General features: G+C 68.8%; 46 protein-coding genes and 1 pseudogene. 16 read left to right on the top strand and 31 right to left on the bottom strand.

What is annotated here, in order from left to right; translation table 11 throughout:
- Window positions 1-49: 49 nt before the first annotated feature.
- Genes ACMGEZ_RS17655 through ACMGEZ_RS17645 form a run of 3 tightly spaced genes read right to left on the bottom strand, consistent with a single transcriptional unit; the run spans window position 50 to window position 3,026 of the window.
- On the bottom strand, window positions 50-2,065 hold the full coding sequence (locus tag ACMGEZ_RS17655; protein ID WP_436823575.1) for a hypothetical protein: 2,016 nt from the start codon (window positions 2,063-2,065) through the stop codon (window positions 50-52).
- Window positions 2,066-2,098: 33 nt separating this feature from the next.
- Window positions 2,099-2,536, bottom strand: coding sequence for a hypothetical protein (locus ACMGEZ_RS17650; RefSeq protein WP_436823574.1), 438 nt, complete (start codon window positions 2,534-2,536; stop codon window positions 2,099-2,101).
- 46 nt (window positions 2,537-2,582) lie between these two features.
- The gene (locus ACMGEZ_RS17645) at window positions 2,583-3,026 is read right to left on the bottom strand and encodes a VOC family protein (RefSeq protein WP_436823573.1); all 444 of its coding nucleotides are present in this window, start codon (window positions 3,024-3,026) and stop codon (window positions 2,583-2,585) included.
- 99 nt (window positions 3,027-3,125) lie between these two features.
- Between ACMGEZ_RS17645 and ACMGEZ_RS17640 the strand changes: the two genes are divergently transcribed.
- Window positions 3,126-3,998 (top strand): LysR family transcriptional regulator, encoded by an 873-nt coding sequence (locus ACMGEZ_RS17640; RefSeq protein ID WP_436823572.1) that lies wholly within the window; start codon window positions 3,126-3,128, stop codon window positions 3,996-3,998.
- 10 nt (window positions 3,999-4,008) lie between these two features.
- Here ACMGEZ_RS17640 and ACMGEZ_RS17635 read toward each other — a convergent pair whose 3' ends face one another.
- From ACMGEZ_RS17635 to ACMGEZ_RS17590, 10 genes are all read right to left on the bottom strand, one after another.
- On the bottom strand, window positions 4,009-4,953 hold the full coding sequence (locus ACMGEZ_RS17635; protein ID WP_436823571.1) for an alpha/beta fold hydrolase: 945 nt from the start codon (window positions 4,951-4,953) through the stop codon (window positions 4,009-4,011).
- On the bottom strand, window positions 4,946-5,752 hold the full coding sequence (locus tag ACMGEZ_RS17630) for an alpha/beta fold hydrolase (RefSeq protein ID WP_436823570.1): 807 nt from the start codon (window positions 5,750-5,752) through the stop codon (window positions 4,946-4,948). Before ACMGEZ_RS17630 ends, ACMGEZ_RS17635 begins: the two co-directional genes overlap by 8 nt.
- Window positions 5,749-6,465, bottom strand: coding sequence for a 4'-phosphopantetheinyl transferase family protein (locus ACMGEZ_RS17625; RefSeq protein WP_436823569.1), 717 nt, complete (start codon window positions 6,463-6,465; stop codon window positions 5,749-5,751). The genes ACMGEZ_RS17630 and ACMGEZ_RS17625 overlap by 4 nt, the downstream gene beginning before the upstream one ends.
- An 11-nt stretch (window positions 6,466-6,476) precedes the next feature.
- Window positions 6,477-11,483: a non-ribosomal peptide synthetase gene (locus ACMGEZ_RS17620; protein ID WP_436823568.1), complete on the bottom strand. Its 5,007-nt coding sequence runs from the start codon at window positions 11,481-11,483 to the stop codon at window positions 6,477-6,479.
- Window positions 11,480-18,829 (bottom strand): amino acid adenylation domain-containing protein, encoded by a 7,350-nt coding sequence (locus tag ACMGEZ_RS17615; protein ID WP_436823567.1) that lies wholly within the window; start codon window positions 18,827-18,829, stop codon window positions 11,480-11,482. The genes ACMGEZ_RS17620 and ACMGEZ_RS17615 overlap by 4 nt, the downstream gene beginning before the upstream one ends.
- 379 nt (window positions 18,830-19,208) lie before the next feature.
- Window positions 19,209-19,850: a histidine phosphatase family protein gene (locus tag ACMGEZ_RS17610; protein WP_436823566.1), complete on the bottom strand. Its 642-nt coding sequence runs from the start codon at window positions 19,848-19,850 to the stop codon at window positions 19,209-19,211.
- 31 nt (window positions 19,851-19,881) lie between these two features.
- A complete protein-coding gene (locus tag ACMGEZ_RS17605; RefSeq protein ID WP_436823565.1) occupies window positions 19,882-20,505 on the bottom strand; it encodes a DUF4136 domain-containing protein in 624 nt (207 codons plus the stop codon).
- Window positions 20,506-20,542: 37 nt separating this feature from the next.
- A complete protein-coding gene (gene ttcA / locus ACMGEZ_RS17600) occupies window positions 20,543-21,457 on the bottom strand; it encodes a tRNA 2-thiocytidine(32) synthetase TtcA (protein ID WP_436823564.1) in 915 nt (304 codons plus the stop codon).
- Window positions 21,458-21,460: 3 nt separating this feature from the next.
- On the bottom strand, window positions 21,461-21,850 hold the full coding sequence (locus ACMGEZ_RS17595; protein WP_436823563.1) for a dihydroneopterin aldolase: 390 nt from the start codon (window positions 21,848-21,850) through the stop codon (window positions 21,461-21,463).
- A complete protein-coding gene (locus tag ACMGEZ_RS17590; RefSeq protein ID WP_436823562.1) occupies window positions 21,850-22,638 on the bottom strand; it encodes an SDR family oxidoreductase in 789 nt (262 codons plus the stop codon). The genes ACMGEZ_RS17595 and ACMGEZ_RS17590 overlap by 1 nt, the downstream gene beginning before the upstream one ends.
- Before the next feature lie 20 nt (window positions 22,639-22,658).
- On the opposite strand from ACMGEZ_RS17590, the gene ACMGEZ_RS17585 reads away from it, so the two are divergent.
- The 3 genes from ACMGEZ_RS17585 to ACMGEZ_RS17575 all read left to right on the top strand — a co-directional run bounded on the left by ACMGEZ_RS17585 (window position 22,659) and on the right by ACMGEZ_RS17575 (window position 26,295).
- Window positions 22,659-23,756 (top strand): class I SAM-dependent methyltransferase, encoded by a 1,098-nt coding sequence (locus tag ACMGEZ_RS17585; RefSeq protein WP_436823561.1) that lies wholly within the window; start codon window positions 22,659-22,661, stop codon window positions 23,754-23,756.
- A gap of 86 nt (window positions 23,757-23,842) precedes the next feature.
- The gene (locus ACMGEZ_RS17580; RefSeq protein ID WP_436823560.1) at window positions 23,843-24,727 is read left to right on the top strand and encodes a TauD/TfdA dioxygenase family protein; all 885 of its coding nucleotides are present in this window, start codon (window positions 23,843-23,845) and stop codon (window positions 24,725-24,727) included.
- A 263-nt stretch (window positions 24,728-24,990) separates the two neighbouring features.
- The gene (locus ACMGEZ_RS17575; protein ID WP_436823559.1) at window positions 24,991-26,295 is read left to right on the top strand and encodes a hypothetical protein; all 1,305 of its coding nucleotides are present in this window, start codon (window positions 24,991-24,993) and stop codon (window positions 26,293-26,295) included.
- A gap of 23 nt (window positions 26,296-26,318) precedes the next feature.
- On the opposite strand, the gene ACMGEZ_RS17570 is transcribed toward ACMGEZ_RS17575, so the two are convergent.
- Together ACMGEZ_RS17570 and ACMGEZ_RS17565 are read right to left on the bottom strand one after the other, a co-directional pair.
- The gene (locus ACMGEZ_RS17570) at window positions 26,319-27,434 is read right to left on the bottom strand and encodes an AI-2E family transporter (protein ID WP_436823558.1); all 1,116 of its coding nucleotides are present in this window, start codon (window positions 27,432-27,434) and stop codon (window positions 26,319-26,321) included.
- A gap of 4 nt (window positions 27,435-27,438) precedes the next feature.
- Window positions 27,439-27,822: a DUF5329 family protein gene (locus ACMGEZ_RS17565; protein ID WP_436823557.1), complete on the bottom strand. Its 384-nt coding sequence runs from the start codon at window positions 27,820-27,822 to the stop codon at window positions 27,439-27,441.
- 102 nt (window positions 27,823-27,924) lie between these two features.
- Here ACMGEZ_RS17565 and hisN point away from each other — a divergent pair, with 102 nt between their 5' ends.
- Window positions 27,925-28,713, top strand: coding sequence for a histidinol-phosphatase (gene hisN, locus ACMGEZ_RS17560; RefSeq protein ID WP_436823556.1), 789 nt, complete (start codon window positions 27,925-27,927; stop codon window positions 28,711-28,713).
- Between the two features lie 139 nt (window positions 28,714-28,852).
- Window positions 28,853-29,761, top strand: a complete 909-nt coding sequence (locus tag ACMGEZ_RS17555; protein ID WP_436823555.1) for a helix-turn-helix transcriptional regulator — start codon at window positions 28,853-28,855, stop codon at window positions 29,759-29,761.
- Here the strand turns inward: ACMGEZ_RS17555 and ACMGEZ_RS17550 are convergent.
- Window positions 29,712-29,915 (bottom strand): hypothetical protein, encoded by a 204-nt coding sequence (locus ACMGEZ_RS17550; RefSeq protein WP_436823554.1) that lies wholly within the window; start codon window positions 29,913-29,915, stop codon window positions 29,712-29,714. The genes ACMGEZ_RS17555 and ACMGEZ_RS17550 overlap by 50 nt on opposite strands.
- Before the next feature lie 104 nt (window positions 29,916-30,019).
- On the opposite strand from ACMGEZ_RS17550, the gene ACMGEZ_RS17545 reads away from it, so the two are divergent.
- Window positions 30,020-30,214, top strand: coding sequence for a DUF2905 domain-containing protein (locus ACMGEZ_RS17545; protein ID WP_086924150.1), 195 nt, complete (start codon window positions 30,020-30,022; stop codon window positions 30,212-30,214).
- A gap of 4 nt (window positions 30,215-30,218) precedes the next feature.
- Window positions 30,219-31,145 (top strand): ROK family protein, encoded by a 927-nt coding sequence (locus tag ACMGEZ_RS17540; protein ID WP_436823553.1) that lies wholly within the window; start codon window positions 30,219-30,221, stop codon window positions 31,143-31,145.
- On the opposite strand, the gene ACMGEZ_RS17535 is transcribed toward ACMGEZ_RS17540, so the two are convergent.
- Entirely contained in the window at window positions 31,142-31,921 is a 780-nt protein-coding gene (locus ACMGEZ_RS17535) for an SDR family NAD(P)-dependent oxidoreductase (protein WP_436823552.1), read from the bottom strand. The two genes, ACMGEZ_RS17540 and ACMGEZ_RS17535, sit on opposite strands and share 4 nt — an antisense overlap.
- Window positions 31,922-32,051: 130 nt before the next feature.
- Here ACMGEZ_RS17535 and ACMGEZ_RS17530 point away from each other — a divergent pair, with 130 nt between their 5' ends.
- Window positions 32,052-32,948: a LysR family transcriptional regulator gene (locus ACMGEZ_RS17530; protein ID WP_436823703.1), complete on the top strand. Its 897-nt coding sequence runs from the start codon at window positions 32,052-32,054 to the stop codon at window positions 32,946-32,948.
- Between the two features lie 4 nt (window positions 32,949-32,952).
- On the opposite strand, the pseudogene ACMGEZ_RS17525 reads toward ACMGEZ_RS17530, so the two are convergent.
- Window positions 32,953-34,383 (bottom strand): annotated as a pseudogene (locus ACMGEZ_RS17525) (aminotransferase-like domain-containing protein); the annotation flags it as partial.
- Window positions 34,384-34,558: 175 nt separating this feature from the next.
- Here ACMGEZ_RS17525 and ACMGEZ_RS17520 point away from each other — a divergent pair.
- Window positions 34,559-34,876 (top strand): hypothetical protein, encoded by a 318-nt coding sequence (locus ACMGEZ_RS17520; RefSeq protein ID WP_436823551.1) that lies wholly within the window; start codon window positions 34,559-34,561, stop codon window positions 34,874-34,876.
- Here the strand turns inward: ACMGEZ_RS17520 and otsA are convergent.
- The 7 genes from otsA to ACMGEZ_RS17485 all read right to left on the bottom strand — a co-directional run bounded on the left by otsA (window position 34,873) and on the right by ACMGEZ_RS17485 (window position 43,746).
- Entirely contained in the window at window positions 34,873-36,258 is a 1,386-nt protein-coding gene (otsA, locus tag ACMGEZ_RS17515; RefSeq protein WP_436823550.1) for an alpha,alpha-trehalose-phosphate synthase (UDP-forming), read from the bottom strand. The genes ACMGEZ_RS17520 and otsA overlap by 4 nt on opposite strands.
- 13 nt (window positions 36,259-36,271) lie before the next feature.
- Entirely contained in the window at window positions 36,272-38,215 is a 1,944-nt protein-coding gene (locus ACMGEZ_RS17510; protein ID WP_436823549.1) for a glycoside hydrolase family 15 protein, read from the bottom strand.
- Window positions 38,212-38,973, bottom strand: a complete 762-nt coding sequence (gene otsB / locus ACMGEZ_RS17505; protein WP_436823548.1) for a trehalose-phosphatase — start codon at window positions 38,971-38,973, stop codon at window positions 38,212-38,214. Before otsB ends, ACMGEZ_RS17510 begins: the two co-directional genes overlap by 4 nt.
- A gap of 120 nt (window positions 38,974-39,093) precedes the next feature.
- Window positions 39,094-40,350, bottom strand: a complete 1,257-nt coding sequence (locus ACMGEZ_RS17500) for a multifunctional CCA addition/repair protein (RefSeq protein ID WP_436823547.1) — start codon at window positions 40,348-40,350, stop codon at window positions 39,094-39,096.
- Between the two features lie 32 nt (window positions 40,351-40,382).
- Window positions 40,383-41,066: a glutathione S-transferase family protein gene (locus ACMGEZ_RS17495; protein WP_436823546.1), complete on the bottom strand. Its 684-nt coding sequence runs from the start codon at window positions 41,064-41,066 to the stop codon at window positions 40,383-40,385.
- Window positions 41,067-41,155: 89 nt separating this feature from the next.
- On the bottom strand, window positions 41,156-41,725 hold the full coding sequence (locus tag ACMGEZ_RS17490) for an MgtC/SapB family protein (RefSeq protein ID WP_436823545.1): 570 nt from the start codon (window positions 41,723-41,725) through the stop codon (window positions 41,156-41,158).
- Window positions 41,725-43,746, bottom strand: coding sequence for a lytic transglycosylase domain-containing protein (locus ACMGEZ_RS17485; RefSeq protein WP_436823544.1), 2,022 nt, complete (start codon window positions 43,744-43,746; stop codon window positions 41,725-41,727). The genes ACMGEZ_RS17490 and ACMGEZ_RS17485 overlap by 1 nt, the downstream gene beginning before the upstream one ends.
- A gap of 9 nt (window positions 43,747-43,755) precedes the next feature.
- Here ACMGEZ_RS17485 and ACMGEZ_RS17480 point away from each other — a divergent pair, with 9 nt between their 5' ends.
- Entirely contained in the window at window positions 43,756-44,373 is a 618-nt protein-coding gene (locus ACMGEZ_RS17480; protein ID WP_436823543.1) for a 5-formyltetrahydrofolate cyclo-ligase, read from the top strand.
- 22 nt (window positions 44,374-44,395) lie between these two features.
- Here ACMGEZ_RS17480 and ACMGEZ_RS17475 read toward each other — a convergent pair whose 3' ends face one another.
- A complete protein-coding gene (locus tag ACMGEZ_RS17475) occupies window positions 44,396-45,379 on the bottom strand; it encodes a LysR substrate-binding domain-containing protein (RefSeq protein WP_436823542.1) in 984 nt (327 codons plus the stop codon).
- Window positions 45,380-45,529: 150 nt separating this feature from the next.
- Between ACMGEZ_RS17475 and ACMGEZ_RS17470 the strand changes: the two genes are divergently transcribed.
- Entirely contained in the window at window positions 45,530-45,865 is a 336-nt protein-coding gene (locus ACMGEZ_RS17470) for a DUF2917 domain-containing protein (protein WP_436823541.1), read from the top strand.
- A gap of 14 nt (window positions 45,866-45,879) precedes the next feature.
- On the opposite strand, the gene ACMGEZ_RS17465 is transcribed toward ACMGEZ_RS17470, so the two are convergent.
- Entirely contained in the window at window positions 45,880-46,269 is a 390-nt protein-coding gene (locus tag ACMGEZ_RS17465) for a BLUF domain-containing protein (RefSeq protein WP_436823540.1), read from the bottom strand.
- A gap of 92 nt (window positions 46,270-46,361) precedes the next feature.
- On the opposite strand from ACMGEZ_RS17465, the gene ACMGEZ_RS17460 reads away from it, so the two are divergent.
- Together ACMGEZ_RS17460 and ACMGEZ_RS17455 are read left to right on the top strand one after the other, a co-directional pair.
- A complete protein-coding gene (locus tag ACMGEZ_RS17460; protein ID WP_436823539.1) occupies window positions 46,362-47,129 on the top strand; it encodes a Crp/Fnr family transcriptional regulator in 768 nt (255 codons plus the stop codon).
- Window positions 47,130-47,305: 176 nt separating this feature from the next.
- On the top strand, window positions 47,306-48,610 hold the full coding sequence (locus tag ACMGEZ_RS17455) for a polysaccharide biosynthesis protein (RefSeq protein WP_436823538.1): 1,305 nt from the start codon (window positions 47,306-47,308) through the stop codon (window positions 48,608-48,610).
- Here the strand turns inward: ACMGEZ_RS17455 and ACMGEZ_RS17450 are convergent.
- Window positions 48,595-49,527 carry a hypothetical protein gene (locus tag ACMGEZ_RS17450; protein WP_436823537.1) on the bottom strand — a complete coding sequence of 311 codons (933 nt, stop codon included), beginning with the start codon at window positions 49,525-49,527 and terminating at the stop codon, window positions 48,595-48,597. The genes ACMGEZ_RS17455 and ACMGEZ_RS17450 overlap by 16 nt on opposite strands.
- Before the next feature lie 66 nt (window positions 49,528-49,593).
- Entirely contained in the window at window positions 49,594-50,478 is an 885-nt protein-coding gene (locus ACMGEZ_RS17445) for a DUF6279 family lipoprotein (protein ID WP_436823536.1), read from the bottom strand.
- Here ACMGEZ_RS17445 and glmU point away from each other — a divergent pair.
- Window positions 50,477-51,910: a bifunctional UDP-N-acetylglucosamine diphosphorylase/glucosamine-1-phosphate N-acetyltransferase GlmU gene (gene glmU, locus ACMGEZ_RS17440; RefSeq protein ID WP_436823535.1), complete on the top strand. Its 1,434-nt coding sequence runs from the start codon at window positions 50,477-50,479 to the stop codon at window positions 51,908-51,910. The two genes, ACMGEZ_RS17445 and glmU, sit on opposite strands and share 2 nt — an antisense overlap.
- Here the strand turns inward: glmU and ACMGEZ_RS17435 are convergent.
- Window positions 51,864-52,376 carry an Lrp/AsnC family transcriptional regulator gene (locus ACMGEZ_RS17435; RefSeq protein WP_436823534.1) on the bottom strand — a complete coding sequence of 171 codons (513 nt, stop codon included), beginning with the start codon at window positions 52,374-52,376 and terminating at the stop codon, window positions 51,864-51,866. The two genes, glmU and ACMGEZ_RS17435, sit on opposite strands and share 47 nt — an antisense overlap.
- Window positions 52,377-52,510: 134 nt before the next feature.
- Between ACMGEZ_RS17435 and glmS the strand changes: the two genes are divergently transcribed.
- Complete coding sequence (gene glmS / locus ACMGEZ_RS17430) at window positions 52,511-54,391, top strand: glutamine--fructose-6-phosphate transaminase (isomerizing) (RefSeq protein ID WP_436823533.1); 1,881 nt, start codon at window positions 52,511-52,513, stop codon at window positions 54,389-54,391.
- Window positions 54,392-55,069: 678 nt separating this feature from the next.
- Here the strand turns inward: glmS and ACMGEZ_RS17425 are convergent.
- Window positions 55,070-55,687 carry a tyrosine-type recombinase/integrase gene (locus ACMGEZ_RS17425; RefSeq protein WP_436823532.1) on the bottom strand — a complete coding sequence of 206 codons (618 nt, stop codon included), beginning with the start codon at window positions 55,685-55,687 and terminating at the stop codon, window positions 55,070-55,072.
- Between the last annotated feature and the right edge of the window lie 245 nt (window positions 55,688-55,932).

Here is a 55,932-nt window from a genome sequence, read left to right as displayed (position 1 = left end):
ATCGACAAGGCCGAGCTCTCACGCGACGCATCAGGCACGAGAGTGGCAGTCAATTGATGTCGCGGATCAAACGTGTTACCTGGTCTTGAACGGGCGAGGAATGCAGCGCTGCGGAGCCGGCGATCCGCTGCTCCATGCGAATCTTTATAAAGTAGGTGCTGGACAAGGCGTTGTTTTGTCTGAGCTTGGCAATGAAATCGATGAGATCCGTCGCGATTGCCACTTCGCCCAAGTCCATTCTTCGCCTGGCCTGATACCAAAAATCGACGAGGCCTTCCGCAAACTCTGGGGTGTGAAGCGACTCAGGCCGGTATTTGTGCGCCGCGACTAGCAAGGCAAGAGCGCTATCCGGAGGCAGAATTGCCGCCACGGCGCCCATGAGCTGCATCGCAGCCGGAGCGATGATCGCCGCAAAATCCCCGGCAACCTTCTGCACGTCGAGTTCTCCGCTCTGCAGCTTGTCGGCAATCGACTTGGCGCATGAAAGCTTGTCATTCCAGCCGGAAATCGAGCCCAGATGCTCGATCGCGCTCCGCACCTCGACGGAAGCTGACTTGAGCGCATTCTCAAGGAGCTGCTGCTCCTTCTCCTCCTTCGCCCGCCGCTGTGCGGTGTGTGATGCCGTCGCAAGCTCGACAGACCGTGCGGTGTCTTTTTCCATTTGGTCCGACGTGTTGGAGATGACTGCGAGTCGGTTGATTGACTTGCGGGATTTGTCCTCGACAACTTGGAGCCGTTGTTGAAGTTGACCAAGCAACCCCGTGCCCTCCAGGTCCGCCTTGATTTTGGGCTTGATGTAGTTCGAGCTGCCGATGTCGTTGCCGACGATGTTTGCCCAGAGCCCGAGCGGGTGCCAGTGGGCGATCTCCATGCCCGTCAACTCGGCCCCGTACTCGATAGCTCTGACAAGCCTCTCTACGTCGCCAGCGGTTCGGCAGGTTCCCACTGCCGAGTTTGCGAGCCACTTCGCGCACCTTCCCGGCATACCCGAAAGCAGCGTGGCCGACAAGAAGCCTTGGAAGTCAAACAGCTCCCCGAGATCCTGCGCGCCTTGAGTCAGATGCCCCATCAATCCTGTGACGAACTTCGCCTGCGATGCTGTCGTGCGCTCGCCGGGGCATAGTGTCGCGATCAGCGTTCCAAGGTCGAACTGCTGTTCGCGCAGGCCCTTCTCCACTTTCGCGAACAGTGCAACTATCTTGGGGTCGTGCAAGAAATCGAACTCTTGCTTCCCGGGGCCCTCCGCTCCGGCCATCGCAAGGTTGATATCCAACACGAGCAAGGCAAGCGCGGTGTCCACTTGGCCCCGCTCGACCGGGCTCATTCCTTGGAGCTTCTCAACGTGCGCGGCGAGCTCGCGAGACTTTTTACACGCCGTGGACACCTTGTGGTTCGCGAGAAGCGTGAGGACCTTGTCGCGCGCGCTTGGGGGACAGCCCTGAATAAGCAGCACCAATTGCGTGCCGTAGGCCTTGGGATCACCATCGATCGTGCTTTTCACCCTGTCGATGTAGAGGGTCCTTTCGTGCTTTGCCTCAGTGCGATCGAAAGCCGGTTGGGCCGGAGGCAGCGTCTCGATGAGCCCGTATTCCTCCGTCCCGGCGAGCAGATCCTTGGCTGTCCGGTCGCAAAGAAGATGGAATTGCTGGGCTGCCTTGACGTCCAGCTTCACCAGGAGCTTGAAGACCGGGAGCAAAAAGGCTCCCTGACCGGACAGCTTTTCGCCAAAACGCATCGTCTTCGCTTTCAGCTCGATGACCATGTTCTCGATGACCTGCTGATCTCGAAGGACATTGCAAGCCACGTCGTCAAGGTTGAGCGCGTGGAGCAGGTTGATGGCGGTCTTGATCGGAGTCTTGAAGTCCCCTCCCGGGTACCGGTCAGAGAGTTCTTTGTGATGTTTCTCCAGGTGCGGCGGCCAGTTCGTCTTCAGCCTGGGAGGCTGGAGGTTCTTCACTTTCTTGCCGCCGCCCTTGGTAGCCTTTTCGTCGCCTGAGGAATCGTCGTCCTCCTTGCGGGCCCTGAAGATTGTTGACGATTTGAATCGACGCGTTAGGGCTTCCATAGGGCTCTCTTAAATTCGAGTTAGTGGAACTCCTTAAGTAACGGCCGGGTACAGATTGTTCCGACCTGCGAGAACGTCGTCCCACATCGCAAAGCGCCAGCGCAGGTTGTCGACGATCCTCGCGAACTCGACATGCCCCACTCGCCCGTGCTCGACGCTGATCCAGAGCGTGTAGCGCCCACTCGATCGGTTCGCGGTCAGAACCCATCTTCCATCCACGTCATCGCCGAGTTCCAGCTCTTCGGATGACTCTTCGTCGGCTTGCGGCGAACCTTCAGGAACCGCGTCGGGCCCGGGGTGCGCGAAGAACAGCAGGTCGTCTTCCGATTCGCTCATCTGAACACCGAGCCAGCGCGTATCGTCGATCGGAAGGGGAAAGACATTTTCCTCGCCGGGGCCCGGAGGGCTGTCGAGCCTGCCTTCACAAGCAAGGAAGTTGGGGACCAGGCAGTCGAGCGGCAGGGTATTCACCCGCCTTCAGTAACTTCAGCAATGAGAGAGTTCCCAAGGCCTAGCGTCACTTCGCGAACAGCCGCCCAATGTCGGCAAAGGCCTTGAGCTCCAGCGCGTTCCCCGAGGGGTCGAGGAAGAACATCGTCGCCTGCTCGCCCGGCTCGCCCTTGAAGCGGATGTACGGCTCGATCACGAATTCGACGCCGTGCGCCTTCAGCCGGGCCGCCATCCCCTCCCACTCCGGCATCGGCAGCACGATTCCGAAATGCCGCACCGGAACGCCGTGCCCGTCGACCGCATTGCGCTGCGAGGCGCCGGTCTCCCCGGCCGCGAGGTGAGCCACGATCTGGTGGCCGTAGAAGTTGAAGTCCACCCAATCCTCCGAGCTGCGGCCCTCGGGGCAGCCCAGCAGCTCGCCGTAGAACCGGCGGGCCAGCGCGAGGTCGTGAACCGGGAAGGCGAGATGAAAGGGGGACAGCAGGGCGGGGTTGGTGGTCGGCGTGATCATGGCGGGGCTTGGCGTTGAAAGGGGATGCGTGATCCTAGGCTCGCGGGAGAAGAAAAAAAATCAATATATATTTGCCCGAAGCATCAACAGAATTTGTGAATGATCCGCGAGCTGAAGACCTTCATTGCCGTGGCCCGCGAAGGCACCTTCGCCGCCGCCGGCCAGAAGATCGGCCTCACGCAGGCGGCAGTCAGCGCGCAGATGCAACGGTTGGAGGCGGAACTCGGCTTCGCGCTCTTCGACCGCACCGGCCGCTCGGCGCGCCTGAATGCGATGGGTCAGGAGACGCTGGCGCAGGCCACGGAGCTGATCGGGCTCTACGGCCAGCTGGGCTCGCCCCACGCTGCATCGCGCGCGGCAGAGGTGCTCCATATCGGCGCGATCGCGTCCGCGCAGCGCCTGCTGCTGCCCGAAGCGCTGGCCGCCTTCCACCGGCAGGCGCCGGGCTGCCGCACGCGCGTGGCGCCCGGCGTGTCGATGGACCTGTTCAACCGTGTCGACGCCGGCGAGCTCGACATGGCCATCATCATCCGTCCGCCCTTCGCACTGCAGAGCGACCTGCGCTGGACCACGCTGGCGCACGAGCCCTTCCGCCTGCTGGTGCCGCGCCGGATCGAGGGCAGCGACTGGGCCGAGCTGCTGTCCGGCCATCCCTTCGTGCGCTACGACCGCCACTCCTTCGGCGGCCGGCAGGTCGACCGCTTCCTGCGCGCCGCGCACCTCGACGTGCAGGACATCTGCGAGGTCGACGAACTGGATGCGATCGTGCGGCTGGTCGCCAAGGGGCTGGGCGTGGCCCTGGTGCCGCAGACTGCCACGCACCGCCGCTGGCCCGCCGGGGTGCGGGCCATCGACCTCGGCCGCCACACCTTCCACCGCGACATCGGCCTGGTGCATCGCGCCAGCCGCCACGCCGGTGGACCCGGCAGCTTGCTGGCGAAGGAGGTGCGCGCGGCCTACGGGGCGGCGTAGCAGGGCAAGTTCAGATCACCGGATCCCGCTGCAACGCGACCGCCGGCCTGCTGCTCGCGAACTGCCCGCCGGTGCGTGCTGCCGCCGCGGCGTGCGGCGAGGAAGTCACGGGCGCACCCTGCACCACCCGCAGGGCCCAGTCGCACACCACCTCGATGAAGATCTGCTGCGAAGCCATCGAGGTGAGGCTGTGGTCGATCTCGCCGATGAACTGGTACTCGAAGTGCTTCGTGAAAGCCTCCTTCGCGAAGGGGCCGAGCTGGTCCCGGTTGCGGTCGGTCACGTGCATGGTGCCGGTGTAGAGCAGCAGCACCGACACGTTGCGCTCCGCGATCTGCGTCATGGAGCGGCGGAACAGCGCGGCCGTGACCTCCGGTGGATCGGGCTCGAAGATGTGCGGCGCCGCGGCGGCTGCGGCGGCGGCGGAGAACTTGCGCCGCAGCCAGCGCACCGTCTTGCCTATGACCGCGGGATTGGTCAATGCCAGTGCGCGCCACAAGCTGCGCTCCAGCTGCGCGCGCCGGCCGGGGAAGGCATAGCCGTCGAACATCAGCAGGCCCACGACGCGGGCGTCGGCCACTGCCAGCGACAGCCCGTTGGTCGCGCCGGAGCACAGGCCGATCACGATGAAGCGGCGCACGCCCAGCATGGTCTGGATCAGGTTCATGGCCGCCTGCAGGTCGAGCACCGCCTGCGTGAGGAAGTGCTCGGAGCCGCTGGCCGGCCCGCTGTCGCCCAGGCCGGCGAGGTCCATGCGGATGCAGCTGATGCCGCGCGTCGCCATTTCCCGAGCCAGCTTGACGTTGATGCGCCGCGGCCCGATCCGGTGGTTGGCGCCCATGTTGAGCATCAGGCAGGCCACCGGCGCCAGCGGTCCCTCGGCCGGCGTGGTGATGATGCCGATCAGCGAGCCGTCGGGTCCGAACTGAACGGGTGTCTCTTTGTAGTCACTCATGTATTACCGCCAGCAGTCGTTGCAGCGCCTCCGTGGGAACCATCGCGTTGTTGGGATGCGGATCGGAGGTCCAGACCAGCGGGTGCTGGAAAGCCGAGATTCGCAACGGCATGTGGCGGGCCGTCTCCTGGGCCGCCCATTGCTGGGTCGCGTGGTCCTCGGCATCGGCCAGGACCACCGTTTCGTGCAGCGCGGTGAGCTGCAGGCTGGCCGGCGAGAGCGCGCGCAATTGCTCGCGCATCAGCGGCGACACGCCGAAGCCGAAGGTCTCTTCGGTGAAGGCATCCGGGTCCCGGGCCAGCTGGCGACGCCAGGCCGCGTCCGGCACGCAGAAGGAGCGCTCCAGCGCATCGACGTGGCCGGCGCGAAGCTCGTCGACGTAGCGTGCGCCGTCCACGATAGGGTCCCAGAGGATCAGCCGCGCCGGGTCGCAGCGCCCGCTCTTGGCGGCCATCACCGCCAGCGCCGCGCCCAGGCGCGCGCCGAGCCAGATGATGCGCCGGCTGCCGGTGCGCCGCCGCAGCTCCTCGTGCGCGGCGCAGACATCGCGGCGCCAGCCCTCGAGATCGCCGTCGGTGTCCTCGCCGGGCGAGTCGCCGCTGCCGTAGTAGTCGAAGCGCAGCACCGCCACGCCGGCCCGCGCGAGCCGGTCGCCCAGCACGCGGAACAGCCGGTGCGCGCGCACGGCCTCCTGGCCCAGGGGCATGCAGATCACCACCGCGAGCCTGGCGTCGCGCTCGGGTGCGTGGAAAAGCCCGAACAGCTGCCTGGAGGCCGGGCCGAAGAGCATCGGAGTCATGCGTACATCTCGTTGTCGACCAGGGGCCGGCACGCTGGCTGGGCCGGCCCGCAGGCCAGCACGCGGGCCACGGCGCACTGCGCTCCCTGGACATCATGGAAAGAGGATAGCGCGAGCCGCGCGCAGCCGTCCGCGGCCTCGATTTGCACCTCGCACGCATCGGGCGAGACGCCCACCTCGAAGCTGCGCGTGTCAACCGACAGTCCCATGCCGGTGGCCTTGAGGCAGGCCTCCTTGCGCGTCCAGCAGCAGAGAAAGGCCCGGTCGCGCGCCTGCTGCGGCAGCGCGGCCAGCGCGCTCCGCTCGGCCGCGCTGAAATAGGTCTCGGCCAGGGCCTCGGCGTCGGGTATCGGGCGCAGCAGCTCGATGTCCACGCCCACCTCGGCATCGTCGCAGACCGCGATCAGCGCCAGCGACTCGCTGTGGCTGAGATTGAAGCGCAGCCCGCGGTGCTCGACGAGGCTCGGCTTGCCCAAGGGGCCCAGAGCGAATTCCAGCGTGGAGGCCGGAATGCCGCATTGCGAGGAGAGCGTCTCGCGCAGCGCAGCATGAGCGGCGATGAAGCGATTGCGATCGCGCTTGAAGACGAAGCGCCGGGCGCGGTCCCATTCCGCTTCCGAGAGGGCGGCCACGGCCTGCGGCGCCGGCGCGGCGTCCAGGTCCACCTGCCAGAGGCGGCAGTTCATCGAGGAAGGGAGCTGCAGGGTCGTCATGGGCGGTTCCCTCAATTCTTGCGGCCCCAGCCGAGCACGCGGCCGAGCAGTCCGCCGCGCTTCGCGCCACCGTCGGCGGCAGCTGCGGGTTCCGCCTGGAGCGGCGTGCCCGCAGCGGCGGAGGCGAGCTGTCCCAGGCTCTCGAACACATAGCGCCGCGGCTCCACGCGGAAGCCCATCACCTGTTCCGCCTGCTGCACCACGCGCATGGCCAGCAGCGAGTCGCCGCCCAGGTCGAAGAAGTTGTCGTTGGCACGGATGTCGTTGACATCGATGGTGAGCGCGCTGGCCCAGATCTGTGCCAGCTTGGCCTGCTCCGGCAGGAGCAGCACCGGCTGCGCCTGCGCCGGCCGCGCGGCCACGGCCTCGGCCGTGCTGGGCGCCGGTGCCGCGTCGGCGGCCAGGCGCTGCAGGTAGACGGCGCTTTCCGAGCCCTCCGGCGCGGACAGCGCCGCGAGGGTCGTATCCGGCTGCTGGGCCACCCGGCGCAGCAGCTCCATGTAGCGCTCCTTGAAGGCCTCGCCGGTCTCGCGCCGGTAGATGTCGGCGTTGTAGACCACCGCGCCCTCGAGGCCCTGGGGCTTGTCCATCAGCCAGATGCCGAGGTCGTCGGTCGCGCCGCGCTGCGGCAGGTGCATCTGCCGGTGCGCGAGGCCACCGATGTCGCGCGGGCGCTCGCGCGCATCCTGGAAGGAGAACAGGGCCTGGTACAGCCCCACGCCCTGGGCCCGCTCCACGAACTCCGGCTCGCTCACCAGGCGCTCGAAGGGGATCTGCTGATGGCTCATCACCGAGATCAGCTCCTGCTTGACGTAGCGCATGAACTCGCCGAAGCGCAGGGACGGGTCGACCTGGAAGGACAGCGGCAGCACGTTGTTGAAGAAGCCCATCACCGGCTCCAGCTCGGGCGCCTCGCGGCCGCGCACCGGCGTGGCAATGACGATGGCGCGGCTGTCGATGATGCTGCTCATCATCAGGATGTAGACGCCCAGCGTCAGCATGTTGAGCGTGACGTCGTTGCGCTGGCCGATCTCGCGCAGGCGCTCGGTGAGCGCCTTGTCGACGGTGATCCAGTGCGCGCCCCCCTCGCCGCTCATCCCGGCCTTGCGCGGCATGTCGGTGTGCGGCGCCTTGGGCGTGGGCGAGTTGGCGAAGCGGTCTTTCCAATAGCGCAGCTGCGACTCGAACTCGGGCTCGGTCAGCCACTTCGCATACCAGTCGGCATAGTCCCCGTGGGTCACGGCCAGTTCGGGCAGGCCGTGCGGCTCGCCGCGGACCAGGGCGCCGTAGATGGCCGAGAGCTCGCTCTGCAGCACGTCGAAGGACCAGCCGTCCCACACCAGGTGGTGCGGCACGAACACGAAGGCGTGGTCGTCCTCGGCGATGCGGAACAGGGCCGCGTGGAACATCGGTGCCCGGTGGATGTCGATCGGCCGCTCGGCCAGCGCGTGCATGCGCTCGACCAGTTCGGCCTCGCGCTGGTCCGCCGGCAGCGCGCCGAGATCGATGACGGGCAGCTCGTAGTCCACCTTGTCCGCGATCAGCGCGGCGGGCGCGCCGGTGGCCGGATCGGGGCCGATGGCGGTGCGCAGCGAGGGCTGGCGCTCGATGATCGTGGCGAGCGCGGTCTTGAATTTCTGCACGTCCAGCGGCCCGCCGAGGCGGTGCGCCGAGGGCGCGTTGTAGGTCGGCCGGCCCGGATGCAGCTCCTCGATGAAGCGGATGCGTTCCTGCATCGGCGTGAGCGGGGCACTGCGGCGGTCGGCCACGTGCGCAATGGGCGCGCTGCGCGGCGCGTTGCTGCCGTCCAGCCCCTCGATGGCCGCCGCCAGCCGCTCGGCAGTCGGCGCCTCGAAGAGCATGCGCAGCGGCACGGTGAGCTCGAACTCGCGGCTCAGCAGGGTGGTCAACCGCGCCGCCAGCAGCGAGTGGCCGCCCAGCGAGAAGAAGTCGTCGCGAATGCCCAGGCCCGGCAGGTTGAGCACCCGCTCCATCGTCTGCAGCACGATCCGCTCGCGCTCGTTGCGCGGAGCCAGGCGCTCGCCGGCATCCTGGTGCGTGGCGCTCGGCTTGGGCAGCGCCTTGCGGTCCACCTTGCCGTTGGGCAGCAGCGGGATGGCGTCCAGCGGCACCACGTGCTGCGGCACCATGTACTGCGGCAGGCGGCTGCGCAGATGGCGGTCGAGCGCGGCCAGGTCCACGTCAGCTCCGGGCGAGGTCGCGAGATAGGCGACCAGGCGCACGTCGCCCGGCTGGTCCTCGCGGGTGATCACCACGCTGCGCGCCACGCCCTCGACCTCGTTGCAGCGGGCCTCGATCTCGCCCAGCTCGATGCGGTAGCCGCGCACCTTGACCTGGAAGTCGAAGCGGCCCATGTGCTCCAGCAGGCCGTCGTTGCGCCAGCGGCCGCGATCGCCGCTGCGGTAGATCAGGGTCGGCACGCCGTCGATGGGGGTGGTGACGAAGCGCTCGGCCGTCAGCTCGGGGCGATCGAGGTAGCCCAGGGACACGCCCAGGCCGCTGATGCAGATCTCGCCCGGCACGCCGATAGGGCAGGGCTGCAGGTTGGCGTCCAGGATCCAGACGGCGGTGTTGGCCATCGGCTTGCCGATGGAGACGCCGCGCGCCGCGATGAGCGGGCGCTCCATGCGCCAGACGGTGGACCAGACGGTCGTCTCCGTCGGGCCGTAGAGGTTCCACAGCTCGCTGGTGCGGTCCATCAGTTCGAGCGAAAGGTCCGCGGGCACCGGCTCGGCGCCGATCCAGGCGCGGAAGCCGCGCGGCCCGGACCACTGCGCATCGAGCAGCAGCCGCCACATGCCGGGCGTGGCCTGCAGGATGGTGACGGCCTCCGACTCCAGCAGCGCGCGCAGGCGGTTGCCGTCCATCGCGACCTCGCGCTGCACGATCACGATCTCGGCGCCGGCGGCCAGCGGCAGCATGACCTCGGGCACCGCCATGTCGAAGGACAGCGTGGTGACGGCGGCCAGCCGGTCCTCGCGGCCGATGCCCGGCTCGCGCTGCATCGTCTGCATCAGGTTCGCGACGGCGCGGTGTGGCACGCACACGCCCTTGGGCTTGCCGGTGGAGCCGGAGGTGTAGATCACGTAGGCCGTGTCCTCGCCTTGCGCGTCCTGCGCGCCGGGCGGCAGGGCGGTCGCTGGCTGGTCGAGCCAGGCGGAATCGGTGTCGAGCAGCAGCACGCGCCCGGCCGCGTCCTCGCGCCATGCCTTGGGCGCGGCGGCGATGGTGGACGAAGTCAGCAGCAGGCCGAGCTTCGCATCCTCCGCGTAGTAGTCCAGGCGAGCCTGCGGGAAGGCCGGGTCCAGCGGCACGTAGGCCGCGCCGCTCTTGAGCACCGCCAGCAGGGCCACGAACATGTCGAAGCCGCGGTCCAGGCACAAGCCCACGCGTTCGCCGCGGCCCATGCCGCGCGCGCGCAGCGCGTGGGCCAGGCGGTTGGAGCGCTGGTCGAGCTCGCGGTAGCTCAGGTGGCGGGTGCCATCGCGCAGGGCGGGGCGCTCGGGCTGGGAGGCCGCATGCGCCAGGAAGCCGGCATGCATCAGCGGCGCGCCTTCGAGCGGCGTCGGCGCCGGCTGCAGGGCCGCCAGGGCGTGCACCTGGGCGTCCGACAGCAGCGTGAGCCGGCCGACGGGCTGGGAGGGCTGTCGCACCACGGCGCGCAGCAGCTGCTCGTACATGTCCAGCCAACCGCGCACCGTCGCGTCGTCGTAGAGGTCGGCGTTGTACTGGGCCTCCATCTGCATGCCGCCCACCACGGGCGTGATGTTCAGGAACAGCTCGAAGTTCTCGTAGCGCCGGCCGATGGTGCTCTGCTCGACCTTGAGCTCGGGGAAGTTGCCGTCGTTGGGCGCCGCATCGCGGTCCACGTTGAACAGCACGTTCACCAGCGGCAGGCGGCTGGGATCGCGCGGCACCGGCAGCTTCTTGAGCAGCGCGCCGTAGCCCAGGGTCTGGTGCTCGAAGGCGTCGAGCAGGGTGCTGCTGGAGCTGCGCGCCAGCTGGTCGAAGGGCGCCTGCGCGTCGACCGCGACCCGGATCGGCAGCAGGTTGACGCAGTGGCCCACCAGCGTGGGCATGTCGCTCGGCATCTGGCCGGCCGCCGCGATGCCGATCACCAGGTCGTCCTGCGCCGTCAGGCGGTGCAGCATGGCCGCGAAGGCGCTGAACATGGTGGCGAACAGGCTGGTGCCGGCACTGGCGCCGAACTTGCGCAGGCCATCGATGAGCGGCTGCTCCAGCAGATGGTCGATGCGGTAGGCATTGAAGGTGCGCACCGGCGGACGCGGGCGGTCCAGCGGCAGCTCGAGCACCGGCAGGCTGCCGCCGGCGTAGCGCGAGAGCCAGTAGCCGATGTGTGCGTCCATCTCGGGGCTGTTCGCCTCCTTGGCTTCCCAGGCGGCGTAGTCGGAGTACTGGGCGGCCGGCTCCAGCGCCGGCCCGGCGCCGATCTGCTCGGCGTACAGCGCGCCGAGGTCCTGGCTGATCACGCCCCACGACCAGCCGTCGCAGACCGCGTGGTGTGCGCTCAGCACCAGCACATGGTCGACGGGCGACAGGCGGTAGAGCGCGGCGCGGAACAACGGGCCCTGCTCCAGGTTGAAGCGTTCGAGCACCACGGCCAGGCCGTCGTCCTCCAGCCGGCGCTGCTGCGCGGCCGGGTCGAGCGTGCTCAGGTCATGCTCGGCCAGGACGACCGGCGCCGGTTCGCCGATCAGCAGTTGCGTGCCGTCCGGCGAGATGGTGGCGCGCAGCGATTCGTGCCGCGCCACGAGGCGGTCCAGCGCCAGGCTGAGCGCGGCCGTGTCCAGCACACCCTTCAGGCGCAGGCGCATCGACTCGTTGTAGGCGAGCGAGGCCTCGGGGCTCAGGCGATCGCCGAGCCAGACCTCGCGCTGGGCTTCGGTGGTCGCAACGATGCGCTCGATCAGGCCTGAGGCGAAGGGATCGAAGTCCTCGGTGGTGTCCTCGGGAGCGAGGGTGGCGACGGCGCTCATGCTTGGTACTTGGTGAACTTGCCCTGGGCCTTGGGGTCCGGCACGAACCAGGCGGGCTGGCCGTCTTTGTCGCGTCCCAGACGGGCATTGGGCGTAGGAGGATGCGCCGGATCGAGTGCCATCCGGGGAGCCGCGCGGCGCGGCAGCAGCTCTGCTTCCTGCATCTCGGCGATCGATTCCTTGAAGGCCGACTTGATGGTCGCGATGTCCTGCTGCGAGTGCGCAGTGGTCATGAAGCAGGGGAAGTTGTCCAGGATGTGCACGCCGCGGCTGCGCATCATCGCGAACAGCAGGTCCTGCAGCGGATGGTCTTCCAGCCAGCTCACGCGCCAGAGCGACGAGAAATACCGGATCTCGACCGGCGCGCCCACCTCGCGGCAGAAGGCCGTGAGCTCATCGGCCATCGCGGCCGTGTGCAGGTTGAGCTGCGTCTGCAGCTTGTTGTTGTCCTGCTTGAGATGCTCCAGCGCCGCCTTGGAGGCCGCCAGCGCCAGCGGATGCCGCACGAAGGTGCCCGCGAAGTAGGTCACGCCCACGGTGGGCACCGAGTCGTCGCCGTACTGCCAGGGGCCGCCATCCAGCGCATCCATGTAGGCGCGCTTGCCGGCGATCACGCCGACGGGCATGCCGCCGCCCAGGACCTTGCCGTAGGTGGCCAGGTCGGCGCGGATGCCGAACAGCGCCTGCGCCCCGCCCAGGTCGCAGCGGAAGCCGGTGATGACCTCGTCGAAGATCAGGCAGGTCTCGGATTTCTCGGTGATGGCGCGCACCTCGCGCAGGAACTCGCGCGGCTGGAAGTCGGGCCGGCGGCTCTGCACCGGCTCGACCAGCACGGCGGCCAGATCGTCGGCATTCGCGCGGATGAATTCGAGCGCCTCGGGCGTGCCGTAGTCGAGCACGCGCACGTCTCCGAACATGCCCTGCAGCACGCCCGGCGCGGCCGACATGCCCTTCGCGTTGCGGCCGGCCCGCACCAGCACCTCGTCGAAGGTGCCGTGATAGGAGCCGGTGAACAGCACCACCGTGCTGCGGCCGGTCACGGTGCGCGCGATGCGCAGTGCCGCCATCACCGCCTCGGAGCCGGTGTTGCACAGGCCCGCGCGGTCGAAGCCGGTGAGCTCGCACAGCAGCCGGGTCACGTCGGCGGCCAGCGGGTGCTGCGGGCCGATCTCGTAGCCGAGCTCGAGCTGCTTCTTCACCGCCTCGTTGATGAAGTCCGGCGTCCAGCCGAAGAGGTTCATGCCGAAACCGTTGAGCGTGTCGACGTACTCGTTGCCGTCGATGTCCCACAGGCGCGAGCCCTTGGAGCGCTCGACCACGATCTGGTAGGTGATCTCCTTGGTCGCCGGCCGGAAGCCGTTGACCACGCGCGGGTCGGCCATGTGCGGACGGTTGCGCTCGGTGAAGGCCTTGCTCTTCTGCGTGCGCTCCACGTAGCGGCGCATGAAGGCGGCCAGCCGCGCCTTCTGGCGTTCGGTCGGCTCCTTGCTTTGCGTGTGGATGCGCGCGATCGCGCCGAAGGCTTTCTTGACGTCGTACGTCGGCGCCGGAGCGGCCGGCTCCTCGGCAGCCGGCTCGGGGGTGTTGGACGCCGTGGCCGCGGCGGTGGCCATGGGCGTGGGTTGCTCCACCGCCGGCACCGGCAGCACGGGGCTGACCGGCACCGTCGGCGCCGCCGACAGCAATGCGAGTTGCTGTTGCATCAATTGCATCTGTTGCGCGATGACCTGCTGGACCAGGGTGCTGCCGGCCTGCGCAACGGCAGGCAGGGGCTGCGGCAGGACCTGTGCCGCCGGCATCGCGGGCGCCGCTGCCACCGCCTGCTGCGGCGCCACGGCCGCGGGCATCGGCGCGGCTGGCGGCATTGCGGGCGCGGCCTCCGGCGGCAGCGTGGCATCGAGGAATTCGGCCAGCGCATCGAAGCTGCGATAGCTCTCCATCAGCTGGCGGAAGCTCAGGTTGACCTTGAAGGTCTTCTTGACCTGCAGCGCGGCCTGGGTGAGCGTGAGCGAGTCCAGCCCGATCTCGACGAAGGGCGCGGCCCCGTCGACCTCGGCCATGTCGGCACCGGAGAGATTCTCGAACAGCTCGCGCAGGCGCGTGACGAGCGAGGCGCGGCGTGCGGGCGGCGGAGAAATGGCGGCTGCGACGGTCATGGGTGTCAACTCCGGAATCGATGGGGCCTGGGGTGCAGGTTCAGATGTGAAAGAAGAAGAAGCGGGCGCGGGCGCAACCGGTGCCGACGATGCGATGTCGACCCAGAAGCGCTTGCGCTCGAAAGGGGTGGTGGGCAGGCGCACGCGGTGCTTGCGCGCACGCCGGTCCAGCGGCGAGAGATCGATCTCGGCGCCCTGCGCCCACAGCCGGCCCGCGGCCAGCCGCCAGGCCGCGCATTCGCTCGCGGGCTGGTCGGCCAGCAGCGAGATGGCAGGCGCGGGCTGGGCCTTGCTCGCGTGCTGGCGCACCAGCGTGGCGAGGGTGTTGCGTGGGCCGAGCTCGACGAAGAGCGGATGCGCGAGCTGCGCCAGCACCTCGCGCACGGCGGGCGAGAAGCGCACCGTCTCCCGCAGATGGCGGGCCCAGTAGCGCGGGTCGGTCGCTTCATCGGCCGTCAGCAGGCGGCCGGTGAGGGTGGAATAGATCGACAGGCGCGGCGCGGAAAGGCTGAGCTCGCGCACCAGGGCCTCGAAGGGCGCGACCGCGGGTTCCATCATCGCGGAGTGGAAGGCGTGCGAGGTCTGCAGCGCCTTGGCGACGATGCCCTTGGCCTCGAGCGCGGCGCGCAGTTGCTCGATGGCCTCCGCCGGCCCGGCGGCGACCGAGACCGCGGGGCCGTTGTCGGCCGCCAGCGAGATGCCTTCGGGCAGCAGCGGCAGCAGCTCGGCGGCGGCCAGGCGCACGGAGAGCATGATGCCCGCGGGCTGCGCCTGCATCAGCGCACCGCGGCGGGCGACCAGCCGGGCTGCGTCTTCCAGGCGCATCACGCCGGCGAGCACCGCGGCTGCGAACTCGCCCACGCTGTGTCCGATCATCGCGGCCGGCTGCACGCCCAGCGACATCAGCTGGCGGGCCAGCGCGTATTCGAGCGCGAAGGTGGCAGGCTGGGTCACCGAGGTGGGCGAGAGCGCGGCCGGATCTTCCGAGGCGATGCGCTCGCGCAGGTCGAAGTCCAGCACGCCCTCGAAGGCCTCCAGGCATTCGTCGAAGGCGGCGCGAAACGCCGGCTCGGCAGCGTGCAGGGCCAGGCCCATGCCCGCGTACTGCGCGCCCTGGCCGGGGAACATGAAGACCGGCTTCGGCACCCAGGCCGGAGCGGCCGCGCCGGCACGTGCCGGGGAGTCGGCGGTGCGAAGGGCGGCCACGGCCTCGTCGATGGATGAGGCCACCACGCAGGCGCGCTGGGCGAAGGCCTTGCGGCCGATGCGCAGTGTGTGCGCGACGTCGGCCAGCGGCAGTTCGCGGTGGGCGTCGAGATGATCGGCCAGCTGGGCCGCCGCCGTCGCGAGCGCGGCCGGCGAGCGCGCCGACAGCACCAGCAGCTGCGGCCCGGTCGCTGCATCGGAGGGCTCGCGCGGCGGTGCCTCTTCCACGATCACGTGCGCATTGGTGCCGCCCACGCCGAAGCTGCTGACGCCGGCGCGCCGCGGCGCAGTGCCGCGCGGCCACGGGCGCAGCCGGCTGTTGACGCTGAAGGGCGTGGCGTCGAAGTCGATGGCCGGGTTCGGCGCCTCGTAGTGCAGGCTGGCCGGGATCGTTTCGCAGTGCAGCGCGAGCGCGGTCTTGATCAGCCCCGCCGCACCGGCAGCGGTGACCATGTGGCCCACGTTGCTCTTGAGCGAACCGATCGTGCAGAAGCCCTTGTCGGACGTGTGCGCGGCATAGGCGCGCACCAGGCCCTCGACCTCGATCGGGTCGCCCATCGGCGTCGCGGTGCCGTGCGTCTCGACGTAGGAGATGCTGCGCGCTTCCACGCCGGACTGCGCGAGCGCGGCCTCGATCACCGCGGCCTGGCCGTCCACGCTGGGCGCGGTGAAGCTGGCCTTCGCGCCGCCGTCGTTGTTGACGGCCGCGCCGCGCAGCACGGCGTAGATGGTGTCGCCGTCGGCGATCGCATCCGACAGGCGCTTGAGCAGCACCACCGCGGCGCCGTCGCTGAAGACCGTGCCCTTGGCCTTGGCGTCGAAGCTGCGCGTGTGGCCGTCGGGCGAGAGCATCGAGCCCTCGTTGTAGAGGTAGCCGCTCCTCGGCGGGCAGGTGACCGAGGCGCCGCCGGCCAGCGCCATGCGGCATTGTCCCGTGCGCAGCGCGTGGAAGGCCTGGGCCACCGCCACCAGCGACGTGGAGCAGGCGGTGTGCACGCTGACGGCCGGGCCGGTCAGGTTGAGCTTGTTCGCCACGCGGGTGGTGATGTAGTCCTTCTCATTGGCCAGCATCACCTGGAACTCGCCGACCATCTCGACCAGGTCAGGCCGCGTGGACACGTGGCGCTGGAAGTAGCTGGCGTTGTACATGCCGGCGTACACGCCGACCGGGCCCGGCGCCTGGTCGGGCACGTAGCCGCCGCGCTCCAGGCATTCCCAGCAGATCTCGAGGAACACGCGCTGCTGCGGGTCCATCAGCTCGGCTTCCTTCGGGTTGATGCCGAAGAAGGCGGCGTCGAAGTTCTCGATGCCGTCGAGCACGCCGCGGGCGCGCACGTACAGCGGGTCGGCGCGCAGCGCGGCGCTGACCCCGGCGTCGAGCGTCGCGTCGTCGAAGAAGCTGATCGACTCGCGCCCGGCCACCAGGTTGTCCCAGAACTGCTCGACGTCCGAAGCGCCGGGGAAGCGGCCGGCCATCGCCACCAGAGCGACGGCTTCGCTGTCCGCGCCGGCTGTGGGCCGCGCGGGCGCGCGTTCGGCGGGGGCTGCCACCGCTGCGGGAGTCTCGGCGGCCTGCATGTCGGCTGCCAGCGCGGCGGGCGTGGGCTGGCGGAAGAACAGGTTGGTGCCGAGGCGGCGCGTGCTGCCCTCCTGCAGGTCCTTGAGCACCCGCAGCACCAGCAGCGAATCGCCGCCCAGGTCGAAGAAGTTGTCGTCGCGCCCGACCTGGTCGATGCCCAGCGCGCGGGCGAAGGCGGCGCAGACGCGGCGCTCGGTGTCGTTGCGCGCTTCCGCATAGGGCTGCGCCAGCTCGGGCCGCTGGCGCGCCGGCTCCGGCAGGGCACGGCGGTCCAGCTTGCCGTTGGTGGTGACGGGCAACTGCGCGAGCCACACGGCCGCGGAAGGAATCATGGCCTCCGGCAGGCGCTCGGCCAGGTGCTGGCGCAGCGCGCTCCAGGGCAGTTCCGCGCCGCGCGCAACCAGATAGGCGACCAGGCGCAGGCGGCCGGCCGCGTTCTTCTGCGGCACGACCGCGCAGGACTTGAGGCCGGGGTGGGCCAGCAGCGCGGCCTCGATCTCGCCGGTCTCGATGCGGTGGCCGCGGATCTTCACCTGGCCGTCGATGCGGCCGATGTATTCGATGGTGCCGTCCGGCAGCCAGCGCACCTGGTCGCCGGTGCGGTAGAGGCGCTCGCCGTCGGCGAAGGGATCGGCCACGAAGCGCTCGGCCGTGAGCGCCGGGTTCTGCAGGTAGCCGCGCGCCAGGCCGCGGCCGCCGATGCACAGCTCGCCGACAAGGCCCGCCGGCAGCAGCGCCATCGAGGGGCTCAGCACGCGCAGCACGGTGTCGTTGATGGGGCGGCCGATGGGCACGGAGCGCGCATCGGCCGGCAGCTCGCGCGGGATGCGGTGGGTGGCCGCGAAGGTGGTGCACTCGGTCGGCCCGTAGCCGTTGATCAGCGTCGTGCCCGGGAGGGCTTCCAGCGCACGCCGCACATGCGGCACCGAGAGGGCTTCGCCGCCGGTCAACAGCTGGCGCAAACCGGCGAGTTGGGCCGGGTCGTCGTCGACCACGGCGTTGAACAGGCCGGCCGTCAGCCAGGCGGTCTTCACCTCGTGCCGGGCGATGGTGCGCGCCAGGCCGGCGCCGCTGGGCACCTTCTCGTCGTGCACCACGCAGATGCCGCCGTTGAGCAGCGGGCCCCAGATCTCCAGCGTCGAGGCATCGAAGCCGAGCGGCGCCGCATGCAGCATGGCCTCGCCGGGCGGCAGCTCGACGTAGTTCGCGTCTATCACGAGCCGCAGGATCGAGCGATGGCAGATCTCGATGCCCTTGGGCGTGCCGGTCGAGCCGGAGGTGTACATCACGTAGGCGACGGACTCGCCATCCGCGGCGGCCGGCACGAAGGGCGGCAGCGGGGCCTCGGCGCCCGTGCCCTGCTCGTCGATGGCCACCAGCGGCCGCTCGGCGGGCACCAGCGCCTTGTAGGCGGCCTGCGTCAGGACCAGGCCCACATTGGAGTGCGCCAGCATGAAGGCGATGCGCTCCGCCGGGAAATCGGGTTGCACCGGCACATAGGCGGCGCCGGCCTTCAGGATGCCGAGCAGTGCCACCACGGCGGCGCTCGAGCGATCGAGCAGCACGCCCACGGTGTGGCCGACACGCACGCCGTGCGCCTGCAGCCGGCGGGCCAGCGATTCGGCCTGCCGGTCCAGCTCGCGATAGCTCAGCGCGCCCGTTTCGCCGATCAGCGCGACGGCGTCGCCGCGCGCGGCGACCTGGCGCTCGAACACGGCGTGGACGCTCAGCGCCGGATCGAAGGCGCCGGGCGGGGTGTTCCAGGCCTCGAGCTGCCGTTGCCGGTCCGCGGTCGGCAGGGTGCGGATCTCGCCCAGGCGGGCTTCGGGGTGGTCGAGCAGGTCGGCGGCTGCTTCGGACAGGGCCAGCAGCAGGCTGATCTCGATCGCGCTGTCCAGCAGCGCGGCGGCGCCGGTCAGCCGCAGCGCTGCCGGCCGCCCGGCCAATGCCTGGATGCCCAGCTGGAGCATGACGGTGCCGTCGGCTTCATGCGCCGCGCCTTCGCGCAGCCAGCGCGCAAAAGGGCTGGACGATACCTCGGCAGGGCGGGCGTCCCGGCGCGCGCGGTCGACCTCGGCGATCCATTGCCAGGCCGAGCTGTCCGGGTCGCAGCGCAGCGCGAGCCGCGTCGAGGCGCCGGTGTCCAGCGCCTCGTGGAGCTCCACCGACGGCGTGCCCAGCCAGCGGGATTGCAGCAGGAGCCAGGCCGCGGCGAACAGCGTGTCGGGGAAGTAGCCGCCCTGTTGGGCTTCCACGGTCCAGCGCGCCGCCAGTGCTGGCGGAATGTCGAGGCTGGAGGCCTGCATCGCGGTCTGCGCCGGTTTGCCGGAACGAGGAGCGAACAGATCGGCGAACGAAGGCGCGTCAGTTTCGGGCGAGGAAGGGGGCAGAGGTTCGTGCTCCATGAACTGTTGACTTCGCATTGAACAGGCCCTTGTTCTTCGTAACCCCATGTGTGTATCGATGTCGCCACGTAGGTTCGGCGACACAGTTTGCGTCCGGCGGCGAGTAATTACAAAGCATTCAAACCGCTGAGGGCCGATATTGCTCCCGAGCGGCGGGATCCGCCACCGTACGAAAGCCATGTCGGCCGCCTATGCCGTTTGGACGCCCTGCAACATTCGACGCATTCGGTTGCGTTCGCGGTGTCAGCCAGAACCTCGGGCGGACACGATTCTGCTCCGCTTTTTACATTTTGAATACAAACAGGCTACAGCAAAAGCCTTGAAGCAGGCAAAAACTCATAGAAAAGTTCTATTTGAAGGCGGGCCTGGCGCAGGCGGGTCAGGCCGTCGTCTCGTCCAGCGTGCCCTGGTCGAGGTGCCCGATATCGCCCCAGCCGATGAGCGTGAAGCCCTGGGGGGTCCAGAGCAGCCGGTTGATGGCGGCATTGCCCAGGTGCCAGGTGCGCGGGGCCTGGAGTTCCTGGCGGGTGGCGGCGCGGTAGAGCACGTCCATCACGCCGCCATGCGCCACCAGCACCACCAGCTCGCCCGGATGCCGCTGCGCCAGCTGCGCCGCGATGCCCGTCACCCGCTCCCTGAAAGCCAGCAGCGATTCGCCGCCGCCTTCCGGCGCGAACGCCGGGTCGCGGGTGCGCCAGAGGCGCGCCTGCTCGGGCAGCGAGGCATCGATGTCGGCGAAGGTGCGGCCCTCGAAGTGGCCGAAGGCCCGCTCGCGCAGGCCGGGCTCGGGCTGGACCTCGATGCCGCGCGGGCGCGCGATCTCGAGGGCGGTCTGCCAGGCACGCGCCAGGTCGCTGGCGTAGATGGCGGCGATGGGCTCGTCCGCCAGCGCCTGCCCGACGCGCCGGGCCTGCCAGAGGCCGGTGTCGTTCAGGCCGATGTCGAGCTGGCCCTGGATGCGGGTATCGACGTTCCAGGCGGTTTCGCCGTGACGCACGGCGATGAGTCGGGTGGCCTCCATCGGGAAGATTCTAGGAGGCGGTGGAGCCTGGTCAGTTCTTGGCAGTAGGGATCTCGATGTCCACGCGGCGCCCACCCGCCGGCGGGTTGGGGAAGCCCTGCAGCGCGGCCTGGAACATCACGGGCAGCACGGCGCCGCTCGCCGCATAGGGGCCTTCGTTGCGGGCGTGCGTTTCGTAGACGACGCGGTGGGAGGGCAGCTCGCGCAGCACGATGCTGACCTCGCGTGCGTACCAGGGATTGGCCGGCGGCGTGAAGGCCGGCCCGTACCAGCCGCCGCCGTACAGGCCGCGCCCGCGCCATGGACCATAGCCCCAGGGCCGGTAGCCCGGCCCCCACGCGCCGTGGAAGTACCAGGGGTCGGCCCAGGGCGAGAGCTCGGCCGTCACGCGCGCGCCGATCTGCGCCGTGTATTGCGGCTTGGCGTCGTCGCGCCGCAGGCCCACGCGCTCGAGCGCCGCGGCGGCCATGGCCTCGAGCTGCTGTTGCTGCGCCTCGCTGGCCTGCTGCGAGGGCAGGCGCTCGAAGCGGTAGGTGGCGCCGGCCGGCACGGTGCCGAGGCTCGAGAAGCTGCGGACGTCGCTGTCGACCACCCAGCGGGTGGCGCAGCCCGCGAGGGCGATGCAAAGCGCGAGGACGGCGAGTACGTGTCTCATGCGGATCTCTTCGTCGGGGCCCGCCGCGGCCCGGTTCTCAAAGCTGCACGATGCGAAGCGGCGAAGGCGGCGGGAAGTCCGGCGGGTCGAAGGCCTTGTCGCCTTCCTCATCGGCCACGCCGGTCGTCCTCAGACCCTTGAAGTCGAAGGCCGTTCCGTCCAGCAGGTGCGAGGGCACCACGTTCTGCAGCGCGTTGAACATGTTCTCGATGCGCCCGGGATGCTTGCGCTCCCACTCGCGCAGCATCTCGCCGACCTGCTTGCGCTGAAGGTTCTCCTGGCTGCCGCACAGCGTGCAGGGAATGATGGGGAAGGCGCGGTGCTGCGCCCAGCGCACCAGGTCCTTCTCTGCCACGTAGGCCAGCGGCCGGATCACGATGTGACGGCCGTCGTCGCTCACCAGCTTGGGCGGCATCGACTTGAGCTTGCCGGCGAAGAACATGTTGAGGAAGAAGGTCTGCAGCATGTCGTCGCGGTGGTGGCCCAGCGCGACCTTGGTGGCGCCCAGCTCGTCGGCCACGCGGTAGAGGATGCCGCGGCGCAGCCGGCTGCACAGGCCGCAGGTGGTCTTGCCCTCGGGAATGACGCGCTTGACGATGGAGTAGGTGTCCTGCTCCTCGATGTGGAAGGGCACGCCCAGGGCCTTCAGGTAGGTGGGCAGCACCTCTTCGGGAAAGCCGGGCTGCTTCTGGTCGAGGTTGACCGCGACGATGTCGAAGTGCACCGGCGCGCGCGCCCTGAGCTTGAGCAGGATGTCCAGCAGCGCATAGCTGTCCTTGCCGCCCGAGACGCAGACCATGACCTTGTCGCCGGCTTCGATCATGTTGTAGTCGAAGATGGCGCGGCCGACCTCGCGGCACAGCCGCTTCTCGAGCTTGTGCGTCTCACGCTCGATCTTCAAGCTGTTGTTGCCGTCGGACGCGGGTGCCTCGTCGATCCATACAGCGCTCATGGCTCACTTGCTCCTGAAAACTTCAACGCCGACAGCGGCGCAATCGGGATACACATCGGGCTTGGCTGTGGACACCCGCGCGGCGTGCACCTTCGGATGCATGAGCACCTGCGTGAGGATGTCGTCGCACAGCGTTTCCTGCAAGTGGATGTGGCCCTTGGACAGGCGCGTGGCAACGGTGCGGCGGATGAAGTCGTAGTCGACCACCTCGTCGAGCTCGTCGGCCTTGGGCGTGGACACGTCCAGTGGCACGTAGAGATCGACGTTGATCACCACGCGCTGCTCGGCGCGCTTCTCGAAATCGTGCACGCCGATGTTGATCCAGACCTCGTAGTCGCGCAGGAAGAGGCGGCGGCAGGTACTCAGCAGCGGGTCGGTGGACGTAGGACTCATCACTTGGGTGCTTTCAGCAGCTCGTCGACGACGAACATGATGTCGCGCGGCAGCGGCACCAGGTGCTGGCCGTTGTCCACGCTGAGGGTGCTGCCGGTCACGCTGGGCGTGCCGGCGAGGAAGACGCAGGTGCGCGCGACGTCGGCCGGATCGATGGGCCGGCGCAGCAGGTTGGCGCGCGCCGCCCGCTGGAAGTTGGCCTCGTCCTGCGGCCCGCTTTGGTAGAGGATGCCCGGCGCCACGCCGCACACGCGCACCGCCGGCGCCAGCGACTGCGCCTGCAACGCCACCGCGCGCTCCAGCGCCAGCTTGGACACGGTGTAGGAAAAGTAGTCGGGGTTCAGGTTGTGGACCTTCTGATCGAGGATGTGGATCGCGCAGCGGTCGATGCCGTCGCCCGAGGCGGCGCGCTGCGCGAGCAGGCGCGCGAAGTCCAGCGGGGCCATCAGGTTCACGCCGATCTGGCGCAGGGCGGTTTCCTCGTCGAAATCCAGCCCGGTGTCGGGCTCGAAGGCTGCGGCATTGTTGACGATGCAGCCGAGAGGGCTCTCGATGCGATCGAGCAGGGCGCGCCGGCCCGCGGCGCTGCCGATGTCGGCCTCGACCGCCGTGGCCCGGTGTCCTTCGCTGCGCAGCTGGGCGCACAGCGCCTCGGCCTCTTCGCGCGACGCGCCGTACTGGCACCACACCGGCCAGCCCGCGCGCGCGAAGGCTTCGCAGACCGCGGCGCCGAGCCGTCGGCCGCCGCCGGTCACGAGCACGCCGGGGCGTGGGGTGGATTCGCGCATGCTGATAGATTTCCTGTCCTATGAACGAGGAGCCGGGCGCCGCGCGCGCCAACCCCCTGACCCGGATTATCGACGCCGCCCTGCAGCGCGATGGCGGCTGGCTGTCCTTCGACCGCTTCATGGCCCTGGCCTTGTACGCGCCGGGCCTGGGTTACTACGCCAACGCGAGCCGCAAGTTCGGCCGCATGCCCGATTCGGGCAGCGACTTCGTCACCGCGCCCGAGCTCACGCCCCTGTTCGGGCGGACCCTGGCGCTGCAGTTGGCCGAGGCGCTGGATCGCACCGGCACCGACGAGATCTGGGAGTTCGGCGCCGGCTCGGGCGCGCTGGCCGCACAGCTGCTCGGGGCGCTGGGCGATCGCATCGCTCGTTACCGCATCGTCGACCTGTCCGGCACCTTGCGCGAGCGCCAGCAGCAGGCGCTCGCGCCCTGGGCCGCCAAGGTCGAATGGCTGTCGGAGCTGCCGGCGCGGATGCGTGGCGTGGTGGTGGGCAACGAAGTGCTCGACGCCATGCCGGTCCAGTTGCTGGCGCGCCGCGGCGGGGCGTGGTTCGAGCGCGGCGTCATTGCGCAGGACGAGGGCTTTGCGTGGGACGACCGCCCGACCGAACTGCGCCCGCCCGTGGAGATTGCCGGCGCGCACGACTACCTGACCGAGGTCCATCCGCAGGCCCGTGCCTTCATCGCCACGCTGGCGGAGCGGCTCGAACAGGGCGCCGCCTTCTTCATCGACTACGGCTTTCCCGAGGCCGAGTACTACCACCCGCAGCGCCACATGGGCACCGTCATGTGCCACCGCGGCCACCAGGCCGACACGGACCCGCTGGCCGATGTCGGCGCCAAGGACATCACCGCCCATGTCGATTTCACCGGTATCGCCCTGGCCGGGCAGGACGCCGGCCTGGCGGTGCTGGGCTACACCAGTCAGGCCAGGTTCCTGCTCAACGCCGGCCTCCTGCCGATGATGGAAGAGGCCTCGCTCCCCGAGCGCACGCTGGCAGCGCGGCTGATCCACGAGCACGAGATGGGCGAGCTGTTCAAGGTGATCGGCTTCGCGGCCGGCGAGGGCTGGGACGCGCTCGGTTTCTCCGAAGGCGACCGCAGCCATACGCTGTGATGTGGCAATAAGCTAGCAACGAACAATATGTTGGCAATCCCCGGGCTCGCTCCTACAGTGGGCGACTCCCCCGACCAACCGCTTCAATGACTTCTGCCACCGATACCGCGCCGCTCCAGGATTTCGAGATCCGCCGCTTCGATGCGCCGGTCGGCGCCGAAGTGATCGGCCTCGACATCGCCAGGCCCATCAGTGCCGCCGACTTTGCCCGCATCCATCGCGCGCACCTGGACCACCATGTGCTGGTCTTCCGGGACCAGCGAATCACGCCCGACCAGCACATCGAGTTCAGCCGCCGCTTCGGCCCGCTCGAGATCCACGTGCTGCACCAGTTCCACCTGGCGGGCCATCGCGAGATTTTGATCGTCTCCAACATCAAGAAGCCCGACGGCGAGCCGCTGGGCCTCGGCGATGCCGGCGCGTACTGGCATTCGGACATTTCATACAAGCCCAAGCCCAGCCTGGGCTCGCTGCTCCATGCGCAGGAGTTGCCGAGCGAGGGGGGCGACACGCTCTTCGCCGACCAGCACCTGGCATGGGAAGGGCTCAGTCCGGCCTTGCAGCAACGCATCCTGCCGCTCAAGGCCGAGCACAGCTACCTTGCGAAGTACGAGGAGCTGCGCGCGAAGAACCCCTGGCGTCCCAAGCTCTCCCAGGCGCAGATCGACCAGGTCGCGCCAGCCGTGCAGCCGGTGGTACGCACCCATCCCCAGACCGGCCGCAAGGCGCTGTTCGTCAGCGAGCATTTCACGACCCGGATCGTCGGGTTGCCGCAGGACGAGAGCGATGCGCTGCTGGGCGAGCTGTTCGCTCACAGTGTCAAGCCCGAGTACGTGTACCGCCATCGCTGGGCGCCGCATGACCTGGTGTTCTGGGACAACCGTTCGCTGATGCACCTGGCGGCGGGGACGCCTGATCAACTGCGGCGCAAGCTCTATCGGACCACTATCGAAGGGGATGTGCCTTTCTGAATGGCGAGGGGGGAGGGTTGCGCACCCTTGTTGTCGATTCGTCCGTTGTGCTTTTGTTGAGGCCGGAGCCGGGGCGAATTCCCGGCTCCGCACTCAACACAACAGCAACGTACGACTAGACAGCCCGGTGCCCCAAACTCGAGAGGGATCTAGGATCGTCCTCACCAACGTGGACAGGCGGGCGCCACGGCCCGATCGCGAGATTGCAGCACCTCGACACATTCCTCCTGACCACCGTGCGCGCAGCGCCGCGCAGGTACCGCATGCCCCCGTTGCCGATCGACGCCGATGCGGCGGCGTCGATCGGGGTGGACGCCGCACTGGCATTCGCGATCGAAGCCGTGCGCGCCATGCAGGAACACGGATCGACGGCGCCGGCGCGCATGAAGGATTTCTTTACGCACGCCCTTGCCGGGCTGATCCGCAGGGCGCTCGCCTCGGAAGGCGGCGATCCGGCATTCCAGGCACTCGTGCTCCAGGCGCAGAGCGCGGAAGTTCGCGAGCACGTGCGCTTGGCCGCGCAGGTCGCGAGCGACCGCCGTGCGGTTCGTGCCGCCACGGACGCCATCGGACATCCCGGCAAGCTGCGCGACCTGCCCGCCGGCGAGACGCGCGATGCGCTGGCCCGCTTGCACGGTCTCGCGGCCGACGGTGCCTGGACAGAGCTTGCCGCGGCGACCGAGCAGCCACTCGCGCAGGACATCACGGCCGGGGAGCAGGTGCCTTCACTGCTGGAAGGGCTCCGATCGAGCCCGGCGCTGCAGCGCCTTGCGCAGGGCAGCGCATTGCTGCGCAACGAAGCCGTGCAACGCTACCTGCGGCTGAGCGAACGAAGGGGGCCGCTGGCAGGCAGCGATGCCGCGGCCACGTCGGGCCGCGCTTCGGCCCGCCTGGGCGAGCTGGCCGAGCACACCACCGTGCAGGCTTTCGGCGGCATCGCCGAGCTGCTGAACCGGCACCGCGAACAAGGGGCCGCCTATCGTGTCGTGCGAAGCCTTCGCCCACCGCGAGGCTTCCCCGGAGAGACGAACAAGGCGAAGGACGAATGGGACGCGGCCATCGTGCGACCCGGCCCGGACGGCGACGAGATCGTTCTTCTTGCGGAAATCAAGGCATCCCCCGCTGCTGCGACGTCCGACTTCTCGCGGCTCCTGCGCGGCTTGCGGCGACTCGCGCATGCCGATCCCGGCCGGACCTACGCCTTTGCTTCGCCAGACGGCCAGGCATACATCGCGGGCGCATCGCTTTGCAGGCTCCGGCCCCACGGCCATTCGCTGCCGCATCACGTGATCTATTGCTGTTCCGCGCCGGCCGAATCGCATCCGCCATTCTTGAGTGCGGCGACGAAGGCAGTTCTGCTCGGCGAGCCCGCAAGCCTCGCATTCGCGTGCCGGCTCGCTCGCGGCGAGGCACCACCGGATTCGGATCTCCTGGCGGTGTGGAACGCCCTGGCGAACGAGCCTCGATTGCGCTCGGCGCTGTACCAGTACGAAACCGCGAAGCAGGTGCGGGAGGCCATGGTGCATCCGCTCGACCTGTTGTCTGCCATGGGCGACGGCCCGGCCTAGCCTCGGGCCGGACGCGAGCCGCATCACGAACTGGTGGGGGCGTCAGCGGCTTGGCCGGCGGCTGTCCGCTCGTGCCAGATCTCCATCGCGGCGAGCGCGACCGCGAGCACGACGGGCCCAAGAACGAGACCGGATGCACCGAACGCGAACAGGCCGCCGACGATCGCAATGAAGGTGAGCAAGGTGTGCAAGCGCAGCTTGCTGCCGACGAAGATGGGATACAGGAGGTTGTCGATGAGCGCAACCACGACCGAACCCCAGGCGGTCAGGACCAGCGCCTTCTCCCAGCTGCCTTCCATGGCGAGCAGGATGGCAGCAGGGATCCAGACGACGGCCGCCCCCACCAGGGGCAGCACCGACAGCAGGCACATCACCGTGCCCCACAGCAAGGGCGCGGGCAGGCCCAGCCACCAGAACATGAGACCGCCCAGCGTGCCTTGTATGACTGCCACGAACAGTGTGCCGAAGACGCTTGCTCTCACGACCTCCTCGATCCGCCTCGACAGCCGGTCTGCCTCGCTCGTGGTCAGCGGCAGGGTCGAACGCAGGTGGCGCAGCGCCGCCTCGCGGTCGCGCAGCAAATAGAACAGGGCAAAGAAAGTGATCAGGAGCTGCATCCCGGCCCAGACCGAACCGGTCACCAGGCCCGAGAGACCTGGCGCCAGCTGCTTCGTCAGTTCGTCGGTGGACGGCACATGCCTCGACACGAAAGAGGCGACCGGGGCAAGGGATGGATTGCTGCGCAACGCCTTGTCGATCCTGCTGCGAACCGATTCCGAACGCAAGCTCTCCCAGCCGTCCTTCACCTTGCTCGCGAGGGTCGGCGCGGTCGCCGCGATGGGCGCTGCAATGAACATGACCATGACCGCTGTCGCCAGGGCTGCGCTCGCGTTGCGATTGTGGATTCGCTTCGCCAAGCGGCGGTGCAAGCGGGACCCGAGGATGGCCAGCGCGAGCGCCCAGGCCAGCGCCGGTACGAACGGCTCGGTGATTCGCCAGCACAGGTAGAACACCAATGCGGTCATCACCGCCAGGACCAGCGCCGAGGTGCGGGGCCTCGTGAGCCAGCCGGCCGGCTCGCCCTGCTCTTCAGGGTCGGCCGCATCGGGGACATCGCGTCTGTGCGGAGTGTCGGCCATCTGTTCAGCGGCGGCCCTGCTGCCGCAGCGCGCGCAGCTCCTGCATCAGGAAGCCGCGCGCCTCGCGCGTCTTGCCGTCCGCGAGCTTGACCATGTAGGGCTTGCCCGTCAGCTCCGAGCGCGAGGCGCAGCGCTCGATGAAGTCTTCAGCCGTGACGATCTCCTTGTGGAAATGCTTGTACTTGGCCTGCATGTGCTCGGCTGCCTCGGCCGCGTTGTGCGCCTCGTTGTTGCGCAGGAATTTCATGGTCGTCATGCCCTGGACGCGCGCGATCAGGGCCATGATCAACTTGTGTTCCTGCTCCGAGGGCGTGGCGGCGGCGAGTGGGGCCATGGCGGCAAGCAGGGCGAGGGTTGCGATGCGCAGGCATCGGCGACGATCGGGCATGGGGCCTCTTGTTCGAGCTGTTTGGCGGCGATGCTCGCCCAGCCGGGGCAGCGTGTCAAACCGCCGCCTCGGGTCTAATCGGCTTCTTTGGCCCGTTTCTCCATGAGCTCCACCGCCTCGCCCCAGGATGCCCTGCGCATCGTCCACGCCCTCGCCGACGCCGCCGCCGCCCATTCGCTGCCCCTGTTCCGCACGCCGTTGGAGGTGATCGCGAAGGCCGACGAAAGCCCGGTCACGATGGCCGACCGCGCGGCCGAGGCGGCGATGCGCGAGATCCTGCGCACCGAGCGGCCGGCCGACGGCATCTTCGGCGAGGAGCACGGCCTGGAACGCGTGGACGCCGCCAACGTCTGGGTGCTCGACCCGATCGACGGCACGCGCAGCTTCATCACAGGCTCGCCGCTCTGGGGGACGCTGATCGGGCTGGTGCGCGGCGGCCGCGTCGAGCTGGGCATGGTCGACATGCCGGTGCTGGGCGAGCGCTGGGTCGGGCAGGCCGGCCTCGGTGCGCAGCGCAACGGGCAGCCGGTGCACGTGAGCGCCTGCGACCGCGTCGAGGCGGCGCGCATCTTCACCACCTCGCCGGACATCTTCGGCCCGGCCGACTGGGAAGCCTTCGACCGGCTGAGCCGGCGCTGCGCGATGCGCCGCTTCGGCGGCGACTGCTACAGCTACGCCCAGCTGGCCGGGGGCAGCATCGACCTGGTGGTGGAGACCGGCTTGCAGCCCTACGACTACCTCGGTCCGGCCGGCCTGATCGAGGCCGCGGGCGGCGTGATCACCGACTGGGAAGGCCGGCCGCTGGGCCTGGCCTCGAACGGCCGCGTCGTTGCCGCGGCCACGCCCGCGCTGCACCGCGAGGCGCTGGCGATCCTGAACGCCCAGGTGTGAGGCGTCACGGGACGGATGTCCCGCCCGCGCGCCGCGCCACGGCCCCCGTCCGCTGAAAACGGGACAGACGCCCCGGCGACGGAACGCGCCTTGTCGCGAACAATCGATGCTTCCCTTCATGTTTCATGGGAGTCCTTCGATGTCCATCCACGCGATCCACGCCGCGCCCGCCAAGCGCTTCCATGTTGCGCACGCCTGCGCCGCTGCCGCGCTGCCGGGGCGGCACGTGGCCTCGCTGGGCCTGATCGATATCGAGGCTCTCGGAGGCGGCGTGCACCGGGGGCTGCCGCATGAGCTCTTCATGGTCACGGCCTACTGCGACGAGCGGCTGGACTGCCGCGCCGCCGGCGATGGCGGCGCGCTGCGCGTCATGGTGTCGGCCCTGCGCACGCGCCCCGTGGACTTCCAGACGCAGGGCCGCGGGCAGCTGGCGGTGGCGATGCTCACGCCGCTGGGCCTGCTGCGCGCCTTCGGCCGGCCCTGGGACAACCTGTGCAACGAACGCTTGCCGCTGCGCGAGATCGTGCCCCCTTACCAGGAGGCGATCCTGCATGGCGCGCTGATCGGTGCGGCGGCGGGTCCGGAGCGCTGCGCGGTCTTCGGGCGCTGGCTCGAGACCCGCATCGGCGAGCGCCGCCCGCTGGGCTGGCAGGCCGAGCGCGTGGCGGCGGCGGCGATGTCGCTGCTCGAGGCGCCCGAGCTGTCGGTCGACGAGCTGGCCTGCCAGCATCGGGTGAGCCGGCGCCAGCTGGAGCGCGACTTCCGTCAATGGCTGGGCGTCGCACCCGCCGGCTATGCGCGGCTGGTGCGCTTTCAGCGCGCCGCCTGCGCGATCGCCGACGGCATGCCGCTGGCGCATGTGGCGGCGGAGCAGGGCTATGCCGACCAGGCCCACATGACCCGCACCTTCTCCGACACGGCGGGCGTCACGCCGCGCCAGCTGCGCGAGGGCGGTGGCCCCGCACGCGCACTGCGGGCGGCCTTCGCGCAGCGCATGATCATGCTGCCCGCCGGGGGCGAGCCCGAGGCGCTTCGGCTGGCGGCCTGAGCGGCCAGGCGAGCACCTTGCCGCTGTCGCTCCACGCCTCGGTGGCGAGGGCTGCGGAGCGGATGGTGGCCTGCATGTCGCAGGCTGCGATGCCGGCCGCGGCCAGCGCCAGCAGCAGGCCGGCCAGGCCGGCGCGGAACGCCTCGTCGAACATGCGCATCTCCTTGCGTGGTGTCGAGTGACCGATGTTCCGCCAGTGGCGCAGTGGGGTCTTGCAGTTTTGCGACATGCCGCGACCCCGGGCGCTAGACTGCTCACATGATTCGCTGGCTGATCGTCGTCGTGCTCGCGCTGCTGTTGATGAGCGGCCTGACGCAATGGCTGCGGCGCTTCGGCTTCGGGCGCCTGCCCGGCGACTTCGAGTTTCGCGCCTTCGGGCGCGAGTGGCAGCTGCCGATCGGGAGCACCGTGGTGCTCAGCCTGATCGCAGCCTTGATTGCACGATGGATCTGACCCCATGAGAGCCTGCGTCGATATCGGCGGCACCAAGCTGGCCGTGAGCCTCTCGCCCGACGGCAGCACTGCGCTGATCGGCCGCCGCAGCGAGCCCACCGCCAAGACCGGCAGCAACGATGCGGTGGCGCTGCAGATCCTGCGGCTCATCGACGAGATCAGCGCCGAGCAGGGCATCGCGGCCGCCTCGATCGACCGCGTGGGCGTGTCCTCGGCCGGCCCCTTCGTGCTGCGCGACGGCCGGGTCGAGCTCGCCACACCCAACATCTGCGGCGGCATCGCGGGCCCGGCGCGCGGCTTGCCCAACGACTGGATGACGGCCGTGCTGGAGGCGCCGCTGCGGGAGCGCTTCGGTCATGTGCGGGTCGAGAACGACGCCGTGGCCGCGCTCGAGGCCGAGCGCACCTGGGGCGCGCTGCAAGGCACGGACCATTGCGCCTATGTCACCTGGAGCACCGGCGTCGGCGTGGGCCTGTGCGTGGACGGCCGCATCCTGCACGGCAAGAACGGCAACGCGGGCCACGCGGGCCACAGCTTCGTGGCCGACGACGATAACGATGCGTTGTGCGGCTGCGGCAACGTCGGGGACGTGGAGGCCCTGGTCGCCGGCAACTCCATCGCGCGCCGCTTCGGCCAGCCGCCGCCGGAGCTGTTCGCCGCCGCTGCTGCCGGCGAGCCGCAGGCCCTGGCCACCACCGAGGCGCTGTGCCGGGTGATGGGCCGCATGCTCTACAACCTGATCGCCACGCTCGACCTCGAGCGCATCAGCCTGGGCGGCAGCGTGTTCTGGCACAACCGCGATTTCCTGCTGCCGCGCCTGCAGGCCGAGATCGACGGCAAGCTGGTCGCACTCACCCGCGAGGCGGTGCTGGTGCCCGCCGGGCTGGGCGACAAGGTCGGCGACTACGCCGCCCTGGCCTTGCTCGATTAAAGGAACATCCCGCCCGACACTTCGATGCGCTGCCCGGTGATCCAGCGGTTCTCCGGCTGGAGCAGCGAGGAGATCGCACCGCCGATGTCGTCCGGTACGCCCACGCGGCCCAGCGCCGTCTGGGACGCGATGTGGCTGTTGACCTGGGCGTTGTCGCGCACCAGGCCGCCGCCGAAGTCGGTCTCGATCGCGCCCGGCGCCACCACGTTGACGGCGATGCCGCGCGCGCCCAGCTCCTTGGCCTGGTAGCGCGTCAGCACCTCGATGCCGCCCTTCATCGCCGCGTAGGCCGCATGGCCCGGGAGGGTAAAGCGCGCGAGGCCCGTCGAGATGTTGACGATGCGCCCGCCATCCGCGATCAGCGGCAGCAGCTTCTGGGTCAGGAAGAACGGGCCCTTGAGCTGGATGTTCAGCAGCTGGTCGAACTGCTCCTCGCTGGTTTCTTCGAAGCTCGCATAAATGCCGATGCCGGCGTTGTTCACCAGGTAGTCGAAGCGCTCGCGCTGCCAGACCTCGGTCAAGGCCGTCTTCACCTGGGCCGCGAAGGCGGCGAAGCTCGCGCTGTCCGCCACGTCGAGCCGCAATGCGACTGCGCGGCGGCCGAGGGCCTCGACCTGCCGCGCCACCTGCTGCGCCTCTTCGGCGCCGCTGCGGTAGGTCAGCAGGATGTCGACGCCGCGCTCGGCCAGCTTCAGCGCTGTGTTCTTGCCCAGGCCGCGGCTGCCGCCGGTGATGAGGGCGATGGGGGGGCTGGGGGTCCGGTCAGGGGTGCTCATGTCGCTTCCTTTGAAAAAGTGCTACGGTGAAGTGAACTTTAGGGAAGAACAATGAGCCGATAAACTGCCAGAAAAAGATAGAACTGTTCAGGTGAGAAGAACAATCGTCAACGGCAAGCGCCTCTTCGTCATGGACCTCGACACGCTCCGCATCTTCGCCAAGGTGGCCGAACTGGCCAGCTTCACCCGCGCCGCCGAGCAGCTGGGCCATCCCAAGGCGCGGGTCTCCACCGCCGTGCAGCAGCTCGAGGGGCAGCTCGGCACGCGCCTGCTGCACCGGACCACGCGCAGCGTGCGCCTGACGCAGGACGGCGAGCAGTTCCTCGAGCGCGCCAAGGAGCTGGTGGCGGACGCGGAGGAGCTCCAGTCGATGTTCCAGCAGGCGCCCAGCGCCCTGCGCGGGCGGCTGCGCGTGGATTTGCCTGTGGGCCTTGCGCGCCGCATCGTGATCCCGCGGCTGCCCGAGTTCTTTGCCGCGCACCCGCAATTGGCGCTGGAGCTCAGCACCACCGACCGGCTGGTGGACCCGGTGCACGAGGGCTTCGATTGCGTGCTGCGCATCGGCCCGCTGCGCGATTCGGGGCTGGTGGCGCGTCCGCTGGGGCGGCTGCGTCTGATCAACTGCGCAAGCCCGGGCTACCTGCGCGCCCACGGCGTGCCGCACGCGCTGGAGGACCTCGGGGGGCATCGCCTGGTCCACTACTCGCCCACGCTGGGCGGCCAGCCCGCCGGGTGGGAGTACCACGATGGGGAGCGCTACCGCTTCCAGCCCATGGGCGGGCTGATCACGGTCAACAGCTCCGAAGCCTACGAAGCCGCCTGCCTCGCAGGCCTGGGCCTGATCCAGGCGCCGGCGCTGGGCCTGCAGGCGCTGATCGACCAGGGGCTGCTGGAGGAGGTCATGCCGCAGGCGACGGCTGAGCCGATGCCGGTGACGCTGCTCTATCCGAACCGGCGGAATCTCTCGCAGCGCGTGCAGGCAATGCTCGACTGGCTGGCGCAGACGCTGTCGCCCTTGCTGCGCTAGGGCCGAGCGCCGTGGCGATGGCGCCCAGGCGCCGCAGCGCGGCATCGACCGCCTCGCCATAGGGCCAACCGCAGTTGATGCGCAGGTAGTGGTCGAAGCGCGAGGAGTTCGAGAACAGCGTGCCGGGCGCCACCACGATGCGCTCGACCAAAGCCGCGTCGAAGAGCCGTGTGGATGACAGGCGCTCCGGCAGCTCCACCCACAGCTGCAGGCCGCCCGGCGGCAGGTTGATGCGCGTGCCCGGCGGAAAGCAGCCGGCGATCGTGTCGGCGGTCTGCTCGCGCTGCGTCTTCAGGCACTGGCGCAGATGGCGCAGGTGGCGGTCGTAGCCGCCGGTGGCCATGAATTCGCCGGCCGCGGCCTGCGCGAGCGCCTCGTTGTTGCGCGTCTGCGCGAACTTGAGCATCTCCACCCGCGCCTGCCAGCGCCCGGCTGCCATCCAGCCCAGCCGCAGCCCGGGCGCGAGGATCTTGTGCAGCGAGGCGCAGTGGATCACGTTGCCTGATGCATCGAAGGACTTGAGCGCGCGTGGCGGCACCGGCGCGTCGATGAGCTCGCTGTAGGTGTCGTCCTCGATCAGCGGGATCGCATGCTGCTCGCAGAGTTGCGCAAGCCGCGCCTTGTGGGCGTCGGGCATCACGCTGCCGAGCGGGTTCTGCAGGTGCGGCACCACCACCACTGCCTTGATGTTGTCGTAGGTGCGGATGGCGAGGTCCAAAGCCTCGATCGAGAGCCCCGTCTGCGGGCTGGTCGGGATCTCCAGCGCCTGCAGCCCCAGGCTCTCGAGCACCTGCAGCAGGCCATAGAAGGTGGGTGACTCCACGGCGACCGTGTCGCCCGGCTGCGCGACGGCGCGCAGCGCGAGGTTCAGTGCTTCGATGCAGCCGTTGGTCACCAGGATGTCGTCAGGCGAGATCGCCATGCCGACGCGCAGGCTGCGCTGCGCGAGCACTTCGCGGAAGGGGCGGTGGCCCTTCAGCGGCGCGGCGACCGCCAGCATGCCGGGACGCTGCCGCAGCAGCCGCGTCATGGCGTTGCGCAGCGCCTCGGCGGGATAGAGCTCCGGCGCGCCGCGCGCGATGGAGAGGTCGAGCTTCTCGATCACCTGGCGGCGGCGCGCCACGAACTCCGAGACCTTGGCGTGGATGCCGACGTACTGCGCCGGATCGGGCGCCCGGTCGGCCGCGGGCTCGTCCATCGGCGCCATCGCCAGGCGCAGCGGCCGGCGCACGAAATAGCCCGAGCGCTCGCGTGCCTCGACCCAGCCTTCGCTTTCCATCGAGCGGCACAGCTGAAGCGCGGTCGACAGGCTGATGCCGTGCTGGCGCATCAGGTGGCGCAGCGAGGGCAGCTTGTCGCCCGCCTTGAGCGAGCCGGCGCGGATCGCGTCGAGGTAGTGCGCGGCGAGCTGGCGGTAGAGCGGGATGGAGTCCATGGAGCGATGCTGCGGGAAGGACCGTGGCGGGAACAGATGCAGACAGCGGCGAAAACCACCATAACAGATGCAGGGCGGGGGCGACTGTTCCGGCTTCGATCGTCCCGGGCTGTGCCTGTTTTCCGAGCGGCTTGCTGCCTACGATTTCAGCATCCACCACTCGCCGAGGCCCGCCATGATTTCCACGGATTTCTCTTCCACCACGAGGCTCCTGCCCGGGCAGTCGCTGCGGGTGGCCCTCGATGCCGGCACCGCGCTGATGGTGCTGGAAGGCCGGGTGCGGATCGTCTCGCCGCCATCATGGTTCGGCGAGACCGCGTTCAGCGTCAAGAACGAATTCGAGGAGGGCGAGGCCTATGTCGCCGAACGCGGGGGCTGGGTCGAGGTCGATGCGCTGGCACCGGCGCGGGTTTGCGGGTTGCCGCAGCCGGTGCCGGGCACGGGGCTCCGCTCTTCGCCGGTGACGCGGCTGCTGCGGCTGCTGCTCGCCTAGCGCACGCTCTCCGCCTCGCGCAGCGCGTCGAGGAAGGTGCGCCGCCACCAGTGCACATCCTGCGCGCGGATGCGCGACAGCAGCTTCTGGTGGCGCTCCCGGCGTTCCTCCAGCGGCATCTGCAGCGCCTGCTGCACCGTCTCGGCGGTGCCGTGGGTGTCGTATGGATTGACCAGCAGCGCTTCCCTCAACTGCTCGGCGGCCCCGGCGAAGCGCGACAGCACCAGCACGCCGGGGTCGGCCGGGTCCTGCGCCGCGATGTATTCCTTGGCCACGAGGTTCATGCCGTCGCGCAGTGGCGTCACCAGCCCGACCGCCGCGGCCCGGCACAGGCCCGGCACGCGCTTGCGCGCCACCATGCGGTGGATGTAGCGCACCGGCATCCAGTCGAGCTCGCCGTAGTCGCCATTGATGGCGCCGCACAGCGCCTCGAGCTCGCGCCGGATGTCGGCGTAGGCGTCCACCGTCTCGCGGGTGGGCGAGGCGATCTGGATCAGCGTCGCGCTGCGGCGGTTCTCGGGGTAGTTGGCCAGCAGCTCGCGGAAGGAGCGCACGCGGTTGGGGATGCCCTTGGAATAGTCGAGCCGGTCGATGCCCAGCAGCAGCCGCCGGCTGGAGTACTCGCGCCGCATCGTCTCGAACATGTCGCGCGATTCCTTTGCGTGGGTGAGCGCGGCGAATTCGTCGACGTCGATGCCGATCGGGAAGGCGCTGCAGCGCACCGTCTGGCCATAGGCGCGGTAGAGGTCGCGGCCCAGGGCCTCGCCGTTGGCTTCGTTGCGCACGTACTGCTCGAAGTGCTGCACGTCCTGCTGCGCCTGGAAGCCGATCAGGTCGTACGCGAAGAGCGAGCGCATCAGCCATTCGTGCTGCGGGATCGCGGCCATGATGATGTGCGGCGGCAGCGGGATGTGCAGGAAGAAGCCGATGCGCTGGCGGCAACCCATGCCGCGCAGCTCGGCCGCCAGCGGGATCAGGTGGTAGTCGTGGATCCAGATGATGTCGTCGCTCTTCAGCATCGGCAGCAGCTTGCGCGCGAACAGCTGGTTCACGCGCCGGTAGCCGCCGATGAAGCCGGCGTCGAAGTTCGCCAAGTCGAGCCGGTCGTGGAACACCGGCCACAGCACGTCGTTGGCGTAACCCAGGTAGTAGCTGTCGTGGTCCTCGCGGCTCAGGTCGATGGTGGCGAGCGTGACCTTGCCGGCCTGCTGGATGCGCAGCTCGCCTTCGCCCGTGGGGCCATCCTCGACGATGTTGCCGCTCCAGCCGAACCACAGCCCGCCGGTCTGCTGCAGGCTCTCGCCGAGCGCAACGGCCAATCCGCCGGCAGCGGGCTTGCGGGGATCGGCAACGCGATTGGAAAGGACGACGAGCCGGCTCATGGGCTGGTGACGGTCATATGCAGGAGTCCCAGGGTGCCGACAGCCGCACGGCCGCGTTGATGATCCCCACCATCGAGTAGGTCTGCGGGAAGTTGCCCCACATCTCGCCCGTGACCGGATGGGTGTCCTCCGACAGCAGGCCCAGCGGGTTGCGCGCCGCCAGCATGGTTTCGAAGATCTGCCGCGCCTCGGCCTTGCGGCCGATCTTGGCGAGGGCGTCGATGCGCCAGAAGGTGCAGATGTTGAAGGCGGTTTCGGGCTTGCCGAAATCGTCGGCCGCCTCATAGCGGCGCATGTAGGGGCCGTCGCACAGCGACTTCTCCATCGCCTCGACCGTGGAGATGAAGCGCGGGTCGCGCGCGTCGATCAGGCCGACCTCGGTCATCAGCAGGATGCTCGCATCGAGCTCGTGGCCGCCGAAGCTCTCGGCGAAGGCCTGGCGCTCCTCGCACCAGGACTTGGCGAGGATCTCCTCTCGCATCCGCGAGGAATGGCCGTGCCAGTAGGCCGCGCGCTCGGAAAGGCCCAGGGCGCGCGCCACCTTGGCCAGCCGGTCGCACGCGGCCCAGCTCATCAGCGCCGAGCTGGTGTGCACGCGGGCACGCGTGCGCAGCTCCCACATGCCGGCGTCGGGCGTGCCGTAGACCCGGATCGCCTGCTCGCCCACCGCCTCCAGGTGCGGGAACTCGGCCACGCCGCCGCGGCTGAGCAGCCGGTGGTCGTGGAAGGCCTGCGAGGCGCCCAGCACGATGTTGCCGTAGACGTCGTGCTGGAAATGCTCCTGCGCCTGGTTGCCCACGCGCACCGGGCCCATGCCGCGGTAGCCGGTCAGCCCCTCGACGAAGGACTCGGGCAGCTCGCGTTCCAGGCCGATGCCGTACAGCGGCTGGATGTGCTCGCCGTGCGAGCCGATCACCACGTTGGCCAGCCAGCGCAGGTAGTCCTCCATGGTGCCGACTTCGGAGAGGCTGTTGAGCGCCCGAACCACGAAGAAGGCGTCGCGCAGCCAGCAGTAGCGGTAGTCCCAGTTGCGCTGGCTGCCCGGCGCTTCGGGGATGCTGGTGGTCATGGCGGCCACGATGGCGCCCGTGTCCTCGTAGAGGGACAGCTTGAGCGTGATGGCGGCGCGGATCACCGCGTCCTGCCATTCGAAGGGGATCGCGAGCCGCTTGCTCCAGGTGCGCCAGTAGGCGATGGTCTCCTGCTCGAAATGGCGCGCCGTGTCGGCGATGCCGTCCATCAGCGTCTCGTCGGCGCCGAGCACGAAGTTGTGCTCGCGCGACAGCACGAAGGGTTGCATAGAGAGCACGTGGGAGACCGGCGCGTCGGTGTTGAGGCGCAGCGCGAAGTCCGGGCCCACGTAGCGGATGTGATTGCTGCCGCGCGTGATCTGCGGCGGCGTGCCGCCCCACTGGAAGCGCGGCGCCAGCGAGACGCGCACGCGCGGCGTGCCCTGGATGGGCTTCACCCGGCGCACGATGGTGAGCGGCCGGAAGTAGCGCGAGCGGCTGTAGAAGCGCGGTGCGAAGTCCGTGATCTCCACGCCTTGTCCGGCGCTGTCGAAGAGCTGAGTGCGCAGCACGGCCGTGTTCGGCTCGTACCACTGCTTGCTGGAGGCGAAGTCCTCGATCTCGATGGCCCAGGCGCTTGCGTCCTCGCCGGTGTGCAGCAGTGCATTGAACACCGGCTCGCCATCGAAGCGCGGCAGGCAGCACCAGACCACACGGCCGCGCGCGTCGATCAGCGCGCTGAAGGAGCAGTTGCCGATCACGCCGAGATTGAGGGAAGGCTCTGCCGGCGGGCCGAAGCCGCCACGCGCAGCCGGTCGGGTCACCGCTTCGGGCTGGGCGGCGGGCTTGTCGCTGGCGCTTGCGGCGCCTGCGATGGAGTCGCCGGCTCGGCTTCGCTGCTGCAGTTCTTCCTCCGTGGTCTCGACCTCTTGCAGGTTTTTCGTCATGCAGGTTTTCCTTGGGTGCCGGGTCGCGTGTCGGCCAGCAGTTTGCGCGCCTCGACCAGCCATTCGAACACGGCGAGCGGGGATTCGAGCCGGTGCAGCGCCAGGCTGGGCCCAGCCCCGACCTTGATCGCCACGCCGCCGCGCGGCTGCACGACGGCAAAGCCGCTCTCGTCGGTGGTGTCGTCGCCGGCGAAGACCGGCGTGCGGCCGGCAAACGGCGCCTCCTGCATGAAGGCGTCGATCGCGATTCCCTTGTTGATGCCGGCGGGCTTGACCTCGAACACGAACTTGCCGTGCATCAGTTCCAGCTGCGGCTGGTCGGTGATGGTGCGCAGCAGTGCATCCCGGCACACCGCCTCGAGCTGGGGTGCAAGCCGGTAGTGCAGCGCGATCGCAGCGTGCTTGCGCTCCACCAGCAGGCCCTCGTAGACGCGGGCCAGCTCGTTGGCGGTGTCCAGTACGTCGGTCAGATCGGGCGGGCGCTGCTCCTGCATCTCTCCTGTGGCATCGCGGCGCTGCACGCCGTGCTCGCCGGCGGCCGGCAGGCGCAGCGGCGCGAGGAAGCGGTCGAGCACGTCGATCTGCCGGCCGGACACCACCGCCAGCGCGCCGCCCAGCAGGTCGTGCAGGTCGCTGAGCAGGGGGACCAGTGCGCTGGGCACTTCGATCGCCTCCGGGGTCTCGGCGATCGCCACCAGCGTGCCGTCGAAGTCGAGGAAGAGCGCAGCGTCGTGGGTGAGGCGGGGGGGCGTCTGCATGGGGAAAACCATAGCAGACTCGGCAGGCGAAGAGGGTCGGCAAAAATCCAATTCAATTGAAACAAGGCGAACGCGTCGATGTGCCGACGTGCCGATGTGCGCGCAAGTCCTGTTGGGCCTTCAGTCCTGCGGCGCCAATGTTTCGGCCACGGCCGCCACACGCGCTCCGGCAATTCTTTCGGCGATCTTCGTTCCAGCCGCGCCCTCGGCCTGCGCCTGCGCGGCGATCGGTGCGGTTGCCACCGAGCGCGCCGCCGCCAGCGCCGCAAGCAAGCGTTGCCGCTGCGGGTAGGGCCTGTCTTCCATCCCCAGTCGCCCGCGCGCATCGCATTCGCAAGCCAGCAGCGCCTGCTCGAAGCGCGCCGGCTTGCGGAAGGCGTCGCAGCGCTCGAGCAGCCGCACCAGCGCCTGCGCGCCGAACTCGCCGCTGCGGTGGATGTTGCCGTGCTCGCGCGCCACCACTTCGGCAAGTTCGCGCAGCTCAACCGGAACGCGCCAGCGCTCGCAGACCGCGCGCAGCAGGTCGACGCTGCGCTGTTCGTGGCCGATGTGGCGCGGCAGCACCTCGGCCGGCGTGGTGCCCTTGCCGAGGTCGTGCACCAGGCAGGCGAAGCGCACCGGGAGCGGCGCATCGAGGCGGGCCGCCATGTCCAGCACCAGCATCAGGTGCCGGCCGGTGTCGACTTCGGGATGATGAGCCTCGGGCTGGGGCACTCCCCAGAGCCGATCCACCTCGGGCAGCAAGACGGCGAGCGCCCCGCATTCGCGCAGCAGCTCGAACATGCGCGAGGGCCTGGCTTCCATCAGGCCGCGCGCGAGCTCCTGCCAGACGCGCTCGGGCACCAGCGCGTCGACCTCGCCGGCGTCGACCATCCCGCGCATCAGCGCCATGGTTTCGGGCGCGACTCGGAAATCGGCGAAGCGGGCGGCGAAGCGCGCGACGCGCAGGATGCGCACCGGGTCCTCGCGGAAGGCATCGGTCACATGGCGCAGCACCTTGTCCTGCAGGTCGCGACGGCCGTGGAAGGGATCGACCACGTGCGTGAGGTCCAGCGCCGCGCCGGCCTTGGCGGACGGCAGCGCGATGGCGTTGATGGTGAGGTCGCGCCGCGCGAGGTCCTGCTCCAGCGTCACTTCGGGCGAGGCATGGACGATGAAGCCGCGGTAGCCGGGCGCGCTCTTGCGCTCGATGCGGGCCAGCGCGTATTCCTCGCGCGTCTTGGGGTGCAGAAAAACGGGGAAATCGCGGCCGACGGGCAGGTAGCCTTGCGCGGCCATCTCCTCGGGCGTGGCGCCGACCACGACCCAGTCGCGGTCGCTGCCGGGCCGGCCCAGCAGGGCATCGCGGATGGCGCCGCCGACGAGGTAGGTTTGCATGCGCCTCAGTTTAGGCGCGGCGCCCGTATCCCTCAGCTCTCGATGCGGTAAGGCTCGTCGACGACCACGAAGCGCTTCTCGACCAGCGCCTCGTCGATCCACGCCTTGACGCCCGGCAATTGCTGCACGCGCTCGATGTAGGCCGCGATCACGGCGGGCACCGGCAGGCCGAAGGTCTTGATGCGTACGCCGACGGGTGCGAAGTAAGCATCCGCGATGCCGAACTCGCCGAACAGCATCGGGCCGCCGTGCGCCTCCAGCAGGCCGCTCCACATCTGCACGATGCGCGCGAGGTCGGCGCGCACCTGCGGCTGGTCGCGCAGGATGATCTTGCCCTGCAGGCGCAGGTCGGCCTCGATGTTCATGCCGCAGTGGGTGCGCAGCGCGGTGAAGCCCGCATGCATCTCGGCGCAGACGCTGCGCGCATGCGCGCGGCGGGCCTTGTCGCGCGGCCAGAGGGCCTTGTCGGGGTGGTTCTCGGCGAGGTACTCGCAGATCGCGAGCGTGTCGTAGACGACGATTTCGCCGTCGACCAGCACGGGCACGCGGCCGGCCGGGTTGAGGGCCTGGATCGTCTTCTTGAAGTGCGAGTCGGCATCGAGGGAATCGAAGGGCACCATCACTTCCTCGAAGGCGATGCCGGCTTGCTTCATCAGCACCCAGGGGCGCATCGACCAGGACGAGTAATTCTTGTTGCCGATATAGAGCTTGAGCATCGGGATCTCCGGGGGTCTTGAAGGAAAAGCCTTCGATGCTAGCGCCCGGCCGCCGCGCGATTGATGCCGAAGGCGCGCGGGATTGATGCTCAGCGCTTGTTCGTGTCGTCGCCGTCGACATCGCTGCCCGGCGGGAGGATCACGCGCTTGCCGTTGCCGTTCGATGGCGGTCCGACCACGCGTTCTACGGCCTTCACCACATGCGGCACCAGCGAGAGCACAGCCAGCGCCAGCAGGGCACTGAGCACCGCCGTCACCTCGCGGCCGAGGCCGCAGGCCATGCCGATCGCAGCCGTCATCCAGAGGCCGGCGGCGGTGGTGAGGCCCTGCACATGCTGCTCGTCGCGGCCCTGCTTGAGGATGGTGCCGGCACAGAGGAAGCCGACGCCGGCCACCAGGCCCTGGATCACGCGGCTCATGTCGGCCGGCTCGATGCCGGCCTGCTGCGGGACGAGCACGAACAGCGCCGAGCCGATGGCCACCAGCATGTGGGTGCGCACGCCAGCCGCCTTGCCCTGCTGCTCGCGCTCGAAGCCGAGCGCGAAGCCCAGCACCGAGGCAAGCACCAGGCGCACCATGATGCGGGTGAGCTGGGCGACCTCGCCCACGTCCGAGAACTCGGCCGCGACCGTGGCTGCGACGTCGTCCCACCAAGCCATCAGGGCAGGTCCTTGTTGGGCTCGGGCTCGGCGGCGTCGCGCGGGCCCACGGTGCCGAGGCGTTCCTTGAGCGATTGCGGCCGGCCGGTGATCAGGGCCGCGTAGTTGGTGGTGTTGGCCAGCACCTTCTTGACGTAGTCGCGGGTTTCGTTGAAGGGCACGTTCTCGGCCCAGATCGCGGCCTCCATCACCGGGCCGTTGCGCCAGTTGCGCGGCCGGCCCGGACCGGCGTTGTAGGCGGCGGCGGCCAATGCCATGGATCCGTCGAAGTCGTCGAGCGCGAGCTTGAGGTAGTTGGTGCCGATGGTGATGTTGGTGTCGCGGTCGTTGATCTGGCCGGGCGTGAAGCCGGAGAGGCCGATCTTGCGGGCGGTCCAGCGCGCGGTGGCGGGCATCACCTGCATCAGGCCGGAGGCGCCGACGCCGGAGCGCGCGTCCATGATGAAGCGGCTCTCCTGGCGGATCAGGCCGTAGACGTAGGCCGGGTCGAGGCCGATCTCCGCGCTCTTGGCGGTGACTGTTTCGCGGAAGGGCATGGGATAGCGCTGCTCGACGTCGATCATGCCCTTGGTGCGCTCGCTGGTGTTGATGCAGCGGTCCCAGATTTCGCGCTGGCAGGCGAGGTCGGCGGCGGCGAGCAGTTCGCGGTCGCCCATGCCGCCCTTGTCGTGCAGGTTGGTCGCGTAGTTCCACTCGCGCACGCCTTCGGGACGAAGGCCGATCTCGATCGCGTAGAGCGCACGGGCGAGCGCGGGGTTGCTGCGCGCTGCCGCCTTCTCCTCGGGCGTGAGCGGTGCGGGGCGGGTCGGCACGCTGGCGCGCTGGCCCAGTTCCTCGAGCGCCAGCAGCTCGTAGAAGCCGCGGGTGCCGGCAATGCTCTCGTACAGCGTGCGCGCCTCGGCCCGGCGGTCGTCGCCACCCTGCGCCTGCAGGGCGCGCGCCTTCCAGTACACCCAGGTCGGGTCTTCCTGGGTCGATTCGCTCATGCCTGCAATTGCAGCGCGCACTTCCTTCCAGTTGCCGCTGCGCAGGGCGGCGCGGGCCTTCCAGGCGAGCATGTCGTCGGACAGGTCGGCGTTCTTCGTGACGTTGGTGAAGGCACCGCCGGCGGCAGGGGAGAGCTTCGCTGCGTACTGGCGGCCGATCGCGCCCCACACCCAATTGCGTTCCTCGGGCGAGAGCATCACGCTCCACTTGCCTTCGAGCTGCGAGGCCGCCATGTCGGGGTCGGCGATGGTCATCTTGATCAGCGCGAGCACCACGAGCTCGCGCCGCGCCTTGCCGGGGGCGACGCCGCGGCCGGCCAGGAACTTCGCCATGCTCGCGTTGAGCTCGTCGAAGTGCGGGACTGCATCGGGCGAGGCCAGCAGCACCGCGGCGCGCGCGGCCTGCGGGCGGTTCGTCTCGATCGAGAGCCGCGCCTTCTTCCAGGCGTCGTTGGGCGACATCATGCGTGCCGAGATCATGCGGTCGGCCGCGGCCAGGCAGCCGTCGTCGAGCTCGCGCTGGCCCAGCCAGTTGCGGCGCACCTCGGCAGCCTGTTCGGCGGTCGGGGTGCCGGAGCGCAGCGCGTCGACGAGCACGGCGTAGCAGCGCACCTGGGCATCGTCGTTCATGCGGTAGGCCGGGTGCAGCGCGGCGAAGCCGTCCCAGTCGCGACGCTGGCCGAGCAGGATGAGCCAGTCGTTGCGCAGGCGGTCCTCCTGGTAGGTGCCAGCGTAGCGCGAGAGGAAATCCTGCACCTCCGACGGGCTGGCTTCACCGAGGCGCGCCTTGAGCTCCCAGTAGGCCGCCCACGGCTCGAGCAGGTGGCCGCGGGCCTGCGGCAACAGGGCGGACAGGCGCGCCTTGTCGCCGCGCTGAGCGGCCTGTTTCATCTGGACGATCACGTCGTCGCTTCCGTTCTGTGCGCGTGCCGGCTGCAGCCATGCCGTGGCAGCGATTGCGAGCGAAAGAAGGAGGGTGGGAAAGGGAGCGCGAGGACGACTGCGCACAGGTGACAAAATGCTTACGAACTGCATCGGGGCATTATGGACAAGTCAAAGGGTGCCGACACCTCGGCAACTGCCAACTTTCTCAAGCAACAGCTGCGTTCCGCACTGGTTGCGCAACGGCTTGCCATGCCCGACCGCCAGGCGCGCGCCGACCTGCTGCAGCGCGTGATGCGCATCTGGCTGGTGGGCCGGCCCGACACGGTGATCGGCGCCTATTGGCCGATCAAGGGCGAGTTCGATCCGCTGCCCGCGCTGCACCGCTGGAAGGAAGACGGCGAGTTGCAGGGGGAGCCGCAGCGCCGCCGCATCGGCCTGCCGGTCATGAACAAGGTGCACAAGACCTTGACCTTCCACGCCTGGCACCCCGGCTGCCCGATGGAAGAGGACGCCTTCGGCATCCCGAAGCCCAAGGACACCGAGCTGATCGTGCCCACGCTGCTCTTCGTGCCTTGCGTCGGCTACAGCGCCGGCGGTTACCGGCTCGGTTACGGCGGCGGCTTCTACGACCGGACCCTGGCGGCGCTGGAGCCACGGCCCTTCACGGTCGGGCTGGGCTTCACCAACGGCTTTCTCGAGGACTTCGAGCCGGAGCCGCATGACTTGCCGCTCGATGCCATCCTGAACGACAACGGGGTGGTGTGGCCGGTAGGGTGAATTTCCCGATCCCGGCCCCCATTCAGTCCAACTGATCCACGGTATCGGGGTCCGGCACTTCCCCGATGGTCTCCCGCGTGGTGGCCGCCTGCGCCTCCAGCCAGTCGCGAAAGGCCTGGATCTCCGGCCGGTGCGCGCTGCGCGGGCCGACGATCAGCCAGTAGGCCATGGGTGAATCCATGCGGTGCTGCGGCAGCACCTCCACCAGGTCGCCGTTGGCCAGGCTCTCGGCGATCAGCGAGCTGCGCGCCAGCACCACGCCCTGGCCGGTGAGGGCGGCCTGCACCATCTGGTATGCGTAATTGAAGTAGAGCCAGCGCTTGGGTTGCGCGCGTTGCAGGTCGTTCACCTCGAACCAGCGCCGCCAGGTCAGCCATTCGAGGTGCGTGCGGTGCGCGTCGCCGGCCTCGATCAGGGCGAAGCGCGCGATGTCGGCGGGCGTCTTGATCGGCGGGTTGCTCTTGATCAGCCAGGGGCTGGCCACCGGCGTGAGGTTTTCGCCGAACAGGCGTATCGAGCCGGCCGGCATGTTCTCGCCGGGGCCGTAGCGCAGGGCGATGTCGATGTCCGCGAGGTCCAGGTCCAGCGCGGAATCGCTGGCGTCGATGCGGATGTCGATCTCGGGGTTGTCGCGCTGGAAGGCTTCCAGGCGCGGGATCAGCCACATCGAGGCAAAGGAGGCGAAGGTGGTGAGCGAGACGCTCTTGCGCCCCGCGTTCTGCCGGATCTGGCGCACCGCGCCGTCGATGCGCGGCAACGCCTGCTGCACCGCCAGCAGCAGTTGAGCGCCGGCGCTGGTGAGCTCCACGGCGCGCGTATGGCGCAGGAACAGGCCCACGCCCACCTCTTCCTCCAGCGATTGGATCTGCCGGCTGACGGCGGACTGGGTCAGCGCCATCTCCTCGGCGGCCGCCCGAAAGTTCAGGTGGCGGGCGACTGCCTCGAAGGCCCGCAGGTGGCCTGCGGAGATGGGGCGGGAGCGCAGGTGGGTCTGGGAATGCTGCATGGACATGACTTCGAGGTTCGCGCATTGATGCGAAAGCGGAATCATTAGGGTACCGCGTTTTCATTGGACCGCGAACGAACCAGGGCCGATCATTCATTCCCGAAGCGCGCCATTGCGCTGACGGAGAAACCCCTCTTCTAGGAGCCTCGTATGTCCGCCGCCTGCACCACCTCCACGTTCCCGTCGTCCCCGGCCCTGGCCACCCGTCCGGCCGCCGTTCCGCCGGCTGTTCGCCGCGGTGCGTGGCAGCTGGGCGCGGGCGAGGCGACCAGTCTCAAGGCATCCGGGGCGAGCATCCTGCGCATCCGGCAGGGGCGTGTCTGGGTCACGCGCGACGCCACCGACCAATGGGGCAGCGAGGACTTGGTGCTGGCACCGGGCGAAACGCTGCGGGTCGAGGCCGGCGAGCGCATCGTGATGGAGCCGTGGGACGGCCAGGGCGCCACCTACAGCTGGGACCTGGCTTCCTCGTCCGAGCGGGCCTGATCCGGTCCTCGGTTCTAAATGTCCAGCCGCGGGCGCAGCGCCAGAAAGCGCTCGAGCGCCTCCAGCCCGTCGAACTGCTGGACGGCCGCGATTTCCTCGCTGTCTTCGACCTGGGCGAGGCCCAGGTCGAAGGCGCGGTAGCGGCGCTGCAAGAGTTCGCCCTCATACACCACCCGCATCTGCACGTGCCTGGAGTCGGTTTCGAGCCGCTCCATCAGGCGCAGCACGTTGCGGCGCGGACCTTCGAAGTGCTGGCAGAAGCGCATGCCGTCGAAGACCAGCAGGCCCGTGATCCCCTCCTTCGCGTTGCGCGCACGTGCCTCGGCCACGATCTGGGCCACCACGTCGGTGGGCTGGTCCGGTGCCAGCAGGCTGCAATAGAGGATCTCGTGGAGTTCTGTCATTCGTTGAGCGGGTTCAGGACGCCCGCAGTGTAGGAGGGCCCCTCCGCGAGCGAAATGTGAAAAGACATAGACCGCTCGCCTATAGTCCGAAGGTGACTTTCGACTATCCAGCGCTCAGTCATCCGCCTACAGGTCAGAACCCTTGCGACCGTTGCCTGCTGCGCTCCAACCCCGCCTTCCTGCCCGTCACGATCGAGGAATTGCGCCTCATCGAATCGTTCCGTACCGGCACGCGCGTCATCGAGGCCGGCCGGCCGCTGATCGAGGAGGACCGCCCCAGTCCCCTGCTCTACACGATCTACTCCGGCTGGGCCTTCCGCTTCAAGACACTGAGCGACGGTCGCCGGCAGATCCTGGGCTTTCTGCTCCCGGGGGACTTCGTCGGGCTTCAGGACGAGTTCGCCGAAAGCCACACGCACGGTGTCGAGGCGGTGACTGATGTCACGGTCTGCTGCTTCGCCCGCGACCGCTTGTGGGAGCTGTTCCATGCCCAGCCCAAGCTCGGCTACCACATCACGTGGCTGGCGGCGCGCGAGGAGAAGATCGTGGACGACAACCTCGTGACCGCCGGCCGCCGCAATGCGGCCGAGCGGGTCGCGATGCTGCTGATGCATCTCTACCGACGCGCCGAGCGCCTCGGCATGGCGCGCGACGGGTGGGTGCAGTTCCCTTTCAACCAGCAGCACATCGCCGATGCGCTGGGCCTGTCGCTGGTGCACACCAACAAGACCTTGAGGCGGCTGCAGCAGTTGCGGCTGTACAAGCTCGATGCGGGGTGGCTGCGCATCCTCGAGCCGCATGCGCTGGAGACCCTGGGCGACTACTTCGACCGGCCGCTGCAGCCCACGCCGCTGATCTGAGCAGGTGTGAACGAATCCGCAGTGGTCGTTCATTCCGCGCCGGCGCGCCCACTTTCAACGCCGCAGGCGCCGCCCCCACAACGCCATCGCGTATCGTAGAGGCCCTGTCCGCTTCGTGGACGAAGCCTCGAACCGGCAGCCGCCGGCCAACTCCATTGACCGTCGCCCGCTCATCCGTGAAGCTCCTGCCCCGTCTGCGCCAGATCGCCATGGTCGGCAGCGTCGAAACCTTCGGCGTGGCCATCGGCGGCATCGCCGGCCTGCTCATCGTCAACGTGCTGCCCAAGGACCAGTATGCGGCGTACACCTTCCTGGTGGCCTGCATGACCCTGATCCTGGGGGTGACCGACCTGGGGTTGGCACACTGCTGCATGCCCATCGTGGGGCAGCGCGCGAACGAGCGGCCCTGGGTGGTGGGCGTGTGCCACCAGGTCTTCCGCAAGCGCTGGGTGCTGCTGGCGTTGGGACTGGCGCTGGTCGGGCCCTATTGGTACTACAGCTCGCAGCAGCACAGCTGGTCCGGCGCCGCCTATCTGGTCGCGTCGCTGCTGATGGTGTCGGTGGTCCTGCTCACGCTTCGTGAGCACTACGCCAACACGGTGCTGCTCATCCTCAGCCAGATCAACACCCTGAACCGCATCGCCTTCGCCTCGCACAGCGTGCGCATCGCATTCGTGGGCGCGGTGCTGCTCTTGCCGATCACCTCCTGGTCGATGGTCGGCATCGTGGCTGCAACCGCCGCCGCCAGCTTCGTCAGCGTGCTGCTCTATCGCAAGGCCTTCCGCACGCAGCAGGTGCCCGACGCGGACCTGGACGCCGGCGACTCGAAAAAGGTGGATGGCGAAATCCTCCGCATCGCCAAGCCGCTGGTGCTGCCGGGCGTGTTCTACCAGGTGCAGGGCGTGATCACCGTGTTCCTGGTGTCGCTGTTCGGCACTTCCAGCATGCTCGCCGAAGTCGGTGCCTTCGGCCGGCTCGCCATGGTGCTGATGGTGGTGGACCGCGTGACCAACGTGCTGCTGTTCCCCGCGATCGCGCGTGCGCCGATGGGCCCGCGCCTGGGCACCATCGTGGCGCAGGCCCATCTGGCCTACTTCGCCATGGGCGCGGCCGTGCTGCTGACCTCCGTCGCCTTTCCGCACTACTGGATCCTGCTGCTGGGCAAGCAGTACGAGAGCATGACGCCGCTGGTGTGGATGGTCTTCCTGGCATCCATCGTGATGAATGCATCCGGCTTTGCCTTTCGCACGCTCTCGGTTCGCGGCGCGACGGCGGGTCAGACCTACAGCATTGCAGTGACGCTGATCACCCAGGTGCTGTACCTGTGGCTGGTGGGCGTGAGCGACCTGCGCTCGGTGCTGTGGTTCGGCATTGCCACCAGCCTGGCCAACTTCGGCTACCAGTACGCGCTGCTGGCGGTGCGCTGGCTGGCGTGGCGCAAGGACAAACCCCCAGCGGACGATCCTCAGGCGCGCTTGTAGACCCGCCCGATCGCCGCCGCGATCTTCAAGGCCAGCTGGCTCTTGCGCAGCTCACCATCGGAGTACACGCGAATCGGCGCATTGGCATAGCGCCAGTACCATTTGCTCGCGAGCGACGGCGGCCGCCCGCGCAGCGCCTGGCCGATGAAGCCGCCGTGCCAGGGCTTGATCGAGCCGATGGCGTGCGAGAGGTAGTAGCCGCCGGGCGCGAAGTCCATCGCCTCGGGGCCCGCGGTGTTCAGGGGCGCTTCGCACACCGTCAGCGCGAAGTTCAGCGCATCCTGGTCCGTCGAATGGAAGAGCGCGGCCGAGCCGCCTGCCTTGAGCTGCTTGGCGCCCTCGTTGTAATCCACCACCAGGTCGCACAGCCGGCGCCACAGGTCCAGGAACTCGAAGTGCGCGCGTGAGACCGCGATGAAGCCGGCGTTGTAGTAGCGGTCCAGCCCGCGCCGCGGCGCGGCGCCGTGCGGCGCGAAAAAGCGGGCCCACAGCAGGCGCTTGGGATGCCGCGCCGGGAAGCACCAGTTGACGTCCTCTGCCAGCGAGATGCCGTCTTCGGTGAACCAGCCTGCGAGTGACGGCCAGTCGCACTTCACCACGATATCCGGGTCGATATAGGCGCAGATGTCAGCCTGCGGAGCGTGCTTTTCGAGCATCTCGCGGATGAAGGTGGGCTTGTAGTAGGTGAAGTGCAGCGGCGTGTCGAGCTCCAGCATGCACAGCGTCAGCCCGGGCGTGACCTGCAGCCGGCCGGTGGCGCGGTCGAAGGCCGGCGCGTCGACGATCCAGCCGGGCAGGGCGCCGCGGTAGCCCACCCACAGCTCGCCTTCGTAGCCCGCCGCGATCAGCGAGTTCGCCAGCGCCGCCACGCCGAAGTGGTAGTTTTTTTCGAAGAGCGTGCAGAGCGTGATGTTCATGGAGCGTGTTGAAGCGGTAGCGGCTGAGTGTAAAGAAGTGTTCTACATGCGGGCGCGACGACCGGCTCAGTGCGCGGCGAGCAATTCGACCAGATCGCGCTCGTAGGCCTGCAGCCGGCCGACGGCCTGCTCACGCTGGGCCGCGCTGGTGCTCTTGTGCAGGGCGGCCAGGTTGCGGCAACCCTCCTGCTGAAGCGCCTGCTGCCGATCGCGCCACGGTCCCGGCGGCGGGTCGGCGACGCGAAGCACGTAGGCATGGATGGCTGCGCGCGCTTCGGCCGGAGGCGTCCGCTCGGCCTGGAAGCGGCGCAGCAGCCCCAGCACCTCCTGCTGGTTCCGGCGGCGCTGGGCGTCGAAGGCATGCGGATCGAAGGCGGACTGCGCCACCTGCTGCTTCAGCATGTCGCGCTGCGCCGGCTCGAGCCGGCCGTAGAAGTCCTCGTAGCGCTCGAGGAGCCGCTCGTAGCGCTTCTCCTGCCAGCGCGCCGGGCCGCGTTCGAGCCATTCCTTGCGGTACTCGGCGTTGTTCTTCGCGTACTTGCGCTCCAGTTGCTGCAGCTGGGCTTCGCCCAGGCTCAGCGCCAGGCCGGTGCCGGGGCCCTCGGCCTGCACCGCCACCGCCACCAGGCGATCGCGGATCTGATCGGCGAACTCGCAGGCCTGCTCGGGCGTCACATCCTCCGGCGCCAGCGCCTGCGCCCGGCGCACCAACTCGACCAGCCGGGGCAGCTCGTGGCGGCGGTGCCAGGCGAGCAGCTCGGCGAGCTCGTCGCGCACTCGCGGCGTATGCGCGCTGTCGAAGTCGAGGTACCCGTTCAGCCACCAGTAGCCCAGCTCCGGCAGGTTGTTGTAGGCCAGCTTGAGGGTGCTGCAGGCGGCCAGCGTGGCGGCGGCGAGCAGCACGCCGATAATTCGCGCCAGCCAGACCCAACGTATTCGAGAAAGTGGCATGAACAAGACTCCGCAGGACAACCGGGAACCGGTCGATGTCGTCATCATGGCGGCCGGCAAGGGCACGCGCATGAAAAGCAGCCTGCCCAAAGTGTTGCATCGTTTAGGCGGTCGCGCGCTGGTGGCGCACGTCGTGGACACGGCCACCCGCATCGGCGCTCGCAAGGTCGTGGTGGTCACCGGCCATGGTGCGACCGATGTCGAGGCCGCGCTCGGCGACGGCGCGGCGGGCGGGTTGCCGCAATTCGCACGCCAGGTGCCGCAACTGGGCACCGGCCACGCGATGCAACAAGCCGCGCCGCTCCTGCCCGACGACGGCACGGTGGTGGTGCTTTCGGGCGACGTGCCCTTGATCGGCGACGCCACCCTGCGCGCGCTGATCGCCCAGAGCGCCGGGCGCCGCCTCGCGCTGCTCACCATCCGGGTCGAGGACCCGACCGGCTACGGGCGCATCGTGCGTGCGCCCGCCGCCGAAGGCGAAGGCGAGGTGCAGGCGATCGTGGAGGAGAAGGACGCCAGCGAGGCGCAGCGCGCCATTCGCGAGATCTACAGCGGCGTGATGGCCGTGCCGGCGCAACTGCTCAAGCCCTGGCTGGCGCGGCTCGACAACAGGAACGCCCAGGGCGAGTACTACCTGACCGACGTGGTGGGTTTCGCCACCATCGACGGCGTGCCCGTGCTGGCGCACCGCATCGACGACCCGCTGGAGGTCGCCGGCGTCAACACGCCGGCCCAGCTGGCCGCGCTCGAGCGCGCCTACCAGCGGCGCCAGGCCGATGCGCTGATGGCGCAGGGCGTGCGGCTGGCCGACCCGGCGCGCATCGACGTGCGCGGCACCCTGGCCTGCGAGGCGGACGTCGAGATCGACGTCAACTGCGTCTTCGAGGGTGCGGTTTCGCTGGGCGCCGGCGTGCGCGTCGGGGCCAACTGCGTGATCGCCAATGCGCGCATCGAGACCGGCGCGGTGATCCATCCCTTTACCCACATCGACGGCGAGAGAGCCGGCGTGACGGTGGGCGGAGGCTCGCGGGTCGGCCCTTTCGCGCGGCTGCGGCCCGGCGCCCGCCTGGGTGCCGAGGTGCACATCGGCAACTTCGTCGAGGTCAAGAACTCCACGCTGGCCGACGGCGCCAAGGCCAACCACCTGGCCTACCTGGGCGATGCCAGCGTGGGCGCGCGCGTCAACTACGGGGCCGGCAGCATCACGGCCAACTATGACGGCGCCAACAAGCACCGCACGGTGATCGGCGACGACGTCCACGTGGGCAGCAACTGCGTGCTGGTGGCGCCGGTCACCATCGGCGCCGGCGGCACGGTGGGCGGCGGCTCGACCGTGACGAAGAGCACCGAGCCGGGCGTGCTCACCATCTCCCGGGGGCGGCAGGTCAGCTTCGCGAACTGGAAGCGACCGCAGAAGACCCCGAAGGAGTAGGCAAGGGCACGCGCGGATCGAACTTCGCGCGCTTGACGCTGAAGAAGGCCTTGACGTTGCGCACATTGGCGTCGGTGGTGAAGAGGCGCTGCGCAAGCGCCTGGTAGCCGGGCATGTCGCGCACGGTGGCGATCAGCACGAAATCGGGGCCGGGCGAGACGCGGTAGCACTGCTGCACCGCTTCGTCGGCGACCACCCGCACCTCGAATGCCTCCAGGGCGGAGGCGTCCTGGCGGTCCAGCGAAACCTCGATCACCGCCGTGAGCAGCGCACCCACCCGCTCGGGGTCGAGGACTGCGGCCTCGCGCACGATCCAGCCCGCCTCGCGCAACCGGCGAACGCGCCGCAGGCAAGTGGCCGCAGAAAGGCCGAAGCGCTCCGCCAGCGACTGGTTGCTCTGGGACGAGTCCTGCTGAAGTGCATCGAGCAGTTGCCAGTCCATCGAATCGATGGCAATAGATTTCATGTATCAAAGTTTAGTGAAATTTTATTGCCATGCTCGGAAAAGGTGAAATTCAAAATCTTGATTGGCGCAAGTTTGAAGAGAAATTTCAGAGCGCCCTGACTACCATCCTCGAACTTCCAATTCAGGAGCTCTCCATGTGTGGCATCGTCGGCGCCGTCTCTGACCGCAACATCGTTCCGATCCTCGTCCAGGGGCTGCAGCGCCTCGAATACCGCGGCTACGACTCCTGCGGCGTGGCCGTGCATGCGGGCGGCCTTGCGCGTGCCCGCACCACCGCCCGTGTGGCCGACCTCCTGGCGCAGGTGCGCGACGATCGCATCGAAGGCAGCACGGGCATCGCCCACACGCGCTGGGCCACCCACGGCGCACCGGTGGTGCACAACGCACATCCGCACTTCAGCCATGGGCCCGGGGAGGCCGCCGAGACTGCCCGTCCCAGCCGCGTGGCGCTGGTGCACAACGGCATCATCGAGAACCACGAGATGCTGCGCGCGAAGCTGCAGGCCAAGGGCTATGTGTTCGCGAGCCAGACCGATACCGAGGTCATCGCCCACCTGATCGACAGCCACTACGACGGTGACCTGTTCGAGGCGCTGAGAGCCAGCGTGCTGCAACTGCAGGGCGCCTACGCGATTGCGGCGATCTGCCGCGACGAGCCGCACCGGGTCGTGGGCGCGCGTGCCGGCTCGCCGCTGATCCTCGGCGTCGGCCAGGAAGGCGGCGAGAACTTTCTCGCAAGCGACGCGATGGCGCTGGCGGGTGTCACCGACCAGATCGTCTACCTCGAAGAGGGCGACCTGGTCGACATCCAGCCCGGCCGCTACTGGATCGTCGATCGCGCCCACAAGCCCGTGACCCGGCGGGTGCGCACCGTGCTCGCCCACAGCGGCGCCGCCGAACTGGGCCCGTACCGTCACTACATGCAGAAGGAGATCTTCGAGCAGCCGCGTGCCATCGCCGACACGCTGGAGGGCATCGAGGGCATCGTGCCCGAGCTCTTCGACGGCGTGGGCCAGGACGGCACGCCGGGCGCTGCGGCCTGGCGCGTGTTCAAGGAAATCGACAAGGTGCTCATCCTGGCCTGCGGCACCAGCTACTACAGCGGTTGCACCGCCAAGTACTGGCTCGAGAGCATCGCGAAGATCCCGACCCAGGTCGAGATCGCGAGCGAGTACCGCTACCGCGACTCCGTGCCCGATCCGAAGACCCTGGTCGTGACCATCAGCCAGTCGGGCGAAACCGCCGACACGCTGGCCGCGCTCAAGCATGCGCGTTCATTGGGCATGGAGCAGACGCTGACCATCTGCAACGTCGCGACCAGCGCGATGGTGCGCGAATGCAAGCTGGCCTACATCACGCGCGCCGGCGTCGAGATCGGCGTGGCTTCCACCAAGGCCTTCACCACGCAGCTCGCGGGCCTGTTCCTGCTCACGCTGGCTCTGGCCCAGTCCAAGGAGCGCCTGAGCGAAGCGGACGAAGCGCGCTACCTCAAGGAGATGCGGCACCTGCCGGTTGCGCTGCAGTCCGTGCTGGCGCTGGAGCCGCAGATCATGGGTTGGGCCGAGGACTTCGCGCGCAAGGAAAACGCGCTCTTCCTGGGCCGCGGCCTGCACTACCCGATCGCGCTGGAGGGTGCGCTCAAGCTCAAGGAAGTCACCTACATCCATGCCGAGGCCTACGCCGCCGGCGAGCTCAAGCATGGGCCGCTCGCGCTGGTCACGAGCGAGATGCCGGTCGTGGCCGTGGCGCCCAACGATGCGCTGCTGGAAAAGCTCAAGAGCAACCTGCAGGAAGTGCGCGCGCGCGGCGGCGTGCTCTACGTGCTGGCCGACGGTGACACGCACATCGAGCGCGGCGAGGACCTGCACGTGATCCGGATGCCCGAGCACTACGGGACGCTGTCGCCGATGCTGCACGTGGTGCCGCTGCAGTTGCTGGCGTATCACACCGCGTGTGCGCGGGGGACGGATGTGGACAAGCCGCGCAATCTGGCGAAGAGCGTGACGGTGGAGTGATTGGGCGGGGTGACGCTGTCATGTGGATCGTTTGAATAGAAGACGCTTCTTACGCAGAGATTCTTGAGTTTCTCGTTCGAATAGAACCCGATTCGCATAGGGCTGGTCGCGAGCCCAAACGTTTGCGGAAGTACATCCGTTCTGCGTCTGGGATGCCCTCTGGCAGCAGGATGGATGCGGGGCGCATTCGGGTGGGTGCCGCGCGGCGTCCAGGGCGGCTGAAGCCCGGACCCGTTCACGCGAGGAGACGCGAGCCACGGCGAACTGCGGACTGAGGCCGCGCTCTTGCTGTTCTCATGCAACAGAATTCCGTCGGTCGCCCGCAGGCAACCGCTACAACCGTTTTAGACTGATTGCTGTCGGTCATGCCGGGGCGCATGAACAGCCGCTCGTGACGCGGATGCCGACGGCTGGCGGAGATAGGCCTCGAAGTTCCCCTAGGCAGGCTTCGAATACCAGGTCAATCCTGCGAGCACCGGGGAAGTCGTCCACTGAAAGGATGTAGCTCCGGGTCAACCGCCAGGCGGATTAGGAACCATGAAAAGGTCTGTCACCAGTCGGCGTGCAAACGCCGCCCAGCAGCCGTTCAGGGGGCGTCTTCCTAGCGCCATTTACCGTCCGATCCTACGGCCGAGGCCCTGTTGATGGGCGGCGCGCCGCGCGCCGCCGCCACTGAACTTACACGTCCAGCTGTTCCGCGATGTCTAAGGCGTCGTCAACTTCGATGCCAAGGTATCTCACGGTGCTTTCAAGCTTGTTGTGACCCAACAGGATCTGGACTGCTCTCAAGTTCTTCGTCTTCTTGTAGATCATGGACGCCTTCGTGCGGCGCATCGAGTGCGTCCCATAGGCAGACGGGTCCAGGCCAATGCCTTCAACCCACCCATGCACGATCCTGGCGTACTGCCGCGTGCCGATATGCGGTGATGCGCCTACTCGGCTAGGAAAGATGAAGTCATCGGATCGCAAGTGAGCGCGCTGGATCCATGCCTCGACGGATTCCCTGGTCGTCTGCGTGATCTCGAACTGAACCGGTCTTTGGGTCTTCCGCTGCATGACCATCGCACGATTGGAAACCCGATCGCCGTGGCAAACGTCCCGAACGCGCAAAGCGACGAGGTCACAGCCGCGCAGCTTGCTGTCGAACCCTAGATTAAACAATGCAAGGTCCCGAATGCGCTTCGCCATCTGCAAGTGCGTACGTATGGACCAAACTTCCTTCGCTTTGAGCGGGGCCTTCTGGCCAATCAGCTTTCCTTTGTTCCATGGCCCACTGGTACTGATGTGCGATTCCATGATGCACTCCTTCTCAAAAGGACGGCGCTGACCATCCCTCCAACGAGGCCGCAGCCACCCGCGGCTGCCCACTGGAGCCATGAACTGTTTGGATGCTATGGAGCAGCGAGGCCTCGTGCCTTCCAAGGGCCGCGCCGCCTGGTCGACCGATCAGCGGATAGACTGCCTTCGGCCGAGGTTGTGTGCAAACGGCTTTTGACTTGCGAGTATGCCGGCCACTCGGCCTTGTGGTCGTCATCGGCGCC

Source organism: Variovorax stachyos (assembly GCF_051400855.1).
Lineage (GTDB): Bacteria > Pseudomonadota > Gammaproteobacteria > Burkholderiales > Burkholderiaceae_C > Variovorax.
Note: the sequence above shows the minus strand (reverse complement) of the source record. Positions and strands in the feature narration are given on the sequence as shown.

Excerpts from the sequence above, each read along its gene's own strand:
- ACMGEZ_RS17465 (WP_436823540.1), bottom strand. The coding sequence starts at position 46,269 with ATGACAGAACTCCACGAGATCCTCTATTGCAGCCTGCTGGCACCGGAC.
- ACMGEZ_RS17610 (WP_436823566.1), bottom strand. The coding sequence starts at position 19,850 with ATGGAGGCCACCCGACTCATCGCCGTGCGTCACGGCGAAACCGCCTGG.
- ACMGEZ_RS17635 (WP_436823571.1), bottom strand. The coding sequence starts at position 4,953 with ATGAGTGACTACAAAGAGACACCCGTTCAGTTCGGACCCGACGGCTCG.
- ACMGEZ_RS17555 (WP_436823555.1), top strand. The coding sequence starts at position 28,853 with ATGTCCATCCACGCGATCCACGCCGCGCCCGCCAAGCGCTTCCATGTT.
- ACMGEZ_RS17545 (WP_086924150.1), top strand. The coding sequence starts at position 30,020 with ATGATTCGCTGGCTGATCGTCGTCGTGCTCGCGCTGCTGTTGATGAGC.
- hisN (WP_436823556.1), top strand. The coding sequence starts at position 27,925 with ATGAGCTCCACCGCCTCGCCCCAGGATGCCCTGCGCATCGTCCACGCC.
- ACMGEZ_RS17530 (WP_436823703.1), top strand. The coding sequence starts at position 32,052 with ATGGACCTCGACACGCTCCGCATCTTCGCCAAGGTGGCCGAACTGGCC.
- ACMGEZ_RS17475 (WP_436823542.1), bottom strand. The coding sequence starts at position 45,379 with ATGCAGCATTCCCAGACCCACCTGCGCTCCCGCCCCATCTCCGCAGGC.
- ACMGEZ_RS17535 (WP_436823552.1), bottom strand. The coding sequence starts at position 31,921 with ATGAGCACCCCTGACCGGACCCCCAGCCCCCCCATCGCCCTCATCACC.
- ACMGEZ_RS17450 (WP_436823537.1), bottom strand. The coding sequence starts at position 49,527 with ATGAACATCACGCTCTGCACGCTCTTCGAAAAAAACTACCACTTCGGC.
- ACMGEZ_RS17510 (WP_436823549.1), bottom strand. The coding sequence starts at position 38,215 with ATGACGAAAAACCTGCAAGAGGTCGAGACCACGGAGGAAGAACTGCAG.
- ACMGEZ_RS17550 (WP_436823554.1), bottom strand. The coding sequence starts at position 29,915 with ATGTTCGACGAGGCGTTCCGCGCCGGCCTGGCCGGCCTGCTGCTGGCG.
- ACMGEZ_RS17605 (WP_436823565.1), bottom strand. The coding sequence starts at position 20,505 with ATGAGACACGTACTCGCCGTCCTCGCGCTTTGCATCGCCCTCGCGGGC.
- ACMGEZ_RS17585 (WP_436823561.1), top strand. The coding sequence starts at position 22,659 with ATGAACGAGGAGCCGGGCGCCGCGCGCGCCAACCCCCTGACCCGGATT.
- ACMGEZ_RS17615 (WP_436823567.1), bottom strand. The coding sequence starts at position 18,829 with ATGGAGCACGAACCTCTGCCCCCTTCCTCGCCCGAAACTGACGCGCCT.
- ACMGEZ_RS17580 (WP_436823560.1), top strand. The coding sequence starts at position 23,843 with ATGACTTCTGCCACCGATACCGCGCCGCTCCAGGATTTCGAGATCCGC.
- ACMGEZ_RS17640 (WP_436823572.1), top strand. The coding sequence starts at position 3,126 with ATGATCCGCGAGCTGAAGACCTTCATTGCCGTGGCCCGCGAAGGCACC.
- ACMGEZ_RS17480 (WP_436823543.1), top strand. The coding sequence starts at position 43,756 with ATGGACAAGTCAAAGGGTGCCGACACCTCGGCAACTGCCAACTTTCTC.
- ACMGEZ_RS17540 (WP_436823553.1), top strand. The coding sequence starts at position 30,219 with ATGAGAGCCTGCGTCGATATCGGCGGCACCAAGCTGGCCGTGAGCCTC.
- ACMGEZ_RS17570 (WP_436823558.1), bottom strand. The coding sequence starts at position 27,434 with ATGGCCGACACTCCGCACAGACGCGATGTCCCCGATGCGGCCGACCCT.
- ACMGEZ_RS17500 (WP_436823547.1), bottom strand. The coding sequence starts at position 40,350 with ATGCAAACCTACCTCGTCGGCGGCGCCATCCGCGATGCCCTGCTGGGC.
- ACMGEZ_RS17595 (WP_436823563.1), bottom strand. The coding sequence starts at position 21,850 with ATGAGTCCTACGTCCACCGACCCGCTGCTGAGTACCTGCCGCCGCCTC.
- glmU (WP_436823535.1), top strand. The coding sequence starts at position 50,477 with ATGAACAAGACTCCGCAGGACAACCGGGAACCGGTCGATGTCGTCATC.
- ACMGEZ_RS17425 (WP_436823532.1), bottom strand. The coding sequence starts at position 55,687 with ATGGAATCGCACATCAGTACCAGTGGGCCATGGAACAAAGGAAAGCTG.
- otsA (WP_436823550.1), bottom strand. The coding sequence starts at position 36,258 with ATGAGCCGGCTCGTCGTCCTTTCCAATCGCGTTGCCGATCCCCGCAAG.
- ACMGEZ_RS17445 (WP_436823536.1), bottom strand. The coding sequence starts at position 50,478 with ATGCCACTTTCTCGAATACGTTGGGTCTGGCTGGCGCGAATTATCGGC.
- ACMGEZ_RS17630 (WP_436823570.1), bottom strand. The coding sequence starts at position 5,752 with ATGACTCCGATGCTCTTCGGCCCGGCCTCCAGGCAGCTGTTCGGGCTT.
- ACMGEZ_RS17470 (WP_436823541.1), top strand. The coding sequence starts at position 45,530 with ATGTCCGCCGCCTGCACCACCTCCACGTTCCCGTCGTCCCCGGCCCTG.
- glmS (WP_436823533.1), top strand. The coding sequence starts at position 52,511 with ATGTGTGGCATCGTCGGCGCCGTCTCTGACCGCAACATCGTTCCGATC.
- ACMGEZ_RS17495 (WP_436823546.1), bottom strand. The coding sequence starts at position 41,066 with ATGCTCAAGCTCTATATCGGCAACAAGAATTACTCGTCCTGGTCGATG.
- ACMGEZ_RS17575 (WP_436823559.1), top strand. The coding sequence starts at position 24,991 with ATGCCCCCGTTGCCGATCGACGCCGATGCGGCGGCGTCGATCGGGGTG.
- ACMGEZ_RS17645 (WP_436823573.1), bottom strand. The coding sequence starts at position 3,026 with ATGATCACGCCGACCACCAACCCCGCCCTGCTGTCCCCCTTTCATCTC.
- ttcA (WP_436823564.1), bottom strand. The coding sequence starts at position 21,457 with ATGAGCGCTGTATGGATCGACGAGGCACCCGCGTCCGACGGCAACAAC.
- ACMGEZ_RS17655 (WP_436823575.1), bottom strand. The coding sequence starts at position 2,065 with ATGGAAGCCCTAACGCGTCGATTCAAATCGTCAACAATCTTCAGGGCC.
- ACMGEZ_RS17565 (WP_436823557.1), bottom strand. The coding sequence starts at position 27,822 with ATGCCCGATCGTCGCCGATGCCTGCGCATCGCAACCCTCGCCCTGCTT.
- ACMGEZ_RS17620 (WP_436823568.1), bottom strand. The coding sequence starts at position 11,483 with ATGAGCGCCGTCGCCACCCTCGCTCCCGAGGACACCACCGAGGACTTC.
- ACMGEZ_RS17490 (WP_436823545.1), bottom strand. The coding sequence starts at position 41,725 with ATGGCTTGGTGGGACGACGTCGCAGCCACGGTCGCGGCCGAGTTCTCG.
- otsB (WP_436823548.1), bottom strand. The coding sequence starts at position 38,973 with ATGCAGACGCCCCCCCGCCTCACCCACGACGCTGCGCTCTTCCTCGAC.
- ACMGEZ_RS17435 (WP_436823534.1), bottom strand. The coding sequence starts at position 52,376 with ATGAAATCTATTGCCATCGATTCGATGGACTGGCAACTGCTCGATGCA.
- ACMGEZ_RS17485 (WP_436823544.1), bottom strand. The coding sequence starts at position 43,746 with ATGCAGTTCGTAAGCATTTTGTCACCTGTGCGCAGTCGTCCTCGCGCT.
- ACMGEZ_RS17590 (WP_436823562.1), bottom strand. The coding sequence starts at position 22,638 with ATGCGCGAATCCACCCCACGCCCCGGCGTGCTCGTGACCGGCGGCGGC.
- ACMGEZ_RS17520 (WP_436823551.1), top strand. The coding sequence starts at position 34,559 with ATGATTTCCACGGATTTCTCTTCCACCACGAGGCTCCTGCCCGGGCAG.
- ACMGEZ_RS17625 (WP_436823569.1), bottom strand. The coding sequence starts at position 6,465 with ATGACGACCCTGCAGCTCCCTTCCTCGATGAACTGCCGCCTCTGGCAG.